Source organism: Pseudomonas sp. P8_229, from assembly GCF_034008635.1.
Lineage (GTDB): Bacteria > Pseudomonadota > Gammaproteobacteria > Pseudomonadales > Pseudomonadaceae > Aquipseudomonas.
The window spans coordinates 4,299,258-4,353,888 of the sequence record NZ_CP125378.1 but is presented as its reverse complement, the minus strand read 5'-3'; the positions used below and the strand labels follow the sequence as shown (position 1 = coordinate 4,353,888).

Annotated in this window: 63 protein-coding genes and 3 pseudogenes (2 of these 66 only partly in view); 6 read left to right on the top strand and 60 right to left on the bottom strand. The window is 59.4% G+C overall.

The window, feature by feature from the left end:
- The 47 genes from recA to QMK55_RS19370 form a co-directional block, all read right to left on the bottom strand.
- Positions 1 to 554: the 5' portion of a recombinase RecA gene (recA, locus tag QMK55_RS19600; RefSeq protein ID WP_102355707.1), read on the bottom strand. Its footprint begins 505 nt before the window's first position; 554 of the gene's 1,059 nt are visible here — the first part of the coding sequence; the start codon lies at positions 552 to 554; the stop codon falls past the left edge of the window.
- 83 nt (positions 555 to 637) lie between these two features.
- The gene (locus tag QMK55_RS19595; RefSeq protein ID WP_320329799.1) at positions 638 to 1,138 is read right to left on the bottom strand and encodes a CinA family protein; all 501 of its coding nucleotides are present in this window, start codon (positions 1,136 to 1,138) and stop codon (positions 638 to 640) included.
- A gap of 68 nt (positions 1,139 to 1,206) precedes the next feature.
- Entirely contained in the window at positions 1,207 to 1,725 is a 519-nt protein-coding gene (locus QMK55_RS19590; protein ID WP_320329798.1) for a lysis system i-spanin subunit Rz, read from the bottom strand.
- The gene (locus tag QMK55_RS19585) at positions 1,704 to 2,270 is read right to left on the bottom strand and encodes a glycoside hydrolase family 19 protein (RefSeq protein WP_102355705.1); all 567 of its coding nucleotides are present in this window, start codon (positions 2,268 to 2,270) and stop codon (positions 1,704 to 1,706) included. The genes QMK55_RS19590 and QMK55_RS19585 overlap by 22 nt, the downstream gene beginning before the upstream one ends.
- Positions 2,271 to 2,303: 33 nt before the next feature.
- A complete protein-coding gene (locus tag QMK55_RS19580; RefSeq protein ID WP_320329797.1) occupies positions 2,304 to 2,558 on the bottom strand; it encodes a hypothetical protein in 255 nt (84 codons plus the stop codon).
- Positions 2,558 to 3,715 (bottom strand): hypothetical protein, encoded by a 1,158-nt coding sequence (locus tag QMK55_RS19575; RefSeq protein WP_320329796.1) that lies wholly within the window; start codon positions 3,713 to 3,715, stop codon positions 2,558 to 2,560. The genes QMK55_RS19580 and QMK55_RS19575 overlap by 1 nt, the downstream gene beginning before the upstream one ends.
- 18 nt (positions 3,716 to 3,733) lie before the next feature.
- The gene (locus QMK55_RS19570; RefSeq protein ID WP_102355702.1) at positions 3,734 to 4,180 is read right to left on the bottom strand and encodes a phage tail assembly chaperone; all 447 of its coding nucleotides are present in this window, start codon (positions 4,178 to 4,180) and stop codon (positions 3,734 to 3,736) included.
- Positions 4,181 to 5,068, bottom strand: a complete 888-nt coding sequence (locus tag QMK55_RS19565; RefSeq protein WP_102355701.1) for a gp53-like domain-containing protein — start codon at positions 5,066 to 5,068, stop codon at positions 4,181 to 4,183.
- Positions 5,068 to 5,541 carry a phage tail assembly chaperone gene (locus QMK55_RS19560; protein WP_102355700.1) on the bottom strand — a complete coding sequence of 158 codons (474 nt, stop codon included), beginning with the start codon at positions 5,539 to 5,541 and terminating at the stop codon, positions 5,068 to 5,070. The genes QMK55_RS19565 and QMK55_RS19560 overlap by 1 nt, the downstream gene beginning before the upstream one ends.
- Positions 5,541 to 6,467: a hypothetical protein gene (locus QMK55_RS19555; protein WP_320329795.1), complete on the bottom strand. Its 927-nt coding sequence runs from the start codon at positions 6,465 to 6,467 to the stop codon at positions 5,541 to 5,543. The genes QMK55_RS19560 and QMK55_RS19555 overlap by 1 nt, the downstream gene beginning before the upstream one ends.
- A gap of 22 nt (positions 6,468 to 6,489) precedes the next feature.
- Entirely contained in the window at positions 6,490 to 7,056 is a 567-nt protein-coding gene (locus QMK55_RS19550; RefSeq protein ID WP_320329794.1) for a tail fiber assembly protein, read from the bottom strand.
- An 8-nt stretch (positions 7,057 to 7,064) separates the two neighbouring features.
- The gene (locus QMK55_RS19545; protein ID WP_320329793.1) at positions 7,065 to 8,159 is read right to left on the bottom strand and encodes a phage tail protein; all 1,095 of its coding nucleotides are present in this window, start codon (positions 8,157 to 8,159) and stop codon (positions 7,065 to 7,067) included.
- Positions 8,160 to 8,296: 137 nt separating this feature from the next.
- On the bottom strand, positions 8,297 to 8,812 hold the full coding sequence (locus tag QMK55_RS19540; RefSeq protein WP_320329792.1) for a phage tail protein: 516 nt from the start codon (positions 8,810 to 8,812) through the stop codon (positions 8,297 to 8,299).
- Entirely contained in the window at positions 8,809 to 9,960 is a 1,152-nt protein-coding gene (locus tag QMK55_RS19535) for a phage tail protein (protein ID WP_320329791.1), read from the bottom strand. Before QMK55_RS19535 ends, QMK55_RS19540 begins: the two co-directional genes overlap by 4 nt.
- Before the next feature lie 13 nt (positions 9,961 to 9,973).
- Complete coding sequence (locus QMK55_RS19530; protein WP_320329790.1) at positions 9,974 to 10,573, bottom strand: YmfQ family protein; 600 nt, start codon at positions 10,571 to 10,573, stop codon at positions 9,974 to 9,976.
- Positions 10,561 to 11,607 carry a baseplate J/gp47 family protein gene (locus tag QMK55_RS19525; protein ID WP_320329789.1) on the bottom strand — a complete coding sequence of 349 codons (1,047 nt, stop codon included), beginning with the start codon at positions 11,605 to 11,607 and terminating at the stop codon, positions 10,561 to 10,563. The genes QMK55_RS19530 and QMK55_RS19525 overlap by 13 nt, the downstream gene beginning before the upstream one ends.
- Positions 11,597 to 11,995, bottom strand: a complete 399-nt coding sequence (locus QMK55_RS19520) for a phage GP46 family protein (protein WP_103302988.1) — start codon at positions 11,993 to 11,995, stop codon at positions 11,597 to 11,599. Before QMK55_RS19520 ends, QMK55_RS19525 begins: the two co-directional genes overlap by 11 nt.
- Positions 11,995 to 12,504 (bottom strand): phage baseplate assembly protein V, encoded by a 510-nt coding sequence (locus tag QMK55_RS19515; RefSeq protein ID WP_320329788.1) that lies wholly within the window; start codon positions 12,502 to 12,504, stop codon positions 11,995 to 11,997. The genes QMK55_RS19520 and QMK55_RS19515 overlap by 1 nt, the downstream gene beginning before the upstream one ends.
- A 56-nt stretch (positions 12,505 to 12,560) precedes the next feature.
- Positions 12,561 to 13,604, bottom strand: coding sequence for a phage baseplate assembly protein (locus QMK55_RS19510; protein ID WP_320329787.1), 1,044 nt, complete (start codon positions 13,602 to 13,604; stop codon positions 12,561 to 12,563).
- A gap of 3 nt (positions 13,605 to 13,607) precedes the next feature.
- Positions 13,608 to 14,843 (bottom strand): DNA circularization N-terminal domain-containing protein, encoded by a 1,236-nt coding sequence (locus QMK55_RS19505; RefSeq protein ID WP_320329786.1) that lies wholly within the window; start codon positions 14,841 to 14,843, stop codon positions 13,608 to 13,610.
- Positions 14,830 to 16,950, bottom strand: coding sequence for a hypothetical protein (locus tag QMK55_RS19500; protein WP_320329785.1), 2,121 nt, complete (start codon positions 16,948 to 16,950; stop codon positions 14,830 to 14,832). Before QMK55_RS19500 ends, QMK55_RS19505 begins: the two co-directional genes overlap by 14 nt.
- Positions 16,951 to 17,080: 130 nt before the next feature.
- The gene (locus QMK55_RS19495; protein ID WP_003222226.1) at positions 17,081 to 17,377 is read right to left on the bottom strand and encodes a phage tail assembly protein; all 297 of its coding nucleotides are present in this window, start codon (positions 17,375 to 17,377) and stop codon (positions 17,081 to 17,083) included.
- The gene (locus QMK55_RS19490) at positions 17,374 to 17,721 is read right to left on the bottom strand and encodes a phage tail tube protein (RefSeq protein ID WP_007964335.1); all 348 of its coding nucleotides are present in this window, start codon (positions 17,719 to 17,721) and stop codon (positions 17,374 to 17,376) included. Before QMK55_RS19490 ends, QMK55_RS19495 begins: the two co-directional genes overlap by 4 nt.
- A gap of 67 nt (positions 17,722 to 17,788) precedes the next feature.
- Positions 17,789 to 19,285 carry a phage tail sheath subtilisin-like domain-containing protein gene (locus QMK55_RS19485; protein WP_320329784.1) on the bottom strand — a complete coding sequence of 499 codons (1,497 nt, stop codon included), beginning with the start codon at positions 19,283 to 19,285 and terminating at the stop codon, positions 17,789 to 17,791.
- Complete coding sequence (locus QMK55_RS19480; protein WP_003222219.1) at positions 19,285 to 19,467, bottom strand: DUF2635 domain-containing protein; 183 nt, start codon at positions 19,465 to 19,467, stop codon at positions 19,285 to 19,287. Before QMK55_RS19480 ends, QMK55_RS19485 begins: the two co-directional genes overlap by 1 nt.
- Complete coding sequence (locus tag QMK55_RS19475) at positions 19,464 to 20,048, bottom strand: hypothetical protein (protein WP_320329783.1); 585 nt, start codon at positions 20,046 to 20,048, stop codon at positions 19,464 to 19,466. Before QMK55_RS19475 ends, QMK55_RS19480 begins: the two co-directional genes overlap by 4 nt.
- Before the next feature lie 169 nt (positions 20,049 to 20,217).
- Positions 20,218 to 21,246, bottom strand: coding sequence for a phage tail protein (locus QMK55_RS19470; RefSeq protein WP_102355686.1), 1,029 nt, complete (start codon positions 21,244 to 21,246; stop codon positions 20,218 to 20,220).
- Positions 21,247 to 21,255: 9 nt separating this feature from the next.
- Entirely contained in the window at positions 21,256 to 21,468 is a 213-nt protein-coding gene (locus tag QMK55_RS19465; protein ID WP_201135671.1) for a tail protein X, read from the bottom strand.
- Positions 21,461 to 21,844: a phage tail protein gene (locus tag QMK55_RS19460; RefSeq protein WP_222016286.1), complete on the bottom strand. Its 384-nt coding sequence runs from the start codon at positions 21,842 to 21,844 to the stop codon at positions 21,461 to 21,463. Before QMK55_RS19460 ends, QMK55_RS19465 begins: the two co-directional genes overlap by 8 nt.
- On the bottom strand, positions 21,844 to 24,093 hold the full coding sequence (locus QMK55_RS19455; protein ID WP_320329782.1) for a phage tail tape measure protein: 2,250 nt from the start codon (positions 24,091 to 24,093) through the stop codon (positions 21,844 to 21,846). The genes QMK55_RS19460 and QMK55_RS19455 overlap by 1 nt, the downstream gene beginning before the upstream one ends.
- Positions 24,094 to 24,221: 128 nt before the next feature.
- Positions 24,222 to 24,803 (bottom strand): phage tail assembly protein, encoded by a 582-nt coding sequence (locus QMK55_RS19450; protein WP_102355682.1) that lies wholly within the window; start codon positions 24,801 to 24,803, stop codon positions 24,222 to 24,224.
- Between the two features lie 157 nt (positions 24,804 to 24,960).
- Positions 24,961 to 25,467, bottom strand: a complete 507-nt coding sequence (locus tag QMK55_RS19445; protein WP_320329781.1) for a phage major tail tube protein — start codon at positions 25,465 to 25,467, stop codon at positions 24,961 to 24,963.
- Complete coding sequence (locus QMK55_RS19440; protein ID WP_320329780.1) at positions 25,467 to 26,633, bottom strand: phage tail protein; 1,167 nt, start codon at positions 26,631 to 26,633, stop codon at positions 25,467 to 25,469. Before QMK55_RS19440 ends, QMK55_RS19445 begins: the two co-directional genes overlap by 1 nt.
- A 2-nt stretch (positions 26,634 to 26,635) precedes the next feature.
- Positions 26,636 to 26,821, bottom strand: a complete 186-nt coding sequence (locus QMK55_RS19435) for a hypothetical protein (protein WP_129389913.1) — start codon at positions 26,819 to 26,821, stop codon at positions 26,636 to 26,638.
- A 97-nt stretch (positions 26,822 to 26,918) separates the two neighbouring features.
- Positions 26,919 to 27,341, bottom strand: a complete 423-nt coding sequence (locus QMK55_RS19430) for a phage tail protein (protein WP_320329779.1) — start codon at positions 27,339 to 27,341, stop codon at positions 26,919 to 26,921.
- 85 nt (positions 27,342 to 27,426) lie between these two features.
- Positions 27,427 to 27,855 (bottom strand): phage tail assembly chaperone, encoded by a 429-nt coding sequence (locus QMK55_RS19425; RefSeq protein WP_320329778.1) that lies wholly within the window; start codon positions 27,853 to 27,855, stop codon positions 27,427 to 27,429.
- 2 nt (positions 27,856 to 27,857) lie between these two features.
- On the bottom strand, positions 27,858 to 30,266 hold the full coding sequence (locus tag QMK55_RS19420) for a phage tail protein (protein WP_320329777.1): 2,409 nt from the start codon (positions 30,264 to 30,266) through the stop codon (positions 27,858 to 27,860).
- Positions 30,267 to 30,902 carry a phage tail protein I gene (locus QMK55_RS19415; protein WP_320329776.1) on the bottom strand — a complete coding sequence of 212 codons (636 nt, stop codon included), beginning with the start codon at positions 30,900 to 30,902 and terminating at the stop codon, positions 30,267 to 30,269.
- Positions 30,899 to 31,894 (bottom strand): baseplate J/gp47 family protein, encoded by a 996-nt coding sequence (locus QMK55_RS19410; protein WP_320329775.1) that lies wholly within the window; start codon positions 31,892 to 31,894, stop codon positions 30,899 to 30,901. The genes QMK55_RS19415 and QMK55_RS19410 overlap by 4 nt, the downstream gene beginning before the upstream one ends.
- Entirely contained in the window at positions 31,891 to 32,223 is a 333-nt protein-coding gene (locus tag QMK55_RS19405) for a phage baseplate protein (protein WP_003222189.1), read from the bottom strand. Before QMK55_RS19405 ends, QMK55_RS19410 begins: the two co-directional genes overlap by 4 nt.
- A gap of 14 nt (positions 32,224 to 32,237) precedes the next feature.
- Positions 32,238 to 32,846: a phage baseplate assembly protein V gene (locus tag QMK55_RS19400; protein ID WP_102355676.1), complete on the bottom strand. Its 609-nt coding sequence runs from the start codon at positions 32,844 to 32,846 to the stop codon at positions 32,238 to 32,240.
- A gap of 3 nt (positions 32,847 to 32,849) precedes the next feature.
- A complete protein-coding gene (locus QMK55_RS19395) occupies positions 32,850 to 33,371 on the bottom strand; it encodes a hypothetical protein (protein ID WP_320329774.1) in 522 nt (173 codons plus the stop codon).
- Positions 33,372 to 33,443: 72 nt separating this feature from the next.
- Positions 33,444 to 33,785 (bottom strand): phage holin family protein, encoded by a 342-nt coding sequence (locus tag QMK55_RS19390; RefSeq protein ID WP_083366861.1) that lies wholly within the window; start codon positions 33,783 to 33,785, stop codon positions 33,444 to 33,446.
- Between the two features lie 145 nt (positions 33,786 to 33,930).
- Positions 33,931 to 34,362, bottom strand: a complete 432-nt coding sequence (locus tag QMK55_RS19385; protein WP_320329773.1) for a tail fiber assembly protein — start codon at positions 34,360 to 34,362, stop codon at positions 33,931 to 33,933.
- Between the two features lie 168 nt (positions 34,363 to 34,530).
- Entirely contained in the window at positions 34,531 to 34,974 is a 444-nt protein-coding gene (locus QMK55_RS19380) for a tail fiber assembly protein (RefSeq protein ID WP_320329772.1), read from the bottom strand.
- Between the two features lie 68 nt (positions 34,975 to 35,042).
- Positions 35,043 to 35,447, bottom strand: coding sequence for a tail fiber assembly protein (locus QMK55_RS19375; RefSeq protein ID WP_320329771.1), 405 nt, complete (start codon positions 35,445 to 35,447; stop codon positions 35,043 to 35,045).
- A gap of 510 nt (positions 35,448 to 35,957) precedes the next feature.
- Entirely contained in the window at positions 35,958 to 36,701 is a 744-nt protein-coding gene (locus QMK55_RS19370; protein ID WP_320329770.1) for a helix-turn-helix transcriptional regulator, read from the bottom strand.
- Between the two features lie 442 nt (positions 36,702 to 37,143).
- Here QMK55_RS19370 and QMK55_RS19365 point away from each other — a divergent pair, with 442 nt between their 5' ends.
- Complete coding sequence (locus QMK55_RS19365) at positions 37,144 to 37,854, top strand: zeta toxin family protein (protein ID WP_320329769.1); 711 nt, start codon at positions 37,144 to 37,146, stop codon at positions 37,852 to 37,854.
- 10 nt (positions 37,855 to 37,864) lie between these two features.
- Positions 37,865 to 38,032: a hypothetical protein gene (locus QMK55_RS19360; protein WP_320329768.1), complete on the top strand. Its 168-nt coding sequence runs from the start codon at positions 37,865 to 37,867 to the stop codon at positions 38,030 to 38,032.
- A gap of 254 nt (positions 38,033 to 38,286) precedes the next feature.
- Here QMK55_RS19360 and QMK55_RS19355 read toward each other — a convergent pair whose 3' ends face one another.
- From QMK55_RS19355 to QMK55_RS19340, 4 genes and pseudogenes are all read right to left on the bottom strand, one after another.
- A complete protein-coding gene (locus QMK55_RS19355; protein ID WP_320329767.1) occupies positions 38,287 to 38,775 on the bottom strand; it encodes a lysis protein in 489 nt (162 codons plus the stop codon).
- Positions 38,775 to 39,195: pseudogene (locus QMK55_RS19350) on the bottom strand (cell wall hydrolase). Before QMK55_RS19350 ends, QMK55_RS19355 begins: the two are co-directional and overlap by 1 nt.
- 100 nt (positions 39,196 to 39,295) lie before the next feature.
- Complete coding sequence (locus tag QMK55_RS19345; RefSeq protein WP_320329766.1) at positions 39,296 to 40,387, bottom strand: acyltransferase; 1,092 nt, start codon at positions 40,385 to 40,387, stop codon at positions 39,296 to 39,298.
- A gap of 169 nt (positions 40,388 to 40,556) precedes the next feature.
- Positions 40,557 to 40,922 (bottom strand): annotated as a pseudogene (locus tag QMK55_RS19340) (phage tail protein).
- A 415-nt stretch (positions 40,923 to 41,337) separates the two neighbouring features.
- Here QMK55_RS19340 and QMK55_RS19335 point away from each other — a divergent pair.
- The 3 genes and pseudogenes from QMK55_RS19335 to fdxA form a co-directional block, all read left to right on the top strand.
- Positions 41,338 to 41,995, top strand: a pseudogene (locus QMK55_RS19335) (tyrosine-type recombinase/integrase); the annotation flags it as partial.
- A 77-nt stretch (positions 41,996 to 42,072) separates the two neighbouring features.
- On the top strand, positions 42,073 to 44,616 hold the full coding sequence (gene mutS, locus QMK55_RS19330; RefSeq protein ID WP_320330268.1) for a DNA mismatch repair protein MutS: 2,544 nt from the start codon (positions 42,073 to 42,075) through the stop codon (positions 44,614 to 44,616).
- A gap of 163 nt (positions 44,617 to 44,779) precedes the next feature.
- Positions 44,780 to 45,103: a ferredoxin FdxA gene (gene fdxA, locus QMK55_RS19325; RefSeq protein WP_007908827.1), complete on the top strand. Its 324-nt coding sequence runs from the start codon at positions 44,780 to 44,782 to the stop codon at positions 45,101 to 45,103.
- Between the two features lie 623 nt (positions 45,104 to 45,726).
- Here fdxA and rpoS read toward each other — a convergent pair.
- The 8 genes from rpoS to QMK55_RS19285 form a co-directional block, all read right to left on the bottom strand.
- Positions 45,727 to 46,737: an RNA polymerase sigma factor RpoS gene (gene rpoS, locus QMK55_RS19320; RefSeq protein WP_038357938.1), complete on the bottom strand. Its 1,011-nt coding sequence runs from the start codon at positions 46,735 to 46,737 to the stop codon at positions 45,727 to 45,729.
- 105 nt (positions 46,738 to 46,842) lie between these two features.
- Positions 46,843 to 47,724: a peptidoglycan DD-metalloendopeptidase family protein gene (locus QMK55_RS19315; protein WP_320329764.1), complete on the bottom strand. Its 882-nt coding sequence runs from the start codon at positions 47,722 to 47,724 to the stop codon at positions 46,843 to 46,845.
- A 212-nt stretch (positions 47,725 to 47,936) separates the two neighbouring features.
- Positions 47,937 to 48,572 (bottom strand): protein-L-isoaspartate(D-aspartate) O-methyltransferase, encoded by a 636-nt coding sequence (locus QMK55_RS19310; RefSeq protein ID WP_169841266.1) that lies wholly within the window; start codon positions 48,570 to 48,572, stop codon positions 47,937 to 47,939.
- A gap of 41 nt (positions 48,573 to 48,613) precedes the next feature.
- Positions 48,614 to 49,363 (bottom strand): 5'/3'-nucleotidase SurE, encoded by a 750-nt coding sequence (gene surE, locus QMK55_RS19305; RefSeq protein WP_102355672.1) that lies wholly within the window; start codon positions 49,361 to 49,363, stop codon positions 48,614 to 48,616.
- Positions 49,351 to 50,409, bottom strand: a complete 1,059-nt coding sequence (gene truD / locus QMK55_RS19300; RefSeq protein WP_320329763.1) for a tRNA pseudouridine(13) synthase TruD — start codon at positions 50,407 to 50,409, stop codon at positions 49,351 to 49,353. The genes surE and truD overlap by 13 nt, the downstream gene beginning before the upstream one ends.
- Complete coding sequence (ispF, locus tag QMK55_RS19295) at positions 50,406 to 50,879, bottom strand: 2-C-methyl-D-erythritol 2,4-cyclodiphosphate synthase (RefSeq protein ID WP_025110868.1); 474 nt, start codon at positions 50,877 to 50,879, stop codon at positions 50,406 to 50,408. The genes truD and ispF overlap by 4 nt, the downstream gene beginning before the upstream one ends.
- A gap of 44 nt (positions 50,880 to 50,923) precedes the next feature.
- Complete coding sequence (gene fghA / locus QMK55_RS19290) at positions 50,924 to 51,769, bottom strand: S-formylglutathione hydrolase (protein WP_320329762.1); 846 nt, start codon at positions 51,767 to 51,769, stop codon at positions 50,924 to 50,926.
- A gap of 95 nt (positions 51,770 to 51,864) precedes the next feature.
- Complete coding sequence (locus QMK55_RS19285; protein WP_007908835.1) at positions 51,865 to 52,977, bottom strand: S-(hydroxymethyl)glutathione dehydrogenase/class III alcohol dehydrogenase; 1,113 nt, start codon at positions 52,975 to 52,977, stop codon at positions 51,865 to 51,867.
- 115 nt (positions 52,978 to 53,092) lie between these two features.
- Here QMK55_RS19285 and QMK55_RS19280 point away from each other — a divergent pair, with 115 nt between their 5' ends.
- The gene (locus tag QMK55_RS19280; RefSeq protein ID WP_102355669.1) at positions 53,093 to 53,989 is read left to right on the top strand and encodes a LysR substrate-binding domain-containing protein; all 897 of its coding nucleotides are present in this window, start codon (positions 53,093 to 53,095) and stop codon (positions 53,987 to 53,989) included.
- Positions 53,990 to 54,153: 164 nt separating this feature from the next.
- On the opposite strand, the gene ispD is transcribed toward QMK55_RS19280, so the two are convergent.
- Positions 54,154 to 54,631 carry the 3' portion of a 2-C-methyl-D-erythritol 4-phosphate cytidylyltransferase gene (gene ispD / locus QMK55_RS19275; RefSeq protein WP_320329761.1) on the bottom strand. 230 nt of this gene lie beyond the right edge of the window, so 478 of the gene's 708 nt are visible here — the last part of the coding sequence; the start codon falls outside the window, past its right edge; its stop codon occupies positions 54,154 to 54,156.

Genomic DNA, 54,631 nt, shown 5'->3' with positions numbered 1-54,631 from the left:
TTGGCGTTCTTGATGTTACCGGTGATTTTACGCAGCGCCTGGGACATCAGACGAGCCTGCAGGCCCACGTGCATGTCACCCATTTCGCCTTCGATTTCAGCCTTCGGTACCAGAGCGGCCACGGAGTCGACGATGATCACGTCTACGGCGTTGGAGCGCACCAGCATGTCGGTGATTTCCAGTGCCTGCTCGCCGGTGTCCGGCTGGGAAACCAGCAGGTCGTCGACATTGACGCCCAGTTTGCCGGCGTACTCAGGGTCGAGGGCGTGTTCGGCGTCGACGAATGCGCAGGTCGCGCCGGCTTTTTGAGCCTGGGCGATCACGGACAGTGTCAGCGTGGTTTTACCGGAGGATTCAGGACCGTAGATTTCAACAATACGGCCTTTTGGCAGACCGCCGATGCCGAGTGCGATGTCCAGCCCCAGAGAGCCAGTGGAAATGGCCGGGATCGCCTGACGGTCCTGATCGCCCATACGCATTACGGCACCCTTGCCGAATTGACGTTCGATCTGACCCAGGGCCGCAGCCAAGGCTTTCTTCTTGTTGTCGTCCATTAAAGTCCTCACGTAATCAATAAGGCCTGACGGCCAACACCTGTATAAGTAGCCAGTATTATTCCACAGCGTTCGCGGATCGCCTACCCCTGATTTTCGATTTCTCGTGCCGCTAGTCGCAACAGCCCCTCTAGCGCGGCCTTCACCGTTTGTCGGCGGACTTCGTCGCGGCCACCTGAGAAGTGCTGGACCTCGCTGGAAAGCGCATCGCCCACGCCCCAGGCCAGCCACACGGTGCCCACCGGTTTGTTCGGTGTGCCGCCGTCAGGGCCGGCCACGCCGCTGACCGCCACGGCAAACCGCGCCAGGCTGTGCTTCTGCGCGCCACGCACCATCGACTCGACCACCTCGCGACTGACCGCCCCCACCGTGCCGAACAATTCGGCAGGGACATTCAGTTGCTGGGTTTTCTGGCGGTTGGAGTAGGTCACGTAACCGGCCTCGAACCAGGCCGAACTCCCCGGAATCCGCGTGATCGCTTCCGCAATCCCGCCACCGGTGCAGGATTCGGCGGTGGTGACGTGGGCATTGAGCAATTGCAGACGTCGGCCAAGCTCGGCGGCCAGTTGAGTGATCTCTTTCACGGTGCGCTCCGGATCGGGTGGAATGACTCCCACCGTACACGAGCCGGTTGCGCTTTCAATACACAGACTCATTCAAAATGTTCAGGCGCCAGCGCTCTGACATAGGCCTGACACGCCTGCAGGGCAATCAGTCCACGGTCGCCGGTGTCGGTGATGGCGATAATTCGTTGAGCATGCGCCGGGTCAAGTCGGGCGCGTACGGTTGCATGATCCACGCCGCCGGGGCCGGTGGTGGCTGGCACCCCGCAGCCTTGGGCAGCGTCGCCTGCGTCGATAAGGACTGACAGGCGCAGATCAGCAGTGGCAAGACGATCGCGCAGGCGATCCTGATCACGTTGGGCATCGCTCATGGCTCGATAGTGGGTTTGTTCACTGGCGGCGAGGCGTTGCTCGAGGGCCAGACGCTTGTCCTGCTCAGCCTGCTGCGCGGTGGCGGCGGCCGAGGTCAGTTGATTGAGGGTGTCGGCCTGCAGTCGCGCCTGCTCGGCCAGTTGGCGGCCATAGCGCCAGTCCTGAACGTGCCAGGCCAGCGCGGCCGCAATCACAGCCAACGACAGAACGCCGATTACGCGCCAGGAGATGGACATAGCACTGCCCTCGCCCGCGCCCAGATGTCGAGGCGATCCTGCAAGCCATTCAACCCGCCGTTGATCCGGCGGGTGATGCTGTTGAACTGCTCGCGATCCGCCAGTTCGTTCAAGCCGTTCAGCTCCCAGAACCATGCGGCGGATTCCGCCGCCCATTGCGGCTGCTCCAGCAACTCCGGCAGCGACAGCAAGCGTTCGTCACCGAACAGGCCGAGGCTGCACTGACGATAATTGCTGCGACCGGTGATCTGGATCAGCCCGCGACCGCGATACTTCTGGCCGTCGCCGTCCGCCTCCGGGGTGTTGCCCAATCGAAGCGCCAACGTGCCAGTGTCGTATTTGCTCAGATACTGGTTGTTGCCCAGCTCCCGCACGTACTGCAATTGGCCTGACTCGTGGCCGATTTGCGCGAGAAATGCAGCGACACGCTTGGGCGTATCAATGCAATGGCTGGCCATGGCGCTGTTGAGCGCAGAAACAAAAACGCCCGCTTGGCTGCGGGCGTTGGGCATGATGGTTTTAAGGTTGTCTTCTGTAATTTGCATAATGCGTAATCCTCCCTGGATGTTGCGATTGAATCATGGTTGAGGGCTTATGCCTGTCAGCCATTTTTTTGCCAGAGTTTTCAGGGTGCTGTCAGGGACCTTTTCCTCAGTTGATACGAATACCCAGCCGAGGGTGCCGAAGTTGGCTGTCCAATCGATTTGCGGTGTCGGGGTAATGTCGGTGATATCGACCCAGAGCAGGTCCGGGTGAAACATCTCGGCCATATTGCCTTCGGTGGAGAACAACTCGACCACCGTGTTATTGACGATGCGTGCGTAGGTTTTCATCAGGCGTACTCGTAGACGATCACTGCACCGGGTGCACCGGCTGAGCCTGACCGTCCGGGTTGGTTTGGAGCATTGGCGACTCCGCCGCCACCAGAACCGTATCCGGATCCGATGCTGGCAGGGCCACCAAAGCTGTTCCCTGTTCCCCCCGCCCCCAAAGGCGAACTGGCGCCATGTCCGGCGAGCGTAGGCCCGGCTATCGAGATCCCGGGGGAACCGGAAGTACCAGCAAAATTGACGATATTTCCTCCAGAAGCGACAACACCTGGTGAACCGCCTGCGTAAAGGCCATTACCGTTCGGTGCAACCAGCTCGATCCACCGCGATCCCCCGCCTCCCGGAGCCGTCACGAAGGCGCCAAACGAGCTCGTTCCACCGGTTCCTCCAGCGCTCGCTGGAGCGCCTGCCGCCCCTGCGGCACCGACGGTGACAATTTGGCTGCTGCCAAGCGTCTTCGCATCCAGCCATGCCTGCGCATAACTCCCGGAAGAGCCGCCACCACAAACGCCATATTGAGTGCCGCTGGTTGCGCCAACGCCTGCGCTGCCACCACCACCGCCCACCACCTTGACCAGCACATTTTTCATCCCGACCGTTGGCACATAGGTTCCAGATGCGGTAAATGTTTTCACCTCAAGCAGCCGGCCACTCGCAGCATTGCCGCCGCTCGCATACACCAGCACCCAACTGTCCAGTGCGGCGCTGTACACCACCGAACACACGCTGCCACCAACAATCTCGGCAGGCCGCAACGCACTCAGTCCCAGACTCAAAAGCGGCTTGGGCAACAACCCGTTCGGTGCAAAGGTACTGGCTCCGTTATTGGCGTTACCGGCAGTAAAGCGCAATGCCAATCCATCCTTTAGCGTTGAGATGGCAGGCACATAGTTGGCCATGTAAAGATTGGCTGCGCCGATATCTGCGGCATGTTTATCTTCACCTGCCTGACTGAGTTTTTTAACGGCTCGTAGAAGTTGAGTTGTATCGTCTTCACTCGGTTCGAAACCAGCGGACCTGACGACATTCAACAGCTCATCGGTAACACTATTGCCCCAAGTTGCCGGGATCAACGATCCCGGCAACCCAGCAACAACATCTTCATTGACGAACTTGCCATTCACCAGCCCGACGCTGGGAACACTTTTTGGGTAATCCATTTCAACATCCTTGAAGACTTAGACCACAGCAGCCAACCACTGCGGCGCTACCGGCCGATGCTCGCTGAACGGAAAGAAGGAGCCTTGCGGCCAGTCACGCAACTCACGGCGATAGGTTTGCAATTGCGCGTATTGCTCGGTGGTCAGCGTGGTACCGCCGCCGTCCTCCAGCTCATCGCGGTCACGGGCCACCAGACCGTCGGTGGCGGCCAGTTGCGCCGTGCGCCAGGAACGCTCGGCGTCAGCGGCTTCATCCGGCGAGGGTGGCGGCGGATCGACCAGAATCGGATAGCCGTTATCGGCACTCACGCCAATCATTTTTGGAGTGACCGCCAATTGCTGCAGCAGCGAGATCCAATAGCCCTGAGGAATTTCAATAACGTCGTCGGGAATATCCGTCGAGTTGATACCCGGCACATACGCGCTCCGGGTGCTGGCGCTGAACAAAACATTGAACGGGTTCATTCAATACCCCTTTGCAAAATAGTTCACAGACCAACCTGCGCTCACTTGAGCGGCAGCATTGCGAATTCTCAGCGTGCAGCCCTGCTGGTTGTATGCGATCACAGCAACCATCGCCGCATCGCCTCCCGAATGGGTTGCCACCAGCGAGAAATAGCCCCTTGGGAACGGGATCGGAAATGTCACGTACACATTGCCCTCGGCATTCGACATTCCCGAGCCCCACTGATCGATATTGCCGCTGGCATGTTTCTGATATCCGGGGTTGCTCACCAGTCCGGAAAACAGCGCGGCATACTTCAGACTGGCCGTGCCATGAACCGTCCAGATGCCGTTCTCTTTGACAACGTTGGCACTCTCGCCGCTGTTCATCACAATCGAGGTCAAATAGGCGCCTTGCGGGCTTATTTGTGTGCCACTCATGCAAGCGACGGTGATCACGGCATTACTGCGACAGTGAAAGCCGATCGTCGCACCGTTAGGGACCGTGGTGATATCCGGCAAGGTTACGGTGTACGCCGAGTTTCCCCCCAGACCAATCGCCCAGCCCACATCCGCTGCCGTCAGTTGCGTCGCGGCAGACACACCACGCGCCCCGGCGTAATTGCCCAGCGCGCGCTGGACAAACTCAGACGTTGCTGCCGAACGGCTGGCATCGAATGGTGCAGCCGTCTGGAACAATTGGTTGCTGCGCAGAGCGCCGAGCAATTGAGTATTCGACGCCTCACTTGGCGTCAGCCCCCCGGCCCGCACCACCCCGAGGATTTCCTGGGTAACACCGTTGCCCCAACTGGCAGGAATCAAAGAGCCCGGCGAGCCTTTGATCGGGTCTTCATCAACAAACTTTCCGTTCACCAGACCAGCGCTGGGAACACTATTGGGATAATCCATTACTTTTCTCCTGCTCTGAAAGCGAGCCATGACGGGGTCGAGGGTCGGGAAACTGTCGAAGGAAAATGACTTGAATCAGGCCAGTCGCGCAGCGCCTGGCGGTACTCCAGCAGTTCCAGATACTGCGCAGCCTTGAGCGTCGTCCCGCGCCCCAGTTCCTGCTCATCGCGATGCCGTGTCACCCACCATTCGGTGGCTGCCAGGCTGGACTGGCGCCAAGTGCGCGCGGCCGCCAGAGGCTCTTGCTCCGCGACAACGGTTTCATGGGTAACGGCCGGACTTTCCATTGCCGGCAACGTTGCAATCTCAGGGCGCAGTTCACCGATGGGCGCGCCGATTTCGATCTGCATGTCGCCCGGCACCTGCACCATCGTCTCGACGAAAGCGGGAGCAAACAGTTGGGTGATCGCGTAGTCACCGGTGTCGATCACCTCGACCGCGACACCGTTTTCCACTCGTGCATAACGGGCCATTACTCGTACTCCCAGATTTCACAGAAGGCGTTGCCGCCAGCACCGCTAACCACTGAAGCTGAAGCGTTGACCGAGCAAGAACCGCTGCCGCCTGAGCCTCGAACGCCGGCGACGCCGTTGCCGTTCACGCCCACCAGTGGGCCACCACCATCAAACGGACTCGGGCCGCCGCCTCCGCAAAGCACTCCCCAATTGGAGTTGTACATCGCATAAGTACCGGGGATACCTCGCGCACTGCAGAGGTTGCCCCCCATCACCGTCTGGCCTCCCGCTCCGCCTTGTACAAAACCGGACGCACCCGCTCCGGTCAGGACCGAAATCGTCTGTCCGCCCATACCGCCAGAAACACTCACGTATGAACCAAAGGAAGCGCCGCCGCCCGCTTGGCCGACCGCATTGCGGGCGGCACCACCGGCGCCCAGCGAAACAGGCACACCGGCGAGCATTTCCGGCGTGACGTCATACAGGCTCTCGCCATAAGCGCCCGCCCCACCACCGCCACCGATGCCTTGATACGTCGCAGCGATGGGCGCACAGCCGCCACCCGAACCACCTGCCCCTACCAGCCGCACACGAATTCGTTTGGCTCTCGGGTTGGGTTTGTAAACCGTGATCCTGACCGCCTCGATCTGCCGGACCGCCAACAACCGGCCCACCGCATCGGTGATGCCGTACCCGGCCAACGTGGTCGGGGTATTTTTCAGTTTGCTGAAGTCGACCAGCGCACCGATGGCCGTTGCCAACTGATCCGTCCTGGCTTCATCAGGTGTCAGCCCGGCAGCTTTGATCGCGTTGAGAATTTCCTGCGTGACGCTGTTGCCCCACGCGGCGGGGATCAACGATCCCGGGGAACCGGCGAGCGGGTTTTCATCGACAAAACCGCCGTTGACCAGGCCGACGCCGGGAATACTTTTTGGATAATCCATTGCATTGCTCCCTGTGCTGCAATCAGCTGGCTACGCCTGCGCCGGGGGCGACCGGCCAAGTGATTTCATCGGGGAACCCGGCCTGTTTTTCGATACGGTTCAGCTCGACGCTGTAGAGCTTCCATTCGATCAGCAGCAGTAGTTCGTCATGGTTGGCATCGCCGATGTCTTCGGCGTATTGCAGCGGCGCGATGCGCAGGACGGCGTCGCGAAGGAGAACGTCGCGCTGGTCGAGACATTGTTGTCTGACGCTCGCCAAGCGAGCCTGCTCATCCAGCACCCAGACGCTGTCGCGCCAGATGTGGAACTCACCTGGCCATGGCTGTGCGGTCAGGGTTTCTGGCAATTCACCCAGCTCGGTCCAGATCTGTTGAGCACCGCCATCCTTGCGATAAACCATGCCCCGGCGGTCAATCACTTCACGTGGTACACCGTTGATCAGCGCCCAGCTGCGACCGGCTTCCGGCTCAGGCAACTCGTACGCCAGCTCAACGGCATTGCCCGGCAACTGGACACCGATGCCCGGCGTGGCGATGAACTCGACAGGCCCGGACAGAGCGCCCGAACCATCAAATAGATAATTGAACATAGAGTGCCTCAGATGAGTTTGATGCGGCCGGGATAGGCCATGTTGCGAGGGCGGGATTTGAAGGCGTACAGCAGAGTCGCTGCCGGATCCATTTGGTAACTTGTATTCACTGGATAAATCGGGCCGCCATTACTCAGCCCCGAAATATATTGAGGTTCCTCTCGAGTATCCGCCCCGACCGCTGTCAGGCTGTCCGTCCAGCGTGATCCGACGGCGCCGCCGCCATTCGCCCCCATTGCATACGAGTGCGTCGACCCAGGCTGAAACGTACCCATCGCACGCCCGGAATCCACACCCCGACCTTCGTCCAGAACCCGCAGGAACTCCCCTCGCCCATCGGGGCCGCGAAACGTCGTCGCACCGTCACCAGTGGTCCATTTGCCCTCGGTGCTCGCCCGAAAGGCTTCTGCACCCAACATCCCTGATTGTTGGGCGTGATCCCACAGCCATGGCCACTCGGCGCGCTTCATGACGGTGCCATTGAGTGCACCGTATCCGCCGGGGCTGAGCATGATGGTCGTCTCGAAAAACGGCCGGCCCAGTGGAGTGTTATCAAAGCGCCCGACCGGCCACCAACTGCCGGCGCCATCGCTGCGCAAATGCCACCAGTCGCCGCCGCCCATCAATACGAAAAATGGATAGCCGCTGGCCGCCAGATGCGTATGAAAGCGGATGCGATCCGTGCCCGATGCCTGGATGACCATGCGATTGCCGCTGTTGTCCACTCGCCGAACAATCACGTCGCGCACACCGAGTGCGGCGCTGGCCGGCGGTAGCAGCAAGGTCACAGGACCCGGGCTGCCATCGATCAGGACGAGGCCGAGTTCGACGTCGCTCAGCGTTTTCGACGCAGCCAGTCGAGTGATGACCGAACGCATCGGACTTGTGCTGCCGATAATCGACTGAATCGCCTTGAACAACTGCCCGGTATCCGCCTCGGCAGCCACCAGACCGCCGCCGGTAATCACACTCAGGATCTCCTGAGTCACGCTGTTGCCCCACACCGCTGGAATCAACGAACCCGGGGTTCCTGCCACCGGGTTTTCATCGACGAAGCGGCCATCGACCAGGCCGACGCTGGGGACGCTTTTTGGATAATCCATAGGTCTTTCGTTCCTTTGAAATAACAAATGAACCGCGTCGCGGCGATCGCTGATGCGAGCCAGTGGCGGTCTGTTTTCTGAAAATAAAAAGCCCACGTTGAAGTGGGCTTGGGTGATGCAGAACGAAGGCGTTGCTGCTAGAGAGTCTGTCTGCTGACCAGTTCGCGAATCGCCGCCAGCGCTTCATCGCTTGCACTGCGCGCCAGATCGAGATTGCCTTTGGCCGCATGCCCGCGGATCTGGTTTTTGGCCTTCAGGCGCAAGGTGCGCAGGGTCAATAGATGGTCGGTGAGATGGTCGGCTTTGCTCAGGATCTGTTCGGCAGCCTGTTTGGCAGTTCGACCTTTGACTACCCACGCAGCGACCGACAACGGCACCTCTTTTTTCGGATAACCAGCGTCCTGATAGGCCTGGGCGTCGGCGGCGGCCTGTGCGTACTCCATGGCTTTGAGCGGGTCGCCCGCCAAGACGGTGCGAGTACTGTCGGCCGCCGCGTCGACCTTGGAACACAGCTGCTCGGCTTCCTGAAGTTCCAGCTCCGCGACTCTGGACGCATTCAACTGCCATTTTTCTCCATCCCAGTCATGGGCACTGGACGGCTGTGCCGGACGCAAGCCTTCCTCGAACTGATGCAGTTCTTGAATGATGATCATCGGATCAACTCCCAGGAAAAACTGATATTGACCGCTGCCGAGAAATTGACCGCGATACCTGTAGCGTAGTCAGCAATCGGATGGGATTTGAGTCCCATACTGAACAGCAACTCGTCGCTGGATGCATTGTTCGCGCCCCATGTGTGTTCGGCCTGATAGGTCTGCCAAAGAGAACGTAATTCCGCGTGGTCAAAGCTGGCAGTCAGTGTCGAAACTGTGGTGTCGTTCACCACGTTGCTTGAAAAAATCAGGACGGGTGCATTGGCAGTTGCCCAGCCATCCCAGTTGCTGGAGGTTCCAATCGTCGGGTTCAACGAACAGTAGTTGCCACCGAGCCACCCAGCAGAGGCAAACCCAACCGAACTGATGGCTGTCGGATGCGGGGTTGGATTCCCCACCACCAGCCGCGCCGCACGGGCGTGCGGATCAAGTGGCAGATAAACCACACCATTGCCATTGACCGTTTGCGTCCACGACAATCGGCTGCGGTTGTAGATGGCTCTGACAGTGGGTATCGAACCCGGCCCCGCCGTGACGACCCACGCCAGGCAAAGGTCCAGTGGCGTCGACTGGAAGCCGCCACCCGCCGCACCATTGACCGTGCCCTTCAATCCTTCCGGGGTCGCGTCATAGACCGTGCCGCGCTGCATGTAAAAAGTCAGCACGCCACCGATGACTTGCGCCCGCAAAAAGTAACCGGAACTTGGCAGCAGATCGGGGCTGCTCCACACCTGGGTGGTGAACGTACGCGCACGCCCCAACTGCCCGGCCACCACCTCCTGACCAAGGCTGATCAGCACACCGGCCGGTATCGATACCCGCCCGCCACCCGTGGAAACCGCTGCCGGAGTGATCGCCAGACGACCGTCCGGCGTCGCCACCGTCGCGGTCGGCAAAGAGCCGATCGGCAACGCCGAATCCAGATTCCAACCCTTGGCCGAAACGCTCTGAATCGCCTGCAGCAACTGATCGTATTTCTTCTCGTCCGGGGTCATATCCCCGGCCTTGATCACATTGAGAATTTCCTGCGTAACTCCGTTGCCCCAGTCCGCCGGGATTAACGACCCCGGCGTCCCGGTCAGCGGGTTTTCATCGACAAACTTGCCATTCACCAGACCGGCGCTGGGCACACTGTTCGGATAATCCATGGCTTATTCCTCCCTAGTCATAATTGATATGCACCTTGGTATGCGCCGGCGCACTGCGGTGAATCAAACATTCCAGCGCTGACCCTGGATTAACGCCGAAGCGCTCGCCCCAGTAGCTCGCGCCGAAACGCCGGCCGAGCAGCAAGCGGCCGCCGGTGTTGAGCGTCCACATAAATTGGGCTTCCCAGGTGCCCCAGTGCGCCGCGCCGAAACGCGAGCGGCCCATGCGCGGGGCTTCGTGTTCGGTGATGGTCGCGTTGGGGTAGCCCTGGCTTTTGGCGATGTCGAGGTAATAACCGACCGCCTGACTGCCCACCGCGAGCAAACGACGGCGCACGGCGAGGCGGCGGTCGTCGAACAGCGGTGTGGCGCCCAGGCAGGGATCGGGCAACTCCATCACCCGTTCCCAGTCCGGCACCAGTTCACTGACGCCCGCCGGGTCCATCTCGTTGAGCAGGTCGGCGGCGCGGGCGTCGAGGCGCGCCAGTTCGACGGCGACGCCTTGCAGCACTTCCTCGAGCTCCGGCACGCGCTCCGGATCCCACGCCGGACCGCTCGGCAGCAGCGCGCGCAGTTGCGTCTGGTATTGCGCGGCGGTTCTTATGCCCCCCATACGCAACCTCCGAAGGTGAGCAGTTCGCTTTGCCCGGCAGGCACGTCAGCGGCCGGCGCGGTCAGCGTGTGATCGTACTCACCGCCGGCGCTGCTGATGGCTTCGCGGATATGGCTGATCAGCAGCGGCACACCCAGATCGGCCTCGCGGTTGTGCAGGTCGCGCAACTGCGCTTCGACGGCGGCGCGCACGGCAGTGGTGTCCGGATTGACGCTCTTGAAGCGATACACCACCGGCACCTGAATCGGCCGCTGCACATGCACTTCCGCCGTCACCGGGCGCAGCGGTTCGATGTAGTCCTGAACTTCCGCCAGTTGCTCATCGTTAGGCACCGGTTGCGGGTCTTCGTCACGCATGATGAACACCGTCACCGTGCCCGGCCCGAGCAAACCGCCACGGCACCAGGCCCGCGTCACGCCCGGCACTTCCAGCGCCCAGGTCTCGTAGTCGCTGGACGAACCGCCGTGGGGGATCACGCGATAGGAACGGATCACCCGCGAGCGCAGCGACTCCAGACTTTCCCGCGCTACGCCACCGCTGAGGCCGGGGGCGAGCACCACAAAACTGTTGCCGACGACACCGGTAATCGGCTGCACCGGGGTCAGTGCCAGGCCGGCGTCGGCATTGCCCAGGCTGCCGGCATCCAGCGCCGCGATGGTGGTGCTGTTGCTGCCATTGACGGTGGTACGCGCGGTGGTGACTTTGTAGGTGCGGCCATCGCTCGCTTGCAGCAGCGTGTCGACGTCGAGCACGGCGCCCGCGGTCGCGGTGAAGCTGACGCTGCCGGTCGCCACTTGCGCCGGTTTGCGTGGCTGGTTCAGGCGCAGGGCAGCGATGCGCTCCAGAGTCGACTCGTCGGCCTTGTCCGGCAGGATCTGCTCGGCGATCCAGTCGAGATAACCGTACAGGCCAAAAGCGGCGCCACCGAGGGTACGGGCCAGCACTTGCGCATCGGACTGGCGCAGCGAATCGCCGGCCAGGTCGCTTTGGGTGCGCTTGATCAGCACCGGCAGCGAAGGGGTTTCAAACGGCATAGATCACCTGCCAACTGTTATCGGGGTTGATGTCCAGACGTTCGCCGTCGGCCAGGGTCAGGACCGTGCGCAGGTTCAGGCGCTGGGCGTCGAGGCGTTCGCTGATGATGTCGATGGCGCTGCAGTGGCCGTCGTCGATCAGCCATTGCAGGGCTTCGCGGGCATAGAACTCGGCGTCCATCTGGGTCTGTCGGGTCAGCTTGACCCGGCGCAGCAGCCACAGCCGCGAGCCGATGCGGTCGTCGGCAACGGTGGGAAACGTGTCGCCCCACCAGCCGAAGCGCTCCTCGTCGTCGAGGGCGTCGTCGTCAGCGGCGCGGCGCCAGGTGAACAGGCTGATCAGTACGGAGCGGGTCAGTGCCGCGTGGAGATTCGGGCTGATCAGCATCACTTGCCTCCTGCCGGCGCGCCGGTCTGGCCGCTACCGGCCTGCACGCCCACATGCACGTGTTTGATCTGGCTGATGCCACCGGCGAGCTGATCGCCGGTGGAGACGATCTTGCCGGTCTGGTTGATCACCGGCGTATCGAAGTTCACCGCGCTGCTGGCGCGGATGTTCAGCGTGGCGGTTTCGATATCGATGATCCGCCCGCGCTTGAAGTGAATCCTGTCGCCCTCGTCGGTGTAGATCGCCACTTCACCGGCGGCCAGCGACTGCAGGCGATAGCGGCGGTCGGCGACTACCAGGGCGATGGCGTGGGAGCGATCGCCGCCGAGAAACGTGACGATGCCCTCGGCGCCAGCCAGCGGGTTGCTGGTGAAACCGTAGGGTTCGAAATGCTCCATGTCGTCGTTCACCTCGCCGGCGGTGAGGCGCATTTGCAGCGATTGCAGCTTGGATGCCGAGTTGGCGAGCACGACAGTGCCGCGCGCCAGCAGGCGTGTCAGTAGGCTCATGATTTGTCCTCAAGGAGCAGCCCCGACACGGACAAAATGTGGGTTCGGAGTCAGGCTCAGGTTTTTTTCGGGGGTGTTGGATCTGGATCGAAGGTATGCGGCGGCGCCACTTGCAGCGTGGTCACCGAGCCTTGTGCCGACAGCGAATAAGTGACCTTGGAGATCAGCATGTCGCCATCAAACCCAAGCACCGGATCCGTGACTTTGACCAGCGTGTTGTGCCGCCACAGATCGCCGTTGGACTGACGCCAGCCCTGCACCTGATAGGTGGTGGTCTGCGCCCGGCCCATGCGGGTGACGCTTTCCCACTGGGCGCGCTGCTGGGCCAGTTCGAACGTCAGCGCAGTGCCCTCGTTGATGATGGTGGTGCGTCGACGTTTGAAGCTCAGGTCGGCCGCGCTGGACTCAACCTCGCTGACCGCCGCCCCGCTCTTCTTGTCCGAACCTTTCTGCTGGCCGATCACCCGGTATTCGGAGAACACCTGGCTCTGATCCATCGGCGCGTTGGCCGACAGAATGTTCTTGCCCAGCTCCAACGCATCACTGGCCCGACCACCGCTGCCGGGTTTGGCCAATACCAGCCGGCCCTGCGCGTCATCGGTGGAAAACACCCGGAACAGCGAGAGCAACCGGTCGATCGACTGGAACACCGTTTCGCCCGGCACGATGGTGTGCTTGGCGAGCCGCGCGGTCTCGGGAATTTCATTGACCACCATCAGCGAGTAGTCCATGGCCAGTGCCTGAACGATGCTCAGCAACGGTTGGTCCTGCCATTGATTGGGCCGGTTGGTGGCCGCGCAATCGACCAGATCCTGAGTCTTGGAACTGCCTTCGATGCTCAGGCTGATCTGACGTCCGTCATAGCTGATCGGGGCTTTGAACACGTAGCCGGTGAGCACCAGGTCCTGGCCGATTTTCACTTCGCAGGGGTCACCCGGCTTGATCCGCTGATCCACCGTCTGCCCCGGCCATTGCCAGGTGATATCGAGCTTGAAAGTGCGGAACTGGCGCTCCAGATCAGCAGTGATTTCCACGCTTTTCCAGCCGCCGTATTCCATGTTGTTGACGGTCAGCGTGACGCGGTTATCCATCTCGCTCATGGCTCACTCTCCCGACACTTTCACATCGTTGGGCGAAAACCCCGGATGGGTGATGCCATTGCGTTGAGTCACTTCGTTCACCCGCGTCGCATCGCCAAATTGCTTGTAGGCCACCACCAGTGCCGGAAAACTTTCCTGGAACGATTTGCTGACTTGTCGCACACCGGACGACGCCACTGCCTTGAGGTGCGCAATCAACGCTTCTTTCACGTCGCTGATCGCCTGGAAGTGTGCAGGGTCGGCCTTGTCCAGCATCGGATTGATCGCCACCGCCACAGCGTCACGCAATGCCTGCATGTCGTCACTGACCGGGACTTCCTGACGGGTCACCGGGCTTGTCGCCTGCTGCCCTACGGTGGGTGTCGATTGCAGCTTCACCGGCGTTGTCGCCACCGGCATCGACGCCACCCACTGCGCCACTTTGACCAGCATCGTGTCCTGCACCAGATCGGCCATGGCTTGCGCCGCCGCATTGGTGTCCTTGCCGGTGGTGATCTTCGGTGCATCAGCCTTGCGAATGGCTTCGAGTTGTTGGGATACGTCGGCAATCACGCCACGGTAGCCCTCCTTCGCGAACGCCTTCAGCTCCTTGATATCGCCGAGCAAGCCCTTGAACTCCGCGGCGACTTCCTTGGGCAATTCCTTCACGGCTTTGACCAGTTCGGTGATCTGCCGGTATTGCTCGATCAGCGGTTTGAGTTGCTCTTTGATCACCTCATAAACGCCAGTCAGGCTGTTGCGCAGATTGGCAATGCCGATCCGCGCAGCCTTGATCAGCGTCATTGCCTGTTCGAAGCGCGCCACCGCCGAACCCAGCAGCGTGTCAGCCTTGGCCAACAGGACTTTTTGCGTACTGACAGTGGCGGTCGGAAACGGCAACGGCCGGTCGGGGTAGAACTTCAGACTGAAGGTCACCAGCCCGCCGTCCTGGCGGGTGTGGGTCATGTCGCATTCGCCGACCTTGACTTGCAGGCGTCCCAACCAAGGGTGCACCAGCTCGCCACTGCCCTGCTCCAACGCCTTGAGCAGCTTGTCGCGCTGCTCCAGGCAATCGGCGCCGATGATGAAGGCCGTCAGGTCGTGGGTCTTGGCCTGCTGGCCAAGATCCTCGAAATACGGCAGGTCGCGTTGCGGATATTCATGCAACTGACCTTTGCGACCGACCGGGGTTTTCGCCTGATCGATCCAGAACCCGACACCGCGAAACGATGCCGGCAACAAACGGTCACGCCAGTTCATTGGAACCTCCTGCCGACAGCGAGCGATAGCCGATGCGCGATGACAGCGCCAGGCCCGGTTGATTGCTTTGCGGTTGATCGGTGCGCATCCCGGGCGGAGCATTGACGAAGCTCACCGTGAGGCCGCCTTCGAGTTGCGTACGGTTGTTGGCGGCGCTTTGCTGGATCAGCGCGCTGGAGGTTTGTGGCAACGTGCTGCTCAGTGCCGCGCCACCCGCAGGTGCCGCTGCGCTGGTGCCCGTGAGGGTCGCGAAGACGCCGGAGAAGTTGCCGCCGAGCAGTTCTTTTACCTGCCCGAAGATGCCTTGAAGCTTGGTCCACATCTCACCGAACCAGGTCAGCACCGGCTGCCATTTCTGCTGGATCGACTCCAGCGGCGACTGGCTGAACAGATCGCCAAACACGCCTTTTACCGCTTGTGCATCCGTGGTCAACGATGCCCACAAGCCGGAAAAGTATCCCGTTACGCCGTTCCAGGCCGCCGTTGCCGATGCCACCGGCAACACGTCGAACACGCTGCGCAGGTTGTCCTGCAGCGCGGCCATCGAAGCCCGCAGGACATCCCACAGCGCCGAGAAAACTCCGGCCACGGGTTGCCACGCAGATTCAATCATCGCCACGGGCGATTGCGTGAAGATCGATTTGACTTGTTCCCACTGCGCCGCTGCGTTGCCCGCAACACCAGCAACAAGATCGCCAAACAGATTGTTCAGCAAGCCCCAGGCGCCAGTGATCGTCTGCACCGGCGACCAGCTGAACTTCGCCTTGAGCGCTTCCACACCGGCAGACGCTTTAGCCTGTACGCCAGTGAAGAAATCACTGACGACACTGCTCGCGGTTGCCAGTGCCTTGTTCCACACCTCACGCGGTGAGAAATCGAACTTCGCCTTGAGCTTGTCGATCCCCGCTTGCGCATCCGCCATCGTGCTGGCAAAGAAATCACTGACAACACTGCTGGCTTTCGCCAGTGCCTTGTTCCACACCTCACGCGGTGAGAAATCGAACTTCGCCTTGAGCTTGTCGATCCCCGCTTGCGCATCCGCCATTGTGCTGGCAAAGAAATCACTGACAACACTGCTGGCTTTCGCCAGTGCCTTGTTCCACACCTCACGCGGTGAGAAATCGAACTTCGCCTTGAGCTTGTCGATCCCCGCTTGCGCATCCGCCATCGTGCTGGCGAAGAAATCAATGACGACGCTGCTGGCTTTCGCCAGTGCCTTGTTCCACACCTCACTCGGCGAGAAGTCGAAGGCCGCCGCGAGCTTGTCGATGCCCACTTGCGCCTTCGCAGCCAAGCCGTTGTAGACGTTGACGACGCTGTCGACCCCGGCAAAAAAGTCCGCGCGGATTTCTCCCCATGTTTTGCTGATCGATGCGCCCATCGAATCGATTGCCTGTGTGGTCGCCGCAACTCCAGCCTTGAATTTCGTCGAGACGTAGTCCCACATCCCACCGAAGAATCCGGAAATCGACGCCCAGTTATTGGTGATCAACCGTGCGCCGATCACGATCACGGCCACAGCTGCCGCAATACCCGCAGCAATCAAACCGATCGGCGATGCCAGAATCCCCAGCACACCGACCAGCCCCATCGCTCCGACCGTCACCACCGTGAACGCCACGGCAGCGGCCGCCAGCCCTTCGACCAGATAAGGATTGTTCGCGACGAACTGACCAATCGAAGTGATCACCGGCGTCAGCGCGGTGACGATACTGTTGACCGCCGGCAGCAGCGCCTGACCGATATTCAGCGAGATCTTGTCCAGTGCCTCGTTGAATTTTGCCAGGTTGGCCGAGGTTTCCCCCTGCACTACCTTCGGCACCTTAAGACCCTTGAGAGCCCTGGCTTTCTTCGCCAGCGCATCCTGCGCTTCGATGGCCTTTTTGATGCCGTCCTGAAACGGCTTGAGCAGACCACCTTCGGCAATGAAGCCGGCCACGTCCAGCGGCTCGAGGCCGCTGTCTTCCATGCTTTTCTTGAATGCTGCGACCTTGCCGCGCAGCCCCTTCATCTCGGTCTCCATCTTCTCGGCGCCCTTGAGCACCACGAGCATGTTGACCGTGACGGGAAAGTTCTGCGGGATCAGGCTCAAATTTGTATTCGCCATCACTGCACCTGCTGCATCGCATTGATCCGTTGCGCGTGCTCCAGCGATTCGCGGAGCACATCCAGTGGCCTGGCCATCATCTGTTCGGGGTCAACCTTCCAGAACCAGGCCAGGTCATAGGCGACTGCGATCAGGTCGGTGATGGCTCCGACGCCGCACTCATGAAAAAACTCGCAACGGCCCAGCTCAGCGCGTTGAGGTCAGCCAGATCGAGCTGGTTGACCGACGACGGTGGAATACCGGCGCACACGGCGATGTATTTGGCCGCCACGTCCATGTCGAGGCTGACTTCTTCGCTCTTGTCGATCTTGTACGGCAGCGCCTTGATCGCTCGCACTTCCTGCACCGTCGGACGGCGCAGGACGAGTTCGGTCAGGGGCTCGCCGTGAGCTTCGATCGCAACCTGAAGCTTCACGGCGCCGCTCATTGCCAGGTCCCCTTGATGCCTTCGAACTTCAGCTCGATGGTGGCGTCATCGCCTTTGGAAACAGGTTCTTCAACCAGGTAAGCGCCGGCCAGCACGTAGACTTTGCCGTTGCTGAATTCGCAGGTGACAGTGATGTCGGTGCCTTCGATCAGCTTCTTCAGCGGGAAGTCGGCGGTGTGCAGCGCGGTCACTTTGAACGATGGCGCGACGTCGGTTTCCTTGTAGAAACCCGGTACGACGGTTTCGCGTTTGACGGCCATCAGCGGGGCTTCGCAGCCGCCGTTGATAGTCAGTTGTGCACCGTCCACTTTGACGTAGCAGGTGCCTGCAATCACTTGACCCATGGTGTTACTCCCTTCAAATAAAAAGCCCACGCGAGGTGGGCTGAATGCTTACGGCCAAACGCGGTTATCAAGCCGCGTCGTCGTACTGCAGGCGGAATTGGTTGAGCAGTGCGAACACGCGCAGACCGTTGATGTAATCCGGCGGGAACAGCACGTTCACGCGGCTCGGGTCCTGCACGTCGCGCTCGACGATCAGGTGCTCGGCGAACAGCTCGGCGTTCTCCACGTGGCCTTCCAACTCCAGCTTGGCGTACTGCGCGATCAGCTCTCCGCGAATGGTCGCCGGGGTGACGATCGGCTGGCCGGCGCCGAAACGGGTGCCGTCGGAGGCCAGTTTGTGGCGACCGTATTTGCTGGTGATCACGCTTTGCAGACGACGCACGATGAACGCCGACTGGTGCATGGTTTCGCTGTCCAGGTAGGAGTTATCGGCCTGGCCATAAGCGTTCTTCTGGTAGGTGGTGATCGAACGCTGGATGCGCACGTAACCGCCTTCGTAGTACGCAGTGGCGATGCCGTAGTTGAGCAGCGACTGACGCTCGGTCAGGGTGAAACGCTCACTCGCCGGTGCGGGGTCAACGCCCGGCAGGCTGCCGCTCTGGGTCGGACGGCTGGCATCGGCGGAGATGAACACCGCGGTGCGCGCAGCCAGTGCTGCAGCTTGTACCCAGAACGGTTGCGGTACGCCCGGCTCCAGCGCCTGAATGGTCATGTGCTGATCGTTACGCGCCTGGCCTGCGGCGACCAGCGTGCCGACGGTGCCGCGCTTGGCGCTGTAGACATGACCGAACAGTTGCTTGGCCCACGACCAGCGGCCGGTGCTGTCATCCATGACCGCTTGCCAGGTGTTGAGGGTCGACAGATCCGACCACGGCAGTGCGATGAACTCGAAGGGCTCGTCGCCCAGTGCGGCAACCGCAGCCACCTGATCCGGCACGCCGGCGCCACCAGTCATGGCGGTGATGGCGGTGGTCAGGCCGGCCGGGGTTTCTTCGCCGTTGCTCTTGCCCAGGCGATTGAACTGCAGGCTGATGTCGTTACCGCTGTCGCCAGTCCATTTGGCGTTCAGGGTCACCACACCTTCGGCAGCGGCAGCGCTCACCGGCAGATCGGCCGTGGCGTTGATTTTCTGCGCCAGTGCAGTGGCCGCTTGAGCCGCGGTGGCACCGTTGACCACAGTGGCCTGCACACGCACACCACCGACGTACAGGTTAAGCACGCCAGCCTGAGTCGCCGTACCGGTCAGGGTCAGCACGCCTTTGGCGATCGCGCCTTCGGTGTTGTGCAGCGGCAGGCACCAGATCTCGCCGATCGGGTCAGCCTTGCGGAAGGTCTCGTACATCGAGGCGAGCATCGAGCCCTGACCACCGATGCTTTTTGCCAGCGCAACACTGGAGACCAGCACCAGTTTGCCAACCTCGGTCGGCGCGATGTTGTCGTTGACCTGAGCGACGATCAAACGACGCAGGGTCGAGCTCGCGCTATTGGCGGCCGAGTTGTCCATTTCGGCATAGAACAGCGGTACACGAATGTCCGCGGGGATGTTGCTGAATCCGATCGCCATTATTTGGCTCCCTGTGGTTTAGCCGCTTTTGCGGTTTTGAGTGTGATATCGCCGTCGGCCAGACGCCGGCGCCACCAGGCGCTGTCCAGCACTTCACGGCCTTCGAGGGGCAGCAGATCGCCCGCTTCCGGGTCAGGCACGGCACGGCCAGCGGCCGGCAGTACGGTGATGCGATTGCTCATGGGGTTACGTCTCCAGAGAAAGTCAGTTCCACGCGCCCGTCAGGGCCCGGGTGTTTCAGGTTGGGGTCGGCCGGGTCGATCGCGTCGACCCGCACGGTGACCCCGGTAAAGGACGACAAACCGTCCAGTTCACGTTCGTGCCAGCTTTCCGCAGGCTGACTGGGCAGATTGCGGCCGAGCTGGAACTCGGCAAAAAAGCGCAGCCGATAGAAGGCGCGGCTGCTGTTGATCGAGACCATTTCGCCGCCGTCATAAACGATGGCGCTGTAGTCGGTGCCCGGCTTGAACCCCACCAGCGCGCGCCACAATTCGGCGCGCAGGTCGTGCAACAGATCCAGCGCTTTTGTGCCGTCGCTGGCGTCAAGCGCCAGGACGATTTCGAAGCGGTCGCGGATCGGTTGGCTGGTGAGGTTTTGCGCCGTGCTTTCACCCGCCAGATCGGCCAGTGGCAAAACGTGGGCCGAAGGTGTTGGCAGATCAGGATTGCCTTGCAGCAACGCCAGATCGACGCCCACCGAAATGTGATTGGCAAGGCCAGGGCATTGCCCACGCAGCTGCGTGAGGATCGGAGTGATCTTCATGGTGGTGTTCCAGAGTTGAGTGAAATGGAGGAAAACACCGCAGATCCACTGTGGGAGCGGGCTTGCTCGCGAAGGCGCTGTGTCAGGCGCCATCAATGTTGAATGTGCCGGCCCTTTCGCGAGCAAGCCCGCTCCCACAGGGATTTGTGTCGCTTTGAGAGAGAATGAATCAGTCTTTGGACTCGGCCTTGGGGTCAAGGCACGATGCATCGATCACGCAGCGATAGCTGTTCTCGCGATTGCCACTGGCCGTGACCTTGTCGATCGACCAGCGTCCGCGCATGAAGTCCGGCCAGGTCTCATCGAGCCGCACCAGGCCTTCGGCCGACAGCCGTGGATCGCCGGGACAGGTGATCTTCACCTTGTACTTCTGGCGCAGCATCTTGCGCACTTCGCCTTCGCCGACAGCGATGGCATCGGCTTCGTTGGGTTGCTTCTGGCGGATGGTCTTGAACGGCGCAAGCCCGGTTTCGATCCAGCGCAAGACGCCTGCCGCACCATCCCAGAAACAGGTCTTGCAACCCTTGGTCTGCTCGCGGGCAGATTCCTCCAGCGTGGCGCTGATGAACGCGTGATCGCCAGGGCGATTGTTACTGGTCACCGATAAAGTCACGTCCGCCAGCACCTGGCCCGACAACGACTTGGTCTGGCCGGGACGGGCCAGCACGTACACGTTGTCGTAGGGTTTGGTCACCGCGTTGTACTTTTTCGCGAGGCGCGTCAGAAAGCTCATGTCAGTTTCGTTGGACTGGTCGATGTGCTCGATCCTGATCATCGCCACCTCGGGAGCGACGCGCGGTGAGAAGCCATGGAGCGATACCAGTTCGTGAAACAGCGCACCCAATGTGGTCGGGCCATGACTGGCCGTGCGGCGTTGCTTGAAGCCCGTCTCATCATCCTTGCTGAACGGCGCTGCAGTGGCCACCAGAGTCAGGCGAAACGGGAACAGCGTCGGCGTCAGGCGCGTCACTTTGAACTGGCCCTTGTCGACCAGTCCCGATTCCAGATAACCGACCTCCAGGCCGATTTTCCCGCCCAGGTTCGGCAGCCCCTCAAGGCCTTCGAGATCAATCGTCAAGGTCAACTGATCGGACTCGAAACCGGCAGCATCGATGTGCTCCCAACTGATCAGGCGTTGATTGAGCAGGGCCGAATGGGCCCCGTAGAGTCTTATCGCCGGGGTAAAACCCAGTGCCATGCGTCCTCCTTAATCCCAGGCCGTCAGCGGCTTGATCGTGGCCGGTTTCGAATCGAGTTCCGGCAACGTGACCCAAACGCCCGCAGGCAGGATCGGGCCGTGCTCGGCCAGGGTCGGGTTGAGTTTCCACAGGGCTTCTTCGGCGGCGTCATCACTGCGCCCGGTTTCGCGGTAGAGCAGCAGATTCACCGAATCACCGGCCATGCTTCGGACCTTACGCATTGTTGAACTCCGTCAATCCGACCACCCACTTGATCACCATCGCGGTGCCGTCATCGATGACCTCGCTCTGGTTCTCGTCGATGCTGTTGATCCGCCACAGGCCCCAGTTGCGACCGATACCGTCAATCAACGGCAGCGGCACACGCAGTGCCTGTAGTGCGCGTAATTCATCGAGTCGATCCATAGCCACGGCATACATCGAGGTACCGCTGATGGTCAGCGATTCCGCTTTCTGCCCGGTCTGACTGGACTTGGGTTTGCTGGTCAGGATCTGGATGTCGCTCCAGCCACCGTCGGACTTTCGCGCCAGCGTGCTGTAAGCGAAGTTGCGCGAGAGGCCGAAGATGAAACTGCCTAGAGCCATTTGTTGTTTCATCAGTCGACTCCATCGGTCAGGGCTGCGTCACGGCGGGTGGCGAGCGGGTTGTTGGTCAACAGCGGCAGGAACTGGCCGTGGAATTGCCCGCTCAGTTGTTGGCCGATGATCGTACGAATCTGCTCGGCAGTATCTGGCGCCGGGCAGGTGACCTGGATCAGTGGGGAGAAGGTGACTTGCTGGTTTTGCGTCTGCGCGCTCGGCAGTTCTTTGGCAACCTCTACCGGCGGGGCGAGTTGGTTCGGTGCAGGCGTCGCGAGTTTTTCACCCAATGCGCTTCCCCACTGATTGCCATAGTAGGTGCCAGCTGCTCCGCCAACCCCTCCACCGACAAGTGCCCCGGCAGGACCGGCGAAAGCCCCCAGGAAGGCACCAACGCGCGCCCCCAGGTAATTTCCAGCAACCCCACCCACCAGGCCGCCCGCTCCTCTAGCTGTTTGTTTGCCATCGGCATCGAGCAAGCCGTTGACCACGTCCATACCGGAGTTGAGCATCATCAACGGCATACTCAGAGGGCCAGCTACACGACCGATACGGGCACCTTGACTGACCAGACTTCGGCCTGGACCGGATGTCAGGTATTTAGCTCGGTCAAGCGCAACGGATCCCAGAGTCTTGGCATTGTTAAGCCCAGCGGAACCCCAAGTCTTGGCATTGTTCAGCGCAACGCCCCCCCAAGCCTTCGCACCGTTAAGCGCTGCGGAACCCCAGGATATGGCAGTTGTGCTGACGAACTTGAGGTTGTCGATAGTGGATGTCGTTCCTCTAATGCCCTTGGCCAGCATCGACCCAGCGACCTGCACGCCCTTAATACCGGCAATACTCAAAATCAACGTACGCGCGAGCTCCGGTGATTCTTCAGCCATGCTGCTCAAGCCATCAGTCGCCCAAGCCATCACCCCGGTGAGCCTGTCAAAATCAGCCAGCACAGCAGCGCCAGCGGAGCTAAAGAGACGATCTTTCTGAGCGGTGAAAATGTTCCAGCCCGTTTGCGACGTATCAGACAGTGCCCGCGCAGCCTGATTGACTGCCCCGCCCTCCTCGCCTCGCGCCGAAGATGCGTACTGCTGTTTATCTTTGACGAGATCAAATGCACCTCGCACATCAGCGCTGCGCTCGAGCATTTTCACAACCGGCTGGTCGATCGAAAAAAGCGTCATCGCCAGGCTGGCTTGCTGCTCGGGGGATTTTGTCTTCAGCGCCTCAAGCACCTTGAGAATCGCGCCGGGGGCATCCCCTTGCATTTGCGCAGCGAGGGACTTTGGATCGAGGTCGAGTTGAGCGATCACCGCTTTCTGACTAACTGATGCGTTGTCGCCCAACGCCAGCGTCGTGGTGATCTTCTCCAGTGCCACTCCGGCGTCAGCCCTGTTGACGTTGACATTGAGCATTGCCGCAGCAAAAGCCGCAGTCTGTTCGGGACTCAGCCCCGCACCTTTTGCCGAAGCGCCGTAGTTGCTGAGGATCGAACCAATGTCAGCCACCGTGGCACTCAATCGGCTTCCCAGCACGCTGGTGGCATCGGCGAGGTCGAGGGTCTTTGCTCGGTCGAGCCCCATTGAGGTGCGCCAGCCGATCAGCAGATCCGCAACATCCGGCGCCTTCATCTCAAAGGCTGTGGCCGTGATGCCAGTGTCTCGAGTGAAATCACTGAGGTCTTTTTGCCGAGCGGCTTCATTCTTCTGTTCGCTGCCAACTCCACCCTTGACACCGGCATACATCACGCCTGCCAGATCCAGCACCGTGGTACCGCCGGCTGCCACTTTGCGCTCGGCGGCCATTTTCTCCAACGACACCCGCAACGCATCGCGTTGATCGCCCTCAACGCCTGCAACCCGTCCCAGTCGCGCCATCGCGCTATCAAGGTTGATCGCTGGCTGCAGGTATTTGAAAGGTTGCGTTGCGCCATTGGCGCCTGACGGTTTCGACTCAGCTCCCACGGCCGCGCTGCCCGCTAGTGCTGGCCGGTCATTGAGAGACTGTTGCAGCGAGCGCTGTGAAATCAGCACAGCGTGTATCGACCCCAACACATCCCTGAGCGGAACCTGCTCGGCGGTCAGATTTCGCAATTCGCTGGTGGCATCGGCCAGCGCCAGGCTTAGCCCGGCGATCCCACCGTCAAGGTTCGACGCAGGTGCTGCTGCAGACATCGTCGGGACCATTAAGGCGGCTGTCTTGCTGGCCGTGCTCAATTCCCTGGTCTCTTGATTGATCTCAGCGAAGGTCAACGCATAGTTATCATCTGCCATGCCGCTCTACTCCTGTTTCACGCCAAGGCGAGTGATCGCTATGTCGTAGCGGCGCAACGCCTTTTCGGCGTCCCATTCCAGAATCTCCGCCTCACTTACCGGGTAAATGAGCGGGACGATATCGAGGATTACTTCGATGTCGCGTTCCGAAAGTAGGCCGCCGGCTGGTTTAAAAAATCGTCGATGCGCACCTGCAATTGGGTCCAGTCAGGGACGCTCATCTGGGCAAGATCGGGGATCATCAGACCGGTGCAATGGGCAGTGATGAATTCGGCGCGTTCCTTGGCCGTTTTCAGCTTCTTCATCACCTTGGTGGCGCGCAGTGCGGGCATTTCCAGCGACAGCGAGGTCACGGTGCGGCCGGTCACGGCGAGCGGTTGCAGCAGTTGCACCTGGTCGGGATCAGCGGATTTTTCCGCGTCCTCGACCTGCTCCAGAAAGTACGACGCCGGACGGGTCGACATCTCGTGCACGTACTGGGCGATGCTCACGTAGTCCGGGCGTTTGAGCTGGTCGAGTTCCTTGACCGACAGGCCGGTGGCGAGCAGTGCCAGTTCGAAGAACTGGTCGTCTTCGTCATCGCCGGCGCGTTCCAGCGCTTCTTTCTGTGCGGCGTAGAACAGCGGCTTGAGCTGGATCTGCTCGATTTGCGCGCCGTCGTCACCGGTGATCGGCGACAGCAGGTCATGCTTGGGTGGCATCCACGACATGTATGAATTCCTTGGTGATTCTTTTTTAGGAGGTATCGCTATTCCCTTGTAGGAGTGAGCCTGCTCGCGATAGCGGTCTTTCAAGCACATTGATGTTGCATGTGCTGACCTCATCGCGAGCAGGCTCACTCCTACAGGATTTGTGCTGTGCCGTGGGTTACGGCATCAACACCGCACGACGCGCATCACCGAGGATGTCGACGCCGTTGAGCACGAACTTCTGGGTACGCACGTCGATGTCGATCACCGGGATGCCGTTTTCCAGGCGGTTGTAGGTGCGGCAGGAGAAGTCCAGTGTCGTCAGGGCTTTGCCACCCATTTTGATTGCGTCTTCACCCATGGTTTTGAGCTTGCCGCCGATGGTGTGGTAGGTGAACCAGGTGTTGCCGTCCTGATCCTGACCGGCTTCACGCACGTTCAGCAGGATGTCGTCGCCCAGTTTCACGCCCATCGCCAGCAACACTTCAGCACCGGTGCCTTGCAGCTTGAGCGTGGCATTCAGCGCCTTGGCGCTCTTGGCCATTTCCTCAACGATAAAGCGCCCGCCCGTCATGCTTTCCATGTCGAAATCAATCTTCGGCGGTGTGAATTCCTCAACGGTCGCCGACAACGGCAAACCTTGCAGGGTGGCCGCGATGGCCTGTCTTACGCGGTTGGTAAACATTAGAGAACGTCCTCCAGGAACTGCTCGATGATTTCATCGCGGGCGTTGAGTTGATAAACCATGTGTTCGTTCGGCGCGTAGCGGCCGTAGTCGATGACCACGTACCAGGTGCCGTTCTTGTACTTCTCGACGCTGTTGAGTTCCGGGTGCAGATAGACGCTGCCGCCAGGAATGGTTTCGTCGGCGACCAGGGTCTGCAGCCAGTCGTTGATGCGCTTGACCTCTTGATCCATGAAGGATTTGGTGAGGTTCTTGGCCATGGCTTTCTGGCCGGCCTTGACCAGCTTGCGGCTGATCGCATCTTCCAGACCGACGTAGCTGATGAACTTGCCGGTGATCGAGCGGTTACCCAGCAGCGAGAACCCGCCGAGCACGGTGCGGGCGTAGTAGCTGACGCCGTAGCGGTTGAGCAGATCGCCTTCGGTGGAGGTGTCGAGGATGTTGTACTCAACGACGCGGGACACGTCTTCGGCGTAGGTCACCTGGTTGCCCGGGCTCTCCCACTGCTTGACCTTGGCCAGCGCGGCAATCGCCAGACTGGAAGGCGACAGGAAGACGTTTTTCTTCGCCGCTTTCGAGTACACGGCCGGCATGTTGTGCACTACCAGGCAACGGTCGAAACCCAGGTCAGCGCCGCCCAGTTCCTGGCTGTAAAGCACCTGATCGGCAACGGATACGTCCTTGCCGTCCAGCACCACGCGGGCCTTGATGCGCTTGCCGAACGAGGCGAACTCGCTGGCCACCGCTTTGGTGCCGGTGAAGCCCGGCGCGCCGATGATGGTCAGGTCTTCCGGGACACTGCCCAACGCGGCCAGACCGAGCTTGCGGCCGGTCAGCGGATCAACACCGCCGATCACATTGTTGACGGTGTCGGCCGGGGTCGCGCCCGCTTCGACGATGACCACGTAGACCGGCACCTTGACCACTTTGAGGATCTGGTAAACCGCGTGATACAGGGTGCCCTCTTCGGAACCGGTCGGATCGAGCAGCGCGTGAGTGGTGAAGCTGTTGATGCGGAATGGTGCGTTACGCGGAATCAGCGGATCGGCTTTCGGCGCAGTGCCGACCAGACCGATGACGTTGTCACCCAGGCCACCCATGGCCTCGGGGGATTCGGTGGCATTGACGGTAATGCCGTTGTGCTCGAAGTTCAAAACCTCAGCCATGGTTAGTCAGCCTTCTTGGCAGCGGCCTTTTTGGCCTGGGTGATAGGTGTTTTCAGTTCCAGTCGACCGGCGAAGTGCAATGCACTGGCCTCGACGTCGAGCAGATCAAGGTCTTGACCGATGCTCGACCAGTGCCCACCGCCGGTGGGGAATGGAACGAGCACGGTGTAGGTTTGGCGGGTTGCCATTTGGGTTTCTCCAGAGACGAAAAAGCCCCTTGCTTGCAGGAAGGGGCCAGATTGCTGATCAGCAGATAAGAAAACGCCCCGACAGCGCGGGGCGTTTTTATTCGGGCAGGCTGGCGAGCCACTCCGGCGCAGCTGGCCGGTGCTCGTTCAAAGGCAACTCACCGCCCAGCGGCCAGATACGCAGCGCGCGACGATAGGTCTGCAACTCGATATATTGCGCTGGTGTCAGCAGTGTCGGCCAACGCTCCACCTCATCACGGTAATGCGCCACTACGCTATCAGTGGCGGCAATTTGAGCGTTGCGCCATAGACGTTCCAACCTCTCAAGTTCAGCAGCCGGTGGTGGCGGCGGATCAACCAGCACCGGATAGCCTTCATCATTCCCGACAATAATTTTGCCGCTGGACTGTCCGTCCAATAACTCAACGTAATACTCCTGCGAGATTTCTACGGCATCGCTTGGTATGTCCTTATGAATGGCAGGAACGTAAAAAAAACCAGTGGATTTTGAATAAAGCATAGGTACTTCCTTGTTTGATAATCAACGACTCTAAAGCCACCCGCTTGGGTGGATAGATATGAAAACGCCCCACGGTGTGGGGCGTTTATTGGAGAGGGTCGATGACCCAGGCCGGAGCAACAGGACGCAAGTCCCTCGAAGGAAAGCTCGGTGACTGTGGCCAGTCACGCAGGTCTCGAATGTAGGTCAGTAATTCATTGAACTGGTCTGCCGAGAGTGTCTGTAACTGAGCGGAATCGTGTTGGTCGCGATGACGATCGCGCAGCCACAACACCGCTTTGATCTGCTCGTTTCGCCAGCTCCGTTCCTGCTCGGCACTCTCGGCAGGGCTCAATGCAGGGCGGTCAATCAGCACCGGCAGCCCCTCCTCATCATGAGCGCAAATTTTCCCCAAAGGACGGTTGGCAAAGACCTCAAGATAACGAGCTTCCGGAATGGGCCGGACATCATCGGGCATAGAACTGTGCACAGTATCGAGATACGTACTGCCGGTTGTTTTGCTGTAATAGCGCATCATCAAGCACCTATCGCGAAATAACGAAAGTTTGTCGTCGCCTTATCGCCGTAGGCGGTGTACGCGGAAAGTGAAACAGCACTCGATCCCACCGAATGGGCACCACTGCCTCCATCCGTGGCGACCATCTGGAAGACCTGTGACCGAAAGGCCATCGGAAAATTGAAGGTTCCAGTGGTTCCCACCATGCTTTCCTGCCCCCATTGCAAGATGAGACCACCCAGCCAGGATGGGAAGATAATGTATCCGTTAGCGAAGAGACTGGCCGTGAAGCCCAGGCGCAGTTTTTTCGGAGTAACGATCGCACTGTCATCCGAACCCGCATTTACCTGATTTGGGGTAGCAACCTTGGCGGTACCTTGATTCGTCTCCGTAGCTTGCTGAGCCAGACTGGCTAATCCGGCAACATCAATAACGCCCTCGTTGACCGGTGCGTTCCAGGCTTTGATGCACCACATGACGGAGAGGTTGCGGGGGCGCACCGTTTTCCAGAACACGTTGGTAAAGTTCTGCACCGTGACATTGGTAGTGCTGTAATAAATATCGCCACTGAAGCCAGGAGCAGGATCTGCATCAATCAAATTGGAGTTGCCAATACCTTGAACAGCCGGCGCCGTGCCGTCATCGCCCTGCGTCTTCGTACCCGCCTGATAGCTGCCAACACTACGACCGATATCGATACCCCGCCCATGGTCCCAACCACGCAAGAACTCACCGCGTGATTCCGGCAAACGGAAGTTGCCCGCGCCCTCATTCCCCTTGTTGTAAGTCGTACCGAGAAACGCCGCCAGATCTGGGTAAGCCGCAATGCTCTGCACACTGCCATCCAGCTCCAGATAACCCGGCGCAACGATGCCCGTCGGGAAGGCCAGCACAGCACCCACCGGAACAGCGGATTTGAGTCGTTCGACTTCCTTGGCCAGTGCGGCTACATCGATGGTTCCCTGATTGACCGGTGCGTTCCAGGCTTTAATGCACCACATGACGGCGACGTTGCGCGGACGTGTTTCCGTAGCAGCACCAAAGTTGTAGGTCCTGACGCGACCAATAGTCAGTTCGGCGTTATCACCTTCCGTACGCAAAACCCAGTCTGCGGCCGTATCTTTCAGCACAACCGTTGGAGTCTCCCCATTTGGGTCGACAGCCTGACCACCTCCCGAGCCCGTCGGAATGGAATGGTAATGCGCCTTGAGACTGTCCGACTGAAAGCTACCGGCGGCACGCCCCGGATCCACCCCTCGCCCATGATCCCAACCGCGCAAGAACTCCCCACGCGCCTCGGGCAAACGGAAGTTCCCAACACCCTCATCCCCCTTGTTGAACTTGCCGCCCAAGTAGGCGCTCAAGTCCGGGTAAGTCGCACTGCTCTTGACGCTGTTATCCAGCTCCAGAAAACCCGGCGGCGGTGCATCCACCGGGAACGCGACAATCGAACCCACCGGCAACGCCGATGCCTTCGCAATCAACGCTTCAACTTCAGCCTTGGTGTACGAATCCTTGATCCCGAAACCAGCCAAGGTTTCAGGATTCGCGCCAGCAGTCGCCCGACCATATTCGTCTACCGTCACGCTCTTGTAAGTGCCAGCGGCGATCCCCGTACGCCCGGCCAGCATCTTGAAGGTCAGCGCCGTGGTGCCGAGGGTGATCGGCGCATTGGTGGTCAGGTGCCACAGCGAATCGCCGTTGGCCGTGCCCTCCTCCACCATCACCGTCAGGCCCGGCGTGACCTTGGCGTTGCTGTTGGCATCGGTCGCCCGCACCCAATCGCCATTGGCGGCGAGCCACAGGCCGTTGTCCTTGGCCAAGGTTTGATTAGCCACCAACACACGGTCGCCGGCAATCACGGCCACGCCGTCAATCTGCTGCGCACCGTTCAACACGATGTTGCTGGATGCCGCGACGCGTACCGATTGCTTGCCATCGAGTTTGCCGAGTTCTTCGGCGAGATAACTCATGACCCAGGCACGCGTGGCCTTGACCACGGTGTCATCGATCAGCAACGTCACCAGCGACGCATTGCTGGTCTCGAAAATCGAGCGAATGTAGAACTCTTTGCCCGAACCCGAGGTGGCCAGAACCGGTTTGAACGACTCCGGGTATTTGACGATGGCGTAGAGAATCCCGGTGTCGGTCCACAGCCCGGCTTCACGCACGTACCAGCCGCCAACATCGGGCGGAATGGTCACTTCGGCAAGCAGCCAGCTCGGGTTTTTCTCGTCTTGGAACAGCGCGTTGAGCGGCCCGCGCCAGACTTCGCGCTTCAGCGCCGTGGCAGTCGCGGCCGGGTTGTAGACCGAGCCGCCGCCGTCGCCGACGGAAATCTGCGTCAACTTGATCGGCACGCCCGCGGCTTTGCACGCCGTTTCGTAGGCAATCCCTGCGTTGGTGAGCAGGGTGTAATAGTCAGCCATTCAGGCCCCCTGGGGATAAATAGTGGATGTTTCGACGGTGTACAAAGCTGCGGCCATGAACGCCTCGCCAGAGGTCTCAAGCCCTTCGATGAACACCGGATAGATCGTCGTCAGCTCACCGCAAAAGGTCGCAGCGGCGATGGAGTGACTGCCGAACGCGCTCAAGCCAACTGTTACCGAGAGAATGTCCCGTTCACTCTTGGCATCCGCCAAACGGCGGTCGAGTCGGGCGTCGATTTCTTCGCTGTAGGGTTGGTCGCTGAAGGCGCGCACGGTGAAGCTGTAAGGCATACCGGGCGGCGTCTGTTCGTACCAGGCGCGGATGTCGGGGCGCAGTTGCAAACCCTTGGCCGCGTTTTCCAGTGCCTTGCGAGTACCGGCTTGGCGCGCAGTGGGCCAGGCGAGTTCGACGGTCAGGCGTTTTTCCGCTTCCGGTGCGGCGGTGCTCCACTCCGCGACGCCGCGATCCGCCGCCAGATACGGCAGAAACGCCACCGGCGTTTCGTTCGGATTCATCAGTTCGGGGAACGGCGGCGCGATGCGATCAAGCAGTGCGCCGAAGCCCAGATCCAGTCCACGTTCGAGTGCCGAGCTGTTGGCCGGCAACAAGGTCGGGCGTTGCGTTGGCTCACTCATAGCGTCAGCACCTCGACCTCGACTGCCGTGCAGTAAGGCGCCTGAAACGCAGTGGTCACGATCGGCTCCAGCGGTTCAAGAATCTGCAGTTGCACGGCGCCAGCGCTGTGCAGCGTGTAGTCGATCCAGCTCGGGTCGACCCGGCCTTCGAGGCGATGACAACTGTCGGCGTAGGATTGCAATTGCTGCTGCGCGGCGACTTTGGTCAGGCCTGAATCCGGGCCGGAATTGATCTTCGCCACCACGCGAATCTTGTAGCGTTGAATGTCCGCAGCCTTGACCGTGACCAGGTCGGTTTCCGGTCGCACATCAGGGCGGGCGAAGTGCTGACGCACGCCATCGAGCAATGCGGCGGATGGCGTGCCATCGCCGTCTCGCGACAACACCGTGACCTGCACTTCGCCGGGCGCGGTACGCCGACCATTACCGTCCTTGACCTGTGCCGCGAGGCCGTCCGGGTTGAAGGTGTAGGTGACATTCACCACACCGGCATCGGTGGATTCGACCTTCACCGTTGGCCGTTCGCCGAGGGTGAACACCTCGCGGCGATACTGCATCCGCGAACCCGCAGCCGGCGCATGCGGCGCCAGGTAATAGCGCAGCCGGGCGTCGTCGTCGCTTTCATGAATCGGTGGTACCGGCGGGAATGCCGCCGGGTCGCCCGGGTCGAGCAACTGCCGTTCCAGACCCATGTCCGCCAGCCGTGCGTCGAGGTTGCTGCCGGTCGCCCACCACGCCAGCATCTGCTTGATGCGGGCGTTGTATTTGCGTTCGTGGGTTTGCAGGCGCACACAGAAGGCTTCGAGCGCCAGGGTCAGCAGTTCGCTCTCGTTATCGAGGCTGGTCTTGAGTTTCGCCGCGCTGTCCGGCGCCCGGGCGCCGACGTATTCGACAACGAAGGTCTTGAACTCGGCGAGCAAGTCTTCGAAGGCGTCGACGGTGATCAGCGCCGGTTCGGCCAATTGGTTCTGGCCGGGGATCAACATGCTCATGTCACTACCTCGAAGGTCTGTTGACGGTTTTTCCAAGTGCCGGCGAAACGCAGCAGCAGACCGGCGCCCTGACGGCTGGCGACGATCACGCTCGGCTGAAAATCGCTGATCCCGTTCTGCGCGTTGTAAAACGCCTGAGCCGCGTGGCTCTGGGCCAGGAGCAGAACGTCGTCACCGAGGTTCTGTCCCAGCAGCGTGGGGATCAACGAGCCATAAAGGGGCCTTTTTTGCCGGGTGCCCAGCGGCGTGGTCAGGGCCCGGGTCGCGCGCTGCACAAATTGCAGCCAGTCGTCGACCGTGGCCCCGCTGTCTCTATCGATTCCGATCATGGGAAGCTCTTGATTCAGGGACTGATGACACGGCCCTGGTGATCCACCAACGGGCCGCTGAAGTGCACGCCCGAGGCGTCAATGGTCAGGCCGACCGCGCCCAGTTGCAGGCTGATGACCTGCGGCGTCATCACCAGCCGTGCCGGGCCGATGCTCAGTTCCAGCGATTCTCGGGAACCGGTGAAAGCCGCCGGCCCGTTCTGCCAGTGCAAGGTGTGGCTGGCGTCGTCGTAGCCGCTTTCGCTGCCGTCGACATGCACCCGTCGCGTCAGCGTCGGTACCGTCGCCGCCGGCGGAAAGCGCTCGCTGTTCAAGCCAAACAACGCCACGCTCTGCGCCCCGCTTTCACCACTGCCGTAGTTGAACAGCAGGCACTGCTCGCCCACGGAGGGAATCCGCGATTCGCTCTGGGCGCCGGCACTCGGGTTGAAGAACTTGATGGCCGGCGTGAGCAGCCCACCGTGGCTGACCTGACAGGTGTTGCTCGCCGCATCGATTGACTGACAAATGCCGATGCGACAGAAACTCTCGGCGCGTCGGTGCAGGTCGTCGATTTCCGCTTCCATCTCCGCCAGCCGCTCGATGATCGGCCCCAGTTGCATGCGCAGTAATGCGTCGAACATCAATCAGGCCTCCAGCGCGGTGTATTGATCCGGATCGTCGATGTTGCTGACTTCCCAGGTACGGGCGAATTTCGGCGTACCGAGCGGGTCGTCGAGCAGGGTCGGGCCGAGGTAAAGGGTCTGGGTGAAGGTCAGGGTCCACGCCTTGATTTGCTGATCAGCGCGAATAAGCACTGACGGCAAACCATCAATGTTCATCGGCAAATCACATTGATCGCCGGGCAGGCCCCAACGGTTGTCGGTGATCAGGTTTTTCAGCACGGCGATCAGATCACAGGCGGCAAAAGCGCTGGCGGAAACGGCCGGGATGACTTGCATTGAGACCGTCAGGACATGCGCGATGCGTCCGTCAGCGGCACGTGCGCCGGGCGCATTGCGGTCGAAGTCGATCAACACCCAGGCCTGAGCGCCAGGCGCGGTGAAGTCGTCGTGATTGCCAACCTGTACATTCAGGTCGGCAGCGTTGCGCAAAGTTGTCGCCATCGCCGTGAACAGCTGCGAAGGCTGCTGGATCGGAGCGGGCATGCATGACCTCCTTTTCATTTGTCCACGCACAGCCCCGCCGCAATGAAAGCAGCGCGGCTGGAAAGTGGTGGGTTACTGTGGATCGCGAGGCGGCGGTACTTCGCAAACGCCAATGCGCTTGGCAGCCCAGCGTTCGTACAGGCCGATAGCCACGTCGGCCCCGGCCATCGCCGTCAAGCAGCCGAACGCGCCAGCGGCCCAGATCGACATGCCGGCGGCATACAGCAACATGATTGCCGACACGCCGCAGATCATGCAGGCGCCGGAGCGCAGGGCCAGGCGCCGCAGCAATGGCCAGCCGCGGGCGCCCTCCTTGTCGGCACGCCACATTTCGCCGGACACCCCGCCCACGACGGCGAGGAGGATGACCAGCCAGATCGGCATGTCCGCCAACGCTTGTTGCTCGTTTGTCATGTCACGCCTCCTGGTTCCAGTTGATGAGTGTTATGTGTTGGGTTCAAGCGATGTCTCTTCAGGTAGGCATTCCAAAAAGCCCGGCAAAGACGCCGGGCTTTTCAGTAATGCGCTCCCGGTGACGGGTTTGACGCACGTGCCAGCATCAAAAAGGCGCTACCGGCCAGTTGATGGTGTATGGATAACCGGACTGTTTTTCTACACGGGCGACACCCACGTAGAACTGCTTGTACGCCAGCAACAGCGTTTCCTCTTCAGGCGTGGCAACGCCAAGATCGATGCTGTATTGCAGTGGATTCAACTTCAGCCAGTTGACAGCAGCGCTCAGCAACTCCAGTTTCTTCGCAGTTGCCTCATCGGCATGGTCTTGATAGGTCAATTCACTGAAGACCCAGTCAACAAAGTTTACAGTGCTGGCCTTCCAGCCCACCTGGACGGCGGTATTGTTTGTGATATCAACCCAGTGACCATTCACACCATTCGGGTAATAGGTGGGTTTTTCATCGGCTTCCACGATTTCCAGAACTTTGTGGACGACATCCGAATAATAGTATTGAACAAAAGCGAAACGGCTCATTTACTTCTCCTGATAACAACTGATAGCGAGTGTTTTTCTTGCGTTCTGCGCGCCTGCAAAACCACGTAACTTGTTTGACGGGTGTAAGCCAGGAAGGCATTCCAGAAGCCCGGCACAGAGCAGGTCTTTCCAGTAATGCCGTTGCAATTTTTTTTGCGGAAATACCCGTTAGAAGGGAGCCACCGGCCAGTTGATTGCGGCTGGATAACCGGATTGATCTTTGACTTCGCTAAGAGCGATGAAGTACTGCTTATAAGAAAGCAGGGCTGCCTCTTCGGCAGGCGTGGCGATCTCAAGATCCTTCTTGTATTGCAACGGGTTGGAAACCAGCCACTGGATGGCATCTTCCTGCTGCATTCGAATACGAACGGGGGCAATGACCAGATAGTCTTCGTAGGTCAGTTCCACGAAGTTGAACACACTGAAGCCATTATCCCAGGACTCCACCGCCTTCCACCCGACTTGAACGGTCGTGTTACCTGTTGCATCGATCCAGGTACCCGACACCCCTTCAACCGGCGTGGTTGGCAGGCCTTGCTCCGTATCCAGAATCTGGATAACGACTGGAAAACTTGTGGTGTAGCGGTAGCCGATATAAACGTAACGATTCATTGTTGATTCACCTGTACATATTGTTTGTGTTTGTCTGCCTTTGGATCAGCGTGAGGATCTTCGCGTCATCAGTACGGAACGACTGGCCAGTCAATTGCCACTGGGTAGCCCGCCTGCTTGTCGATATCGCTGACAGCGATGCAGTAGTTCTTGTGTGCAACCAGCAACGCCTGCTCTTGAGGGGTGGCGACGGCGACATCCACTTTGAATTGCAGCGAGTTAAGCAGCAGCCAGCCAGCAGCCACATTCAGCAACTGCCACTTCTGCTGTTCGGCCGCGTTGCGCAGGTCTTCGTCGGATGGCGGCGTAAACGTCCAGACTTCATTGAACGTTGCCCCCCAGCCAACACGGATTTCAGTATTACCCGTGACATCAACCCAGGAGGAAGATGGCGAAGCAGGTGCATCCGGAACGACTTCACTTTCCTTGAGTTGAGTAACTCTGTTGTATTCAACCAGTGCATAGAGATTCATTTCGCACTCCTCGCTTTTGTTGTTTCTTGAATGTCGTGATGAAATCTGGCAGGCATTCCAAAAAGCCCGGCAAAGACGCCGGGCTTTTCAGTAATGCGCTCCTTCGCCTTCCTTCAAATCCTGTGTTCAAGAAGGAAGCTGACTTTTCGGCGCTACTGGCGCGGTACGAGTCCGTTCAAATTGTTTTTCCGACCGCGGTCCCTGCCCGCCGGATAACTGCTCTTGGTGCTTTACGCTGCACACCCGGGTCAGTTGCCAACCCTCTGAACCGTTGAGGCCGGTTCATCGCTGCCTGTTCTTGTGGAACTAAAGAGCTGTCTTGCCAGCCGCTTTGTCGAGCGGCTTGGTGGCAAGAATATGCATGAATGCATATTCAGTCAATGCGTAAATGCATTTATTTATGCACAAGAAATGCGCAGATGCATGGAGGCCCCGCCGTTCAAGGATTTGAGGTTTTGCGCGGACGAAAAAAAACCCGCCAAGGGCGGGTTCTATCTGAAGGGGTTCAGGCTAGCGGGCGTACATGCCCCACCAGAAGACGTGACCGAGGATGACGATCTGCTCTTCCTGCATATCCTGGAAGCTGTAGTCCTCGTCAGGATGCTCATCGCGATTGAAGCTGCGCAGACGAATGCCGGTTGGCAGGCGGTAAAGCTGTTTTACCCGCAGTTGACCGTTGTGATTGATCGCGTACAGGTCACCATCGATGATGTCACCGATGCCACACTTGCCCGCATTCACACCGACAGTGGCGCCGTCACGCAGCACCGGCAACATGCTGTTGCCGCGCACCGTCACGCATTTGGCCTGATCGAACTGCACACCGTTATGGCGCAGGCTGCGCTTGCCGAAGCGCAGGCTAGAGCGCTCGCTCTCTTCGATGACGAATCTTCCTGATCCAGCAGCCAATTCAACCTCGCGAAGAAAGGGCACCGATACCTCATCGTCATCGACAGGGGTATCGTCGTCCCACAGGCTTATGTCCTTGAGTTCCGCATGCACGTCATCGCGCGCGCCGCCGGTCGCGGTCGCGACATCTGCACGGCCGCGCAATTGATCGGTGCTCACATTGAAGTATTCGGCAATCTTCGAAATGTGTTTATCCGAAGGATCGACGATCTTCCCGCTGAGAATCCGCGAGAGCGTTGATTGAGGCACGCCGGTGCGACGGTGGAGCTCCGTGGGGGAGATCCCGTGCTGGTCGAGCAGTGCTCTTAAGACGGAGGATACGTTGCGTTTTTGCATAACGCGCATAGTGCTTGAAGTTTTTGATGATGACAAATGCCGATTTGCATAAAATGTGCATAATTCACAATTAAACGCAGAAAAGTGTCAGCGGGCCGTCATGCCTGCGTCGAGCAGACTGCCCATGGTAACCTTGCGCCCATCACGGAAAAGCCCGGCCGTTGCCCCCGCTTTTGCCCTACATCTTTTAACGAGTTGCCTGACAATCCGATGAATAAAGCCGTCTCCGACCTGTCCTCCCACACCCCAATGATGCAGCAGTATGGGCTTGAAATATCTGCAAGCCTTACAGGTAAAGGGTTACAGAGATTTGCTGTCTAAAACTATTGGTTCAGATAGCGCGTGTTCAGGCCAATGAAACCGACATAGGATGAGGTAGTTTTAGACAGCCTGAAGCCGATAGGAAGTGGAGTTGTTTATGGCTAGTGGTACGGTTCCCGCGAGACAAGAAATGACACCCGAAGAACACGAGATTTCGGCTCAAGCGGTCAGCTTTGCTCGCGCCAACAAAAAATCAATCGCCAGGCGTCGTACGGATAGGGCTATTTATCCGTCAGAGGAAGCTCCCGTAACCGTGTTTATGGCTGGGTCTCCCGGAGCGGGTAAAACTGAAGCCTCGATCGCTCTTGTGAACCTTTTCGCTGACACGAAGATCCTAAGGGTTGATCCAGACGAGCTTAGAAATGAGTTTTCTGAATACTCGGGTGGGAACTCTTGGCTTTTTCAGGGGGGTGTTTCGATTCTTGTCGAGAAAATTCTCGACTTCGCGATTGATCAGAGACAGTCCTTCTTACTAGACGGGACGTTCTCAAACATTGATGTAGCCAGAAGAAATGTCGAGCGGTCCTTGAAAAAGGGCAGGTTTGTGCAAATCTTGTACGTCTATCAGAACCCTCTCCTTGCTTGGGGCTTCGTCAAAGCTAGAGAGGCGGCTGAGGGTAGACGGATCCGCAAGGAGCATTTCATCGATCAGTATTTCGCGGCGCGTGACGTTGTTAACGCACTTAAGCTAGAGTACGGCGGCGATGTCCACGTGGATCTACTGCTCAAGCATATCGATAACTCGGGACGACTTTACAAAGCTGGTGTCGATAAAATTGACTACCATATACCTGAGCGCCACACGCGGGCCGATCTAGAGGCCCAGCTCGGGTTACCATAGGAGCGCATTCATGATTTCGTTTAAGATAGGTGCTACCAAGGGCGCAAAAAGCGAATTTGCCGACTTTATTCGTAACGCCAAGTCAGAGCAAAAAAAGCGTGTCTACAGCGAGGTTTTGACTGAGGCCACCAAGCAGCAAAACCTCGTGATGATGCAGGCCGAGACCAAGCAAGGCTGATAGGCCTGCACAGAATTAATGAGAAGCCTGGCTAAATGCCCGGCTTTTTATTTGCCGCTCACTCCTCCCTAGCAGGCCGCCACACACCCCCATCGTGATCCCCTTACAAATCAAGGATTGCAGACCTCAAAGTACGATTTTCGGGCCTGGGCGACTGCCACCGGCAGGCTCGCTGGCTTGAGCGGAAGGGTGGCCTATTCCGTTTTTTCTAGCTGGACCGAGGTCATGCTAATTTTTCCGACCAGAAATATAGGTCAGCGAACCACTTCCCGGACGAATGCCTGGCACGCCTGCAGCGCGATCAGCCCCCGGTCGCCTTCGTCGGTGATGGCGAGAATTCGATGGGCATGCGCCGGGTCAAGTCGGGCGCGTACGGCTGCATAATGCACGCCGCCGGCGGTGGCTGGCACTCCACAGCCTTTGGCAGCGTCGGTTGCGCCGAGGAGGACTGACAACCGCAGATCAGAAGTGGCAAGGCGATCTTGGTCACGTTGGGCATCGGTCATTTTCCTTAAGTGGGCTTGCTCACTGGCCGACAGCCGCTGCTCGAGCGCCAGACGCTTGTCCTGCTCGACCTGCTGGGCGGTGGCGGCCGCTAGGGTCAGTTGATTGATGGCTTCGGCGTGCTGCTGGGCCTGCTCGGCAAGCTGCTTACCGTAGCACCAGTCCTGAAACTGCCAGGCGCTGCCGGCGCCGATCAGCACCAGCGCTATCGCACCCAACGCTTTCCACGGCACGACCATCAAGGCACATCCCTGAAGAAGACGTGCCCGCCCAGCTTGAGCGTCTGCTCGGCCTTCGCCGCCCAGGCCGGCGCCTTGATGCTGGTGGCGTAGTAATGCGTGGCGCCGCTGGTGGGATCCGGCACCTTGCCGTCGATCACTTGGTCTGCAGCGATTCGGCATTGCGCCAGCTAGCGGAACGGGATTTCCTTCACGCCGATCAGGAGCTGATAGTTCGGGTCGGTCTTGTTCCAGCAGTTGAACTGATACGGCTTCTGGCACGAGCCAGCGTAGCCCTCGCCTCACCACGAATTGGTCTTGCCGTCATTCACGCGGTTGCGGATCGTCACGCCACGGCGATCTGACCGGCCGTATCTTCGCCGCGGGCCTCGCCCCCAAGGTGCGGGCAAGGATGTCGCGATCTTTATCTGTTGCAGTCATCACTTTTCTCCAGACGAAAAAAAGCCCGCTTCTTAGCGGGCCGAGATAAAAAGCAATATTTACAATTCCTCTTCGATCACATTACGAATGCTGAACACAATTAACTAACCGCTTGAATTTTCGGTGAGCGAGATGAGATTTTTTTGTGCGCATAACTTATGATTGGCTTCTCCACTAAGTACCAAGAAATAGAAGTAATCAAAAGCGTGCCCAAAAAAATCGTACCGACTAAAAATGGAATTGGATAGGCCAGCGACCCATAGAAACCCAAGATCGGATCATGCCCTCCATACATAATAACTTGTATCAACGGGTAGTGCCAAAGATAGAAACCATATGAAACCATCCCAAGCCAAACTAATGGCTTAATACTCAAAACTCTTACGAGGATGGAGTTTTGATCCGAAACAACTTTAGCGATAACCATAGCTGACGCCACTGCTACGATACCGAAGCCATGTCTACTAAGCGTGAAGTCGGTCATTTCCTGACTAAATAGAACAGCTAGAAGAAATACCAGAGCAGGAATCCAGAGGAGACCTACTCGACGCAGCACATCGGTAGACACTAGAGCCAACAATGATCCTACCAACAAAGCATCAGCATGCGTATCAAACCCATTGTATATTCGAGCCAAATTCGCATTACCAAGAAACAGGTACGTTCTCCAAGCCACGATGCTCAATATTAATGCGAAAATGAAAAGCGGAAGCTTTCGAGGCGAAAGCCATATTAGCAACGATAACAGCAGTGGCCATACCAAATAAAACTGCTCTTCGATTGCTAGCGACCAGGTATGACCTGTCAGCACGGCATCGTACCACTCAAAAGCCCGATACCAATTCATCACGTAAAGCAGAGACGGAATAGTCTCGAGCGTCAAATTATATTTATTATAGACAGCGCAGTAAGCTGCTACGGCAATTAGTAGGAGAATCAATGCGGGATACAAGCGTCTGGCACGACGAATATAAAACCCGATGAAATCAATAGAGCCAGTTTTACTTTTCTCTCTACATAAGATACTTGTAATCAAGTAGCCACTTAATACAAAGAAGACCTCAACACCAATGTAGCCTCCCTTCATCAAGGTTCCACCGGTATGGTGGAAAAATACCGCAATGACAGATAGCGCCCTAAGCCCATCAAGCCCTAAAATTCTTTTTGCTTCACTTTTTTGGTCCGCAAGCATGTCACATAAACCTGAAAAATTACCGACAGTGGCAAATTGTATCCAATGTATCTCTAGAATGATAAACGGAACCGCCTAACTATACGAGTCTTTCGGCAGGACAAGGTCGGTGGCGTAGCTCTTGACTGAATCAACCATGAGCTTGGGCATTTCACGGGTAGGTTTGACATCAGTTAGTTTCGATGGCGCTGAAAACTGGGGTGGCAATAATTTCTGGGGTGGGAGGCTCAGGCGGCCAGATAGGCGCCTGATACCAGATTGCCTGAGCTGTGACCTTGCCGAGCGCGAACTTGTACACCTTCCAGGCCTTCAGAGTTACGAGCAACGAGGCCTGTTCGGTAACATCGTCATCGGCTGCCTCTCCCACTTCAATCCCGAAGCCGATCGTGTCGACTCGATCCAGAATGCGAGAAATCTGTGACACTGCCATGCTGTTTCGGCCCGCAAGCTCGACTTTTGCCAAAGCAAGCGCCTAAGCAGCTAGAACAGCATCCTTCATCGCTTTGGTGATCAATTTGCTCCAATCGACATTCATTTGGCAGCCTCCAAGGCAACAATGGATCTGCCAATGGCTGGGGCAGGCTCACAACACCGTCAGGAACATTGAATAGCGGCTCCGGATATGCCTGCTTCGGGCTGAAATTGATCGGTAGCGGCAAGAATATAGTCAGTGCCAGTTGGCCATCGACGCGATCGACTTGGCCCGCAAACCACTGCGAGTTGATCGCGGTGGCAGGAAGCGTGTCACCGTCAGCCAGTGGCGAAAAGTCAAATACCTCACCATTAACCACCAAGGCATTGCCGCTACGCAAGATGCTCGGCGTGCTATCGCTCCGTATTGGACGCAAATCAATTCTCATCAGAGCCACCTCCCAACTGCAAAAATATTAAACGACAAGAAAGAAGCGATGGTTGATGCAGTAAGAGAAGCTAGGTACAGGCTAAATGTAATGGCCAGCACGCCGAACATGTCGAACCGGGTGATTTCGTTTGTGAGGACGGTCTTCATGTACGCCTTGGAAAGCCAGGTGGTGGAATCCAATCCCTGCACAGGAATCCGGCGACATGCGGAGAAGCGGCGCGACCGGTATATCACCGATGCTGAGTTTGAAAAGATCTGCGAAAAGGCGAGCCCGAACATGCGGGTTACCTATGAGGTGTGCTACCTGACCGGGCAGCGCATCAGCGACGTGATATCCATTCACCTGTCAGATATCTGTGAGGAAGGAAGGTATTGCGTTCAAACAGCAGAAGATAGGCGCTCGCCTGATCGTGCGGATGAGCCCGGACCTTGAGGCGTTGGCGGACAGAACCAAGGCACTGCCGCGCACGATCAGGGGCTTGACGCTGTTCTGCTCGCCGCGAGGCGGAAAACCTGTTCATCACAGCTCGGTGAAGGATGCGTTCAAGCGCAACCGTGACGCGGCTGGGGTCGTCGGGGCAACGCTGCACGACCTCCGCGCGAAGTCCCTGACCGACACCGACAAGCAGGGCAACAATGCCCACAAACTCGGCGGCCACACAGACGCGAAAATGACGGCGCGCTATCCGCGCCTGCGCGATACGGACATCGCAGAGCCGCCGACAATGCCGAAAAAATCCCTGTAGTATTAGACAATTACCCAGTGTCAAATAGACAGATAGAGTCAAAGCCTTTGAAAACCGACGTTTCCAGCCACACCCCGATGATGCAGCAATACTGGCGCCTGAAGAATCAGCACCCGGATCAGCTGATGTTCTATCGCATGGGCGACTTCTACGAGATCTTCTATGAAGATGCGAAGAAGGCTGCCAAGTTGCTCGACATCACCCTGACCGCGCGCGGTCAGTCGGCGGGGCAGGCGATTCCGATGTGTGGGATTCCTTACCACGCGGCGGAAGGCTACCTGGCGAAACTGGTCAAGCTCGGCGAGTCGGTGGTGATCTGCGAGCAGGTCGGTGACCCGGCAACCAGCAAAGGCCCGGTTGAGCGTCAGGTGGTGCGGATCCTCACGCCGGGTACAGTCAGTGATGAGGCGCTGCTCGATGAGCGCCGCGACAACCTGATCGCCGCGTTGCTGGGTGACGAACGTCTGTTCGGTCTGGCCGTGCTGGACATCACCAGCGGCAACTTCAGCGTGTCGGAAATCAAAGGCTGGGAAAATCTGTTGGCGGAACTGGAGCGGGTCAACCCGGTCGAGTTGCTGATCCCGGATGACTGGCCAAGAGACCTGCCGGCGGAAAAACGCCGTGGCGTCAGTCGTCGCGCACCGTGGGATTTCGAGCGTGATTCGGCGCTGAAAAGCCTCTGCCAGCAGTTCTCCACCCAGGACCTGAAAGGTTTTGGCTGCGAAAACCTGACCCTGGCCATCGGCGCTGCTGGCTGCCTCTTGGCCTACGCCAAGGAAACCCAGCGTACCGCCCTGCCCCATCTGCGCAGCCTGCGCCATGAGCGTCTGGATGACACCGTGGTGCTCGACGGCGCGAGCCGCCGCAACCTGGAACTCGACACCAACCTGGCCGGTGGCCGCGACAACACCCTGCAATCAGTGGTCGATCGCTGCCAGACCGCGATGGGCAGCCGTTTGCTGACCCGTTGGCTAAACCGTCCGCTGCGCGATCTGACCGTGCTGCTGGCGCGCCAGACGTCGATCACCTGTCTGCTCGACGGCTATCGCTTCGAAAAGCTCCAACCGCAGCTCAAGGAGATCGGCGACATCGAGCGGATTCTGGCGCGGATCGGTCTGCGCAATGCGCGGCCCCGTGACCTCGCCCGCCTGCGCGATGCCCTCGGCGCCCTGCCGCAACTGCAAGTGGCGATGACCGACCTGGAAGCGCCGCACCTGCAGCGCCTGGCGACCACCACCAGCACCTACCCGGAGCTGGCAGCGCTGCTGGAAAAAGCCATTATCGACAACCCGCCAGCGGTGATCCGCGACGGCGGCGTGCTGAAAACCGGTTACGACAGTGAACTCGACGAACTGCAATCGCTGAGCGAAAACGCCGGCCAGTTCCTGATCGATCTGGAAGCCCGGGAAAAGGCCCGCACCGGCCTGGCCAACCTGAAAGTCGGGTACAACCGCATTCACGGCTACTTTATCGAACTGCCGAGCAAGCAGGCGGAATCCGCTCCGGCAGACTACATCCGTCGCCAGACGCTCAAAGGCGCCGAGCGTTTCATCACGCCGGAGTTGAAAGAGTTCGAAGACAAGGCACTCTCGGCCAAGAGCCGTGCGCTTGCGCGCGAGAAGATGCTCTACGAGGCGCTGCTGGAAGATCTGATCAGCCAGTTGCCGCCGCTGCAGGACACTGCCGGTGCGCTGGCGGAACTGGATGTGCTGAGCAACCTCGCCGAGCGTGCGCTGAATCTTGATCTGAATTGCCCGCGTTTCGTCAGCGAGCCGTGCATGCGCATCACCCAAGGTCGTCACCCGGTGGTCGAGCAGGTGCTGACCACGCCGTTTGTGGCCAACGACCTGAGCCTGGATGACAACACCCGGATGCTGGTGATCACCGGCCCGAACATGGGCGGTAAATCCACCTACATGCGCCAAACCGCTTTGATCGTGCTGTTGGCGCATATCGGCAGCTTCGTGCCGGCAGCCAGTTGCGAACTGTCGCTGGTGGACCGGATCTTCACCCGGATCGGCTCCAGCGACGACCTGGCCGGCGGCCGCTCGACCTTCATGGTCGAGATGAGCGAAACCGCCAACATCCTGCACAACGCCACCGAGCGCAGCCTGGTGTTGATGGATGAAGTCGGACGCGGCACCAGTACATTCGACGGCTTGTCCCTGGCTTGGGCTGCGGCCGAGCGTCTGGCGCATCTGCGTGCCTATACTCTATTTGCGACGCACTATTTTGAACTCACCGTGTTGCCGGAAGCCGAGCCGCTGGTAGCCAACGTGCACCTCAACGCCACCGAGCACAACGAACGCATCGTGTTCCTGCACCACGTGTTGCCGGGGCCTGCCAGCCAGAGCTACGGCCTGGCCGTGGCGCAACTGGCCGGCGTGCCGAGCGAAGTGATCGTGCGTGCCCGTGAGCACCTGAGCCGACTGGAAGACACCGCATTGCCGCATGAAGCGCCCAAGCCTGCCATCAAAGGCAAGCCGGCCGCCCCGCAGCAGAGCGACATGTTTGCCAGCCTGCCGCATCCGGTGCTGGATGAGTTGGCGAAAGTGGATCTCGATGACCTGACCCCGCGTCGAGCGCTCGAATTGTTATATGCACTTAAGAACCGGATCTAAGCACCGAAGAACCGGATATAACGCAAACGGCTTCAAGCTGTTAGAATCTCGCGCGGTTTGGGATGCTGCTGGCTAATAGCCTGGCTGGCAGACATCGCTCCCGAACCTGGCGACCCCAACCGTGAAGGGGCAACGCTGCCGCCGCCTGAGGAGAAAATTAGAAATGACCTTCGTCGTCACCGACAACTGCATCAAGTGCAAGTACACCGACTGCGTAGAAGTGTGTCCGGTGGACTGCTTTTACGAAGGCCCGAACTTCCTGGTAATTCACCCGGACGAGTGCATCGACTGCGCCCTGTGCGAACCAGAATGCCCGGCCGTGGCCATTTTCTCCGAGGACGAAGTTCCGGAAGAGATGCAGGAGTTCATTCAACTGAACGTTGAATTGGCTGAAATCTGGCCGAACATCACCGAGAAGAAAGAATCGCTGCCGGATGCCGAAGAGTGGGATGGCGTCAAAGGCAAGATCAAAGACCTCGAACGCTGATCTGTCGCGCGTTCTGAAAAGGCCCCTTGCGGGCCTTTTTGCTTTTCTGCCTTTAGCTTTTTACGGGCAAAAAAAAGGGGCGGTTTGACCCGCCCACATTTTTTCCCTATTCCCTGTATTCCTTTTCATCGTCCTGATGAATCGCCTCCTGCGATGTCCTTTCCCCTCATCCTTGAAGGGCGTGTCTGTCCGTCGACACAACCCAGATACTAAAGAATTCCCTGCCCGGAGCAATCGACCCTGATGGCCGAAAAGCGCTGTAATAAGCACTTCACATTAAAAAATAAATATACAAATCAATAGGTTAAAAAGCACCGCCAAGTGCAATCGACGTCTGCCGTCCTGGAAAAATAGGGAAGACTTACGAAAGAGTAAGCCAAGGCTTACACCGAGAGACTACAAACGATAAAAATGCCGACCGTATGTCTGGCAATGAGTAGCGTGGTGAGGGCGCTTGCTCCCGCCAGACTGCGCAGCAGACCCTGTTCCAGATAAAGCGTGGCCACTTCATGCCCCAGCGGGAGCAAGCTCCCTCGCCACAGGAAATCCCATTCGATGCTCGAGCAGACAACAAAAAGCCCCGAACCAGTCGGGGCTTTTTGTGGGCGGTCGATCAAAGGCGCTTACTGAAACAGCGACTCGCTCGACAGGCCATTCTTCTCGAGAATTTCACGAAGGCGCTTGAGGCCCTCCACTTGGATCTGCCGCACCCGTTCCCGGGTCAGGCCGATCTCCAGGCCTACATCTTCCAGCGTGCTGCTCTCATGGCCGCGCAGGCCGAAGCGGCGTACGACCACCTCGCGCTGCTTGTCGGTCAGTTCCGAGAGCCATTGATCGATGCTTTGCGACAGGTCGTCATCCTGCAGCAGCTCGCATGGATCGGTCGGACGGTCATCCGTCAGGGTGTCCAGCAGGGTTTTATCCGAATCCGGACCCAGCGAGACGTCGACCGAAGAAACCCGCTCGTTCAGGCCGAGCATGCGCTTGACCTCGCCCACCGGTTTTTCCAGCAGGTTGGCGATTTCTTCGGGTGAAGGTTCGTGATCGAGCTTTTGCGTCAGCTCCCGTGCCGCCCGCAGGTACACGTTGAGTTCCTTGACCACATGGATCGGCAACCGGATGGTCCGGGTCTGATTCATGATCGCGCGCTCGATGGTCTGACGAATCCACCAGGTGGCGTAGGTCGAGAAGCGGAAACCGCGCTCGGGATCGAACTTTTCCACCGCGCGGATCAAGCCGAGGTTGCCCTCTTCGATCAGATCCAGCAGCGACAGCCCCCGATTGACGTAACGCCGGGCGATCTTCACGACCAGCCGCAGGTTACTTTCAATCATGCGCTTGCGCCCGGCAGGATCGCCACTTTGCGACAGGCGCGCAAAATGAACTTCTTCCTCCGGGGAGAGCAGTGGGGAAAAGCCGATTTCGTTGAGGTACAGCTGCGTGGCATCGAGTGCCCGAGTGTAGTCGATGTACTTGTGTTGTTTAAGTGAAGCGGAGTGTTTGGATTTGGAACGAACGGAAGGTGGAGCAGCCCCTTCATCATTCGACATCGAAGATTCCGAATCGATGCCGGTCTCCATAAGGAGAACCTCATCGTCGATGTCAAACTCCGGCACTTCTTTACTGAGAGCCATTGTTATAGTCCTTTGGTGAGTTCGACCCCAAGCTCAAGCGACGCCTTTATCCTTGGCAGCGCTGGAGCCTGTCCCCTCTACGCGACGGAACAGGCTGGCCTCAAATCAACGTCTGGGCAGGAACTGCAGCGGATCTACTGGTTTACCTTGTCGGCGAATCTCAAAATGCAGTTTCACCCGGTCTGTACCCGTTGACCCCATTTCGGCAATTGTCTGTCCGACCTTGACCTGCTGCCCCTCCCGTACCAACAGCCTGCGGTTATGTCCGTAGGCACTGACGTAGGTTTCGCTGTGTTTGATGATGACTAATTCGCCGTAGCCCCTTAAGCCACTCCCGGCGTAAACCACCGTCCCATCAGACGCAGCTAAAACAGGCTGTCCCAAATCTCCGGCGATATCAATTCCTTTATTCAAACTACCGTTTGAAGAGAATTTTCCAATCAGAATGCCATTAGATGGCCATCCCCAGCCGGTCGGGGCTGGCCCCGGTGGAGGCAGTGGGGCCGGTGCCGGTTTGCTCGCGACGGACGGTGCAGCCCCCGCAGAAGCGGCTCCGGAACCGGTCACCGTGGTGGTGGTCGTGCCGTTCGCCTGGCGCCGGATTACCGTGGTTTTGCTCGACGAAGATGGCGAAGAACTGCTGTTGCTCACCACCGCCGTCGGCGTTGAACCGGTGCGGCCATCGAAGCGAATCGTCTGACCCGGATGGATCGTGTACGGCGTAGGAATATTGTTCCGGGCGGCAAGGGCTTTGTAGTCCCAGCCGTAGCGAAAAGCGATGGAAAACAGCGTATCGCCCGGACGGACTACATACTGCCCGGTCGTGACGGCAGGACGCTGGGCCACTGCACCGTTGCGATCGACCACCCGCACGTTGCTCGATTTGGTGCTGGAGCAACCGACCAGCAAGGTGCTCAATACAAGGCCAGTCACCAGGCGCTGAAAGCTCGTGTTACCCATACGCTGCGCAATGACTGTGAGACTCACCCGCCGCTCCCTTTGTGGTGGCTGAAATATGTGGAATGCCGTGTTGCGGCAAGTAGTGTCGCAAGTATAACGGGCCGCACAGGCTTTACCGTTAAAGATGCGAAAACGCTTCACGCACACGTTTGCCCGTGGACAATTCGTAGTGTTTAACTCCTTGCTGCCGGTGTAAGACCCGGTCCAGCGAAAGGAATTCAGCGCCTGTAAACAAATGCTCAGGCCAGCGGGCCATTGAGCAATGGCACGAAGCGCACCGCCCCCAGAACGTGACGGGAAAAGCCATGTTCTTCACGCACGATCAGCATCAATTGCTGCACTTCTCCCGAGCCGACCGGAATCACCATCCGCCCACCTGGAGCCAGTTGATCGAGCAACGCCTGCGGCACATCGGTCGCGACCGCCGTGACAATGATGCCGTTGTACGGCGCCAGCGCCGGCCAGCCTTCCCAGCCATCGCCCCAGCGGAACACCACGTTGCGCAGGTTCAGTTCGACCAGGCGCTCCTTGGCCCGGTCCTGCAGGACCTTGATGCGCTCGACCGAGAACACCCGTTCAACCAGTTGCGACAGCACCGCCGTCTGATAGCCCGAACCGGTACCGATTTCCAGCACCTTGTCCAACGGGCCCGCCTCCAGCAGCAGCTCGCTCATGCGCGCCACCATATAAGGCTGGGAGATGGTCTGGTTGTGGCCGATCGGCAGCGCGGTGTCTTCATAGGCGCGGTGCGCCAGCGCTTCATCGACAAACAGATGACGCGGTGTACGGCGGATCACTTCCAGCACCTTGGCGTTGGACAGGCCTTCTTCATAAAGACGCTGGATCAGACGTTCACGCGTGCGCTGCGACGTCATGCCGATACCGCTGCGCAGTCGGTCTTCGTGTTCACGGGCCATCAGCGCAGTCCCTCCAGCCAGCCGTCCAGATTCCTGAAGGCGTCGTTGAAGGTGCGATCGAGCTGCAATGGCGTGATCGACACATAACCCTGCATCACCGCATGAAAGTCAGTGCCCGGGCCGCCATCTTCGGCATCCCCGGCAGCGGCAATCCAGTAACCGGCCTTGCCACGCGGATCGACCACTTTCATCGGTGCCGCCGCGCGGGCGCGATGGCCCAGACGGGTCAGCTGAATGCCACGAATGTGGTCGATCGGCAGATTGGGGATGTTCACGTTCAGCACCGTGCGCGGCGGCAGGTCCAGCCCGGCGTGGGCCTCGACCAGTTTGCGCGCGAAATGTGCCGCTGTCGCCAGATTGTCCACCTGTCGCGAACACAGCGAGAAGGCAAACGAGGGCCGCTCGAGAAAGCGCCCTTCAAGGGCTGCCGCCACGGTGCCGGAATACAGCACGTCATCGCCAAGGTTGGCGCCGAGGTTGATCCCGGAAACCACCATGTCCGGCTCGCGCTCCAGCAGGCCGTTGAGGCCCAGGTGCACGCAGTCGGTCGGCGTACCGTTGAGACTGATGAAACCGTTGGCCAGGTATTGCGGGTGCAACGGACGGTCGAGCGTCAGCGAACTGCTGGCGCCGCTTTTGTCCTGCTCCGGGGCGATAACCACGCATTCGGTGTAATCCGCCAGCGCAGCATAAAGCGCGGCGAGACCGGGTGCGGTTACCCCATCGTCGTTAGAAATCAGAATACGCATGGGCTGTCCGTCTGCCCCACCGGCACCAGATCAACGAGCTCGCGCACCAATACGGTGGCGAAGCATCCGGCCGGGAGGACGAATTCCAGTTGCAGAATGTCAGGCTGGGGATAATGCCACGACAACCCGCCAATGGGCAGCCGCAGGATGCGACGTTCGTGGCTCATTCCGGCATTGATCAACCAATCGCGCAGATCCGCTTCACGCTCGGCAATCCCCTGCTCCAGATCATGGACAGCGCCGGCGGCCGGTGAGTCACCTTCGCCCCACTGCGGCCCGGTCGGGTGCAGGTCGAGAATCGCCAGGCGCGGATCGCTGCATTCGGCAACACCCGCCGGGAAAAAACTGCGGCTGTCGGTGAACGCCAGCAGATCGCCAACCTGCGCCTGCTGCCAGGTGCCATCAGCCACCCGCGCCGCCAGCACTTGATTGAACAGAAAACTGCGCGCCGTCGACAGCAGCCGCGAGCGCACATTGCGCTGCTCCGGCAGCGCCTTGCGCGCGGCCCAGGCACGCGCATCAACGACGTTGCCGCCGTCATGGCCGAAACGCTGGGCGCCGAAATAATTGGGGATGCCTTGTTTGACGATCAGTTGCAGACGCTGCTCGATCGCCTCCTTGTCGCCGGCGAACTGGGTCAGGCGCAAGGTAAAGCCGTTGGCCGAATGCGCGCCGCGTTGCAGCTTGCGCTTGTGGCGCGTGGTCTTGAGGATCTTCAGCGTGTCGTTTTCCGCTGCCGACAGATCCGGATCAGCCTTGCCCGGCAGTTGCACGCTGAACCACTGGCGGGTCAGCGCCTGCCGATCCTTGAGCCCCGCATAGCTGACGGTGCGTAATGGCACGCCGGCCGCCTTGGCAATCCGCCGCGCTGCTTCTTCGGTGTTCAGGCCGCGTTTTTCCACCCAGATCCACAGGTGTTCGCCATCGCCGCTGAACGGGATGTCGAGCACTTCATCGACCTGAAAATCTTCCGCGATGGCTTTCAGTACCGCAGTACCCAGGGGTTCGCCATAGGCGCGTGGGCCAAGCAATTGCAGTTCGTTCATGCGCGCAGCAACAAGGCAACGGAATGCACGGCGATGCCTTCTTCGCGACCGACAAAGCCAAGCTTTTCGGTGGTGGTAGCTTTCACGTTCACTTGATCCAACTCAACTTGAAGATCGGCGGCGATCAACGCGCGCATCGATTCGATATGCGGGGCCATTTTCGGCGCCTGGGCAACGATGGTGTTATCGACGTTACCGATTTTCCAGCCCTTGGCATGGATCAGCGCGACCACATGACGCAGCAGCACACGACTGTCAGCGCCCTTGAATTGCGGGTCGGTGTCCGGAAAGTGTTTGCCGATATCGCCCAGCGCAGCGGCGCCGAGCAAGGCATCGCTCAAGGCGTGCAGCAGGACGTCACCGTCGGAGTGAGCGAGCAGCCCGAAGCCGTGTGCAATGCGCACGCCGCCCAGAGTAATGAAATCGCCTTCAGCGAAACGGTGCACATCGTAGCCGTGGCCAATACGCATAAAAAAAACGCCCCGATTTTTGTCAGGGCGTGATTCTACCTGCATTAACCGCGCAGGGCGCGTGCGTGATGCTGCAAGTGGTCGTCAATGAAGCTTGCGATGAAGAAATAGCTGTGGTCGTAGCCCGGTTGCAGGCGCAACGTCAGCGGATGACCCGCTTGTTTTGCCGCTTGTTGCAGAGCCTCGGGCTTGAGCTGGTTTTCGAGGAAATCATCGCGATCGCCCTGGTCCACCAACAATGGCAGTTTCTCTTCGGCCTCTGCGATCAGCGCGCAGGCATCCCATTCTTTCCACTTGGAGCGGTCTTCACCCAGGTAACGGGAGAACGCCTTCTGCCCCCACGGACAATCCATCGGGTTGTTGATCGGCGAAAACGCCGACACCGACTGGTAACGCCCCGGATTGCGCAGCGCGCAGACCAACGCCCCGTGGCCGCCCATGGAGTGGCCGCTGATGCTGCGCTTGTCCGAGGCCGGGAAATGCGCTTCAACCAGTGCAGGCAATTCCTGCACGACGTAGTCATGCATCCGATAGTGCCGCGACCACGGTTCCTGTGTGGCATTCAGGTAGAACCCGGCGCCGTGGCCGAAGTCCCAGGCGCCATCCGGGTCACCCGGCACATCCGGGCCACGCGGGCTGGTGTCCGGCGCGACGATGATCAGCCCGAGTTCGGCCGCCATGCGCATCGCCCCGGCCTTCTGCATGAAGTTCTCGTCGGTGCAGGTCAACCCCGACAACCAGTACAGCACCGGCAACTGACCGCCCTGCTCTGCTTGCGGCGGCAGGTACACGGCAAACACCATGTCGCAGCCGAGCACGTCGGAGCGATGGCGATAGCGCTTGTGCCAACCGCCGAAACTTTTCTGACAGGAGATGTTTTCCAGACTCATGGGATTCTCCCAGCTGCAAGCGGCAAGCTTCGAGCTTCAAGAAAAGGCAAAAGCGCCCTGACTTGCCGCCTGAAGCTTGTAGCTTGGCGCTGCGTTTAGAAATGAATGACGGTACGGATGCTCTTGCCTTCGTGCATCAGGTCGAAGGCCTTGTTGATATCTTCCAGACCCATGGTGTGGGTGATGAAGGTATCCAGCGGGATCTCGCCGCTCTGGGCCATGTCGACATAGCTTGGCAACTCGGTACGACCACGCACGCCGCCGAACGCCGAACCGCGCCAGACGCGACCGGTCACCAACTGGAACGGACGGGTAGCGATTTCCTGACCGGCTCCGGCCACGCCGATGATCACCGATTCGCCCCAACCCTTGTGGCAGCACTCAAGCGCTGCGCGCATCAGCTGCACGTTGCCGATGCACTCGAAGGAGAAGTCGACGCCGCCATCGGTCATGTCGACGATCACTTCCTGGATTGGTCGATCGAAATCCTTCGGATTCACGCAGTCAGTCGCGCCCAGTTGCTTGGCGATTTCAAACTTGGCCGGGTTGATGTCGATGGCGATGATCCGCGCAGCCTTGGCTTTCACCGCACCGATGACGGCCGACAGACCGATGCCGCCCAGACCGAAGATCGCCACGGTGTCACCTGGCTTGACCTTGGCGGTGTTGAGCACCGCACCGATACCGGTGGTCACGCCGCAACCGAGCAGGCAGACCTTTTCCAGCGGCGCGTCCTTGGAGATTTTCGCTACGGAGATTTCCGGGAGCACGGTGTACTCGGAGAAGGTCGAGGTGCCCATGTAGTGGAAAATCGTTTCGCCCTTGTAGGAAAAGCGCGAAGTGCCGTCCGGCATCAGGCCTTTGCCCTGGGTGGCGCGAATCGCCTGACACAGGTTGGTCTTGCCCGACTTGCAGAATTTGCACTGGCCGCATTCCGGGGTGTAGAGCGGAATCACGTGATCACCAACGGCGACCGAGGTCACGCCCTCGCCGATGGCTTCAACGATAGCGCCGCCTTCATGGCCGAGGATCGACGGGAAGATACCTTCCGGGTCAGCACCGGACAGGGTGTAGGCGTCAGTGTGGCAAACCCCGGAGGCCACCACGCGCAGCAACACTTCACCGGCCTTGGGCATGGCGACATCGACTTCTACGATTTCCAGCGGCTTCTTGGCCTCGAAGGCAACGGCGGCGCGCGACTTGATCATGCTGACTCTCCAGTGAATCCATTGAATAAAAAACCAGACCGCGAGTGTAGTACAGCGCGATCTGATGAATAATCAGGACAAATGCAAAATATTATTGCTGTACAGGGATAATCAAATGTCCGAAAACCGCTGGGAAGGTATCGACGAGTTCGTCGCCGTCGCCGAATGCAGCCAATTCACCGCAGCAGCAGAACGCCTTGGGGTTTCTTCCTCGCACATCAGTCGACAAATCGTACGATTGGAGGAGCGCTTGCAGACGCGTCTGCTTTATCGCAGTACCCGTCGCGTCACCCTGACCGAGGCCGGACAGACCTTTCTGCAGCATTGCCAACGCCTGCAGGACGGTCGCGAAGAAGCCCTGCGCGCAGTCGGCGACCTGACCAGCGAGCCCAAAGGCATGCTGCGCATGACCTGCGCCGTAGCCTACGGCGAGCGGTTCATCGTGCCGCTGGTGACGCGGTTCATGGGCCAATACCCGCAATTGCGCGTCGACATCGAACTGAGCAACCGCCAGCTCGATCTGGTGCATGAGGGGCTGGATCTGGCGATCCGCCTCGGCCGGCTGCAGGATTCGCGACTGGTCGCCACGCGGCTGGCGCCACGGCGCATGTACCTGTGTGCGTCACCGTCCTACCTGGAAAGGTACGGTCGCCCACACAGTTTGTCGGAACTGAGTCGGCACAATTGCCTGATCGGCAGTTCGGACTTGTGGCAACTGGAACAGAACGGGCGGGAATTTTCCCAGCGCGTACAGGGAAACTGGCGCTGCAACAGTGGGCAAGCGGTGCTGGATGCGGCGCTGCAAGGGGTCGGCCTGTGTCAGTTACCGGACTATTACGTGCTGGAGCATTTGCACAACGGGGCGCTGATTTCGCTGCTGGAGGCGCATCAGCCGCCGAATACGGCGGTGTGGGCGTTGTATCCGCAGCAACGGCATCTGTCGCCGAAGGTGCGCAAGCTGGTGGATTTTTTGAAGGAAGGGTTGGCTGAGCGGCCCGAATATCGGAGCTAAACAGTCATCGGTGTATCAGCAAAGTATTGGTTGGCTGAAACATCGCCTTCGCGAGCAGGCTCGCTCCCACAGTGGATCGCCAGTGGATGCAAATTTGTGTTCGGCGTCATTCAAACGTGGAAGCGGGCTTGCTCGCGAAGGCAATCTGACAAACACCACAGCACTCAGCGGCGATTGGCCCAGCGCTGACGCAACCATTCCAGATCTTCAGGCCGGGTGACCTTGAGATTGTCCGCCCGCCCTTCGATCAGGCGCGGCGCCAGACCCGCCCACTCCATCGCCGAGGCTTCATCGGTAATCACGGCATCCGCCACCAGACTGTCCGCCAACGCCCGGTGCAGCGCGCCGAGACGGAACATCTGTGGCGTGTAGGCCTGCCAGATCACGCTGCGGTCAACGGTTTCGACCACGCGACCGTGCTTGTCGACGCGCTTGAGCGTGTCGCGCGCAGGCACGGCGAGCAAACCGCCGACCGGGTCATCCGCCAGTTCAGCCAGCAGCTTGTCCAGATCGTCGCGACTCAGGTTGGGCCGTGCCGCGTCGTGCACCAGCACCCAATCCTCATCGTCGGCCCCTTGCGCATGCAAATGCAGCAAGGCATTGAGCACCGACCCGGAACGCTCCGAGCCGCCCTCGACGCGC

Coding starts and splice junctions, on each gene's coding strand:
- QMK55_RS19380 (WP_320329772.1), bottom strand. CDS start 34,974: ATGAATCGTTACGTTTATATCGGCTACCGCTACACCACAAGTTTTCCA.
- QMK55_RS19470 (WP_102355686.1), bottom strand. CDS start 21,246: ATGGCACTGGGTTTTACCCCGGCGATAAGACTCTACGGGGCCCATTCG.
- QMK55_RS19375 (WP_320329771.1), bottom strand. CDS start 35,447: ATGAATCTCTATGCACTGGTTGAATACAACAGAGTTACTCAACTCAAG.
- QMK55_RS19555 (WP_320329795.1), bottom strand. CDS start 6,467: ATGGATTATCCAAAAAGTATTCCCGGCGTCGGCCTGGTCAACGGCGGT.
- QMK55_RS19365 (WP_320329769.1), top strand. CDS start 37,144: ATGACACCCGAAGAACACGAGATTTCGGCTCAAGCGGTCAGCTTTGCT.
- QMK55_RS19395 (WP_320329774.1), bottom strand. CDS start 33,371: ATGCCCGCTCCGATCCAGCAGCCTTCGCAGCTGTTCACGGCGATGGCG.
- QMK55_RS19400 (WP_102355676.1), bottom strand. CDS start 32,846: ATGTTCGACGCATTACTGCGCATGCAACTGGGGCCGATCATCGAGCGG.
- QMK55_RS19450 (WP_102355682.1), bottom strand. CDS start 24,803: ATGTCGTGGATGCCACCCAAGCATGACCTGCTGTCGCCGATCACCGGT.
- QMK55_RS19545 (WP_320329793.1), bottom strand. CDS start 8,159: ATGGATTATCCAAAAAGCGTCCCCAGCGTCGGCCTGGTCGATGGCCGC.
- QMK55_RS19360 (WP_320329768.1), top strand. CDS start 37,865: ATGATTTCGTTTAAGATAGGTGCTACCAAGGGCGCAAAAAGCGAATTT.
- QMK55_RS19405 (WP_003222189.1), bottom strand. CDS start 32,223: ATGATCGGAATCGATAGAGACAGCGGGGCCACGGTCGACGACTGGCTG.
- QMK55_RS19580 (WP_320329797.1), bottom strand. CDS start 2,558: ATGAAAACCTACGCACGCATCGTCAATAACACGGTGGTCGAGTTGTTC.
- QMK55_RS19355 (WP_320329767.1), bottom strand. CDS start 38,775: ATGGTCGTGCCGTGGAAAGCGTTGGGTGCGATAGCGCTGGTGCTGATC.
- QMK55_RS19410 (WP_320329775.1), bottom strand. CDS start 31,894: ATGAGCATGTTGATCCCCGGCCAGAACCAATTGGCCGAACCGGCGCTG.
- QMK55_RS19560 (WP_102355700.1), bottom strand. CDS start 5,541: ATGGCCCGTTATGCACGAGTGGAAAACGGTGTCGCGGTCGAGGTGATC.
- QMK55_RS19455 (WP_320329782.1), bottom strand. CDS start 24,093: ATGGCAGATGATAACTATGCGTTGACCTTCGCTGAGATCAATCAAGAG.
- QMK55_RS19520 (WP_103302988.1), bottom strand. CDS start 11,995: ATGCTGATCAGCCCGAATCTCCACGCGGCACTGACCCGCTCCGTACTG.
- QMK55_RS19480 (WP_003222219.1), bottom strand. CDS start 19,467: ATGAGCAATCGCATCACCGTACTGCCGGCCGCTGGCCGTGCCGTGCCT.
- QMK55_RS19460 (WP_222016286.1), bottom strand. CDS start 21,844: ATGAAACAACAAATGGCTCTAGGCAGTTTCATCTTCGGCCTCTCGCGC.
- QMK55_RS19570 (WP_102355702.1), bottom strand. CDS start 4,180: ATGAACCCGTTCAATGTTTTGTTCAGCGCCAGCACCCGGAGCGCGTAT.
- QMK55_RS19530 (WP_320329790.1), bottom strand. CDS start 10,573: ATGGGGGGCATAAGAACCGCCGCGCAATACCAGACGCAACTGCGCGCG.
- fdxA (WP_007908827.1), top strand. CDS start 44,780: ATGACCTTCGTCGTCACCGACAACTGCATCAAGTGCAAGTACACCGAC.
- rpoS (WP_038357938.1), bottom strand. CDS start 46,737: ATGGCTCTCAGTAAAGAAGTGCCGGAGTTTGACATCGACGATGAGGTT.
- QMK55_RS19575 (WP_320329796.1), bottom strand. CDS start 3,715: ATGGATTACCCAAAAAGTGTTCCCAGCGTCGGGCTGGTGAATGGCAAG.
- QMK55_RS19285 (WP_007908835.1), bottom strand. CDS start 52,977: ATGATCAAGTCGCGCGCCGCCGTTGCCTTCGAGGCCAAGAAGCCGCTG.
- QMK55_RS19590 (WP_320329798.1), bottom strand. CDS start 1,725: ATGTCCATCTCCTGGCGCGTAATCGGCGTTCTGTCGTTGGCTGTGATT.
- QMK55_RS19495 (WP_003222226.1), bottom strand. CDS start 17,377: ATGAGCGGCGCCGTGAAGCTTCAGGTTGCGATCGAAGCTCACGGCGAG.
- QMK55_RS19345 (WP_320329766.1), bottom strand. CDS start 40,387: ATGCTTGCGGACCAAAAAAGTGAAGCAAAAAGAATTTTAGGGCTTGAT.
- QMK55_RS19420 (WP_320329777.1), bottom strand. CDS start 30,266: ATGGCTGACTATTACACCCTGCTCACCAACGCAGGGATTGCCTACGAA.
- QMK55_RS19525 (WP_320329789.1), bottom strand. CDS start 11,607: ATGCCGTTTGAAACCCCTTCGCTGCCGGTGCTGATCAAGCGCACCCAA.
- QMK55_RS19475 (WP_320329783.1), bottom strand. CDS start 20,048: ATGAAGATCACTCCGATCCTCACGCAGCTGCGTGGGCAATGCCCTGGC.
- QMK55_RS19485 (WP_320329784.1), bottom strand. CDS start 19,285: ATGGCGATCGGATTCAGCAACATCCCCGCGGACATTCGTGTACCGCTG.
- QMK55_RS19505 (WP_320329786.1), bottom strand. CDS start 14,843: ATGAACTGGCGTGACCGTTTGTTGCCGGCATCGTTTCGCGGTGTCGGG.
- QMK55_RS19280 (WP_102355669.1), top strand. CDS start 53,093: ATGTCCGAAAACCGCTGGGAAGGTATCGACGAGTTCGTCGCCGTCGCC.
- QMK55_RS19490 (WP_007964335.1), bottom strand. CDS start 17,721: ATGGGTCAAGTGATTGCAGGCACCTGCTACGTCAAAGTGGACGGTGCA.
- QMK55_RS19550 (WP_320329794.1), bottom strand. CDS start 7,056: ATGTTCAATTATCTATTTGATGGTTCGGGCGCTCTGTCCGGGCCTGTC.
- fghA (WP_320329762.1), bottom strand. CDS start 51,769: ATGAGTCTGGAAAACATCTCCTGTCAGAAAAGTTTCGGCGGTTGGCAC.
- QMK55_RS19440 (WP_320329780.1), bottom strand. CDS start 26,633: ATGGCTGAGGTTTTGAACTTCGAGCACAACGGCATTACCGTCAATGCC.
- ispF (WP_025110868.1), bottom strand. CDS start 50,879: ATGCGTATTGGCCACGGCTACGATGTGCACCGTTTCGCTGAAGGCGAT.
- QMK55_RS19500 (WP_320329785.1), bottom strand. CDS start 16,950: ATGGCGAATACAAATTTGAGCCTGATCCCGCAGAACTTTCCCGTCACG.
- QMK55_RS19385 (WP_320329773.1), bottom strand. CDS start 34,362: ATGAGCCGTTTCGCTTTTGTTCAATACTATTATTCGGATGTCGTCCAC.
- QMK55_RS19565 (WP_102355701.1), bottom strand. CDS start 5,068: ATGGATTATCCCAATAGTGTTCCCAGCGCTGGTCTGGTGAACGGAAAG.
- QMK55_RS19510 (WP_320329787.1), bottom strand. CDS start 13,604: ATGAGCGAGATGGATAACCGCGTCACGCTGACCGTCAACAACATGGAA.
- QMK55_RS19310 (WP_169841266.1), bottom strand. CDS start 48,572: ATGACGTCGCAGCGCACGCGTGAACGTCTGATCCAGCGTCTTTATGAA.
- truD (WP_320329763.1), bottom strand. CDS start 50,409: ATGAACGAACTGCAATTGCTTGGCCCACGCGCCTATGGCGAACCCCTG.
- QMK55_RS19585 (WP_102355705.1), bottom strand. CDS start 2,270: ATGCAAATTACAGAAGACAACCTTAAAACCATCATGCCCAACGCCCGC.
- QMK55_RS19540 (WP_320329792.1), bottom strand. CDS start 8,812: ATGATCATCATTCAAGAACTGCATCAGTTCGAGGAAGGCTTGCGTCCG.
- mutS (WP_320330268.1), top strand. CDS start 42,073: ATGATGCAGCAATACTGGCGCCTGAAGAATCAGCACCCGGATCAGCTG.
- QMK55_RS19445 (WP_320329781.1), bottom strand. CDS start 25,467: ATGTTTACCAACCGCGTAAGACAGGCCATCGCGGCCACCCTGCAAGGT.
- QMK55_RS19425 (WP_320329778.1), bottom strand. CDS start 27,855: ATGCGCTATTACAGCAAAACAACCGGCAGTACGTATCTCGATACTGTG.
- QMK55_RS19465 (WP_201135671.1), bottom strand. CDS start 21,468: ATGCGTAAGGTCCGAAGCATGGCCGGTGATTCGGTGAATCTGCTGCTC.
- QMK55_RS19370 (WP_320329770.1), bottom strand. CDS start 36,701: ATGCGCGTTATGCAAAAACGCAACGTATCCTCCGTCTTAAGAGCACTG.
- QMK55_RS19415 (WP_320329776.1), bottom strand. CDS start 30,902: ATGAGTGAGCCAACGCAACGCCCGACCTTGTTGCCGGCCAACAGCTCG.
- QMK55_RS19430 (WP_320329779.1), bottom strand. CDS start 27,341: ATGCTTTATTCAAAATCCACTGGTTTTTTTTACGTTCCTGCCATTCAT.
- surE (WP_102355672.1), bottom strand. CDS start 49,363: ATGCGTATTCTGATTTCTAACGACGATGGGGTAACCGCACCCGGTCTC.
- QMK55_RS19515 (WP_320329788.1), bottom strand. CDS start 12,504: ATGAGCCTACTGACACGCCTGCTGGCGCGCGGCACTGTCGTGCTCGCC.
- QMK55_RS19390 (WP_083366861.1), bottom strand. CDS start 33,785: ATGACAAACGAGCAACAAGCGTTGGCGGACATGCCGATCTGGCTGGTC.
- QMK55_RS19535 (WP_320329791.1), bottom strand. CDS start 9,960: ATGGATTATCCGAACAGTGTGCCCAGCGCCGGTCTGGTGAATGGCAAG.
- QMK55_RS19435 (WP_129389913.1), bottom strand. CDS start 26,821: ATGGCAACCCGCCAAACCTACACCGTGCTCGTTCCATTCCCCACCGGC.